At 56.2% G+C, this 56,757-nt stretch carries 55 protein-coding genes and 1 pseudogene (1 of these 56 only partly in view); 44 read left to right on the top strand and 12 right to left on the bottom strand.

Features of this window, described 5'->3' with window-relative positions:
• Positions 1 to 701, top strand: a pseudogene (locus tag BLL52_RS20705) (hypothetical protein); the annotation flags it as partial.
• 12 nt (positions 702 to 713) lie between these two features.
• Entirely contained in the window at positions 714 to 2,111 is a 1,398-nt protein-coding gene (locus tag BLL52_RS04965) for an ABC transporter permease (protein WP_075585618.1), read from the top strand.
• Between the two features lie 45 nt (positions 2,112 to 2,156).
• Here the strand turns inward: BLL52_RS04965 and BLL52_RS04970 are convergent, their stop codons facing one another.
• A complete protein-coding gene (locus BLL52_RS04970) occupies positions 2,157 to 3,653 on the bottom strand; it encodes a Fic family protein (RefSeq protein WP_075585619.1) in 1,497 nt (498 codons plus the stop codon).
• Positions 3,654 to 4,264: 611 nt separating this feature from the next.
• Between BLL52_RS04970 and BLL52_RS20260 the strand changes: the two genes are divergently transcribed.
• From BLL52_RS20260 to BLL52_RS05015, 10 genes are all read left to right on the top strand, one after another.
• Positions 4,265 to 4,891 carry an HD-GYP domain-containing protein gene (locus tag BLL52_RS20260; RefSeq protein ID WP_139313303.1) on the top strand — a complete coding sequence of 209 codons (627 nt, stop codon included), beginning with the start codon at positions 4,265 to 4,267 and terminating at the stop codon, positions 4,889 to 4,891.
• 337 nt (positions 4,892 to 5,228) lie between these two features.
• Positions 5,229 to 5,372 carry a hypothetical protein gene (locus tag BLL52_RS20710; RefSeq protein WP_156876184.1) on the top strand — a complete coding sequence of 48 codons (144 nt, stop codon included), beginning with the start codon at positions 5,229 to 5,231 and terminating at the stop codon, positions 5,370 to 5,372.
• A gap of 497 nt (positions 5,373 to 5,869) precedes the next feature.
• Positions 5,870 to 6,607 (top strand): ABC transporter ATP-binding protein, encoded by a 738-nt coding sequence (locus tag BLL52_RS04975; RefSeq protein ID WP_075585564.1) that lies wholly within the window; start codon positions 5,870 to 5,872, stop codon positions 6,605 to 6,607.
• Positions 6,604 to 7,374, top strand: a complete 771-nt coding sequence (locus tag BLL52_RS04980) for an outer membrane lipoprotein-sorting protein (RefSeq protein WP_075585620.1) — start codon at positions 6,604 to 6,606, stop codon at positions 7,372 to 7,374. Before BLL52_RS04975 ends, BLL52_RS04980 begins: the two co-directional genes overlap by 4 nt.
• A 4-nt stretch (positions 7,375 to 7,378) precedes the next feature.
• On the top strand, positions 7,379 to 8,656 hold the full coding sequence (locus tag BLL52_RS04985; protein ID WP_075585621.1) for a hypothetical protein: 1,278 nt from the start codon (positions 7,379 to 7,381) through the stop codon (positions 8,654 to 8,656).
• A gap of 249 nt (positions 8,657 to 8,905) precedes the next feature.
• The gene (locus BLL52_RS21720) at positions 8,906 to 9,346 is read left to right on the top strand and encodes an ATP-binding cassette domain-containing protein (RefSeq protein ID WP_075585623.1); all 441 of its coding nucleotides are present in this window, start codon (positions 8,906 to 8,908) and stop codon (positions 9,344 to 9,346) included.
• Positions 9,343 to 10,740 (top strand): ABC transporter permease, encoded by a 1,398-nt coding sequence (locus BLL52_RS05000; protein WP_075585624.1) that lies wholly within the window; start codon positions 9,343 to 9,345, stop codon positions 10,738 to 10,740. Before BLL52_RS21720 ends, BLL52_RS05000 begins: the two co-directional genes overlap by 4 nt.
• 214 nt (positions 10,741 to 10,954) lie before the next feature.
• Positions 10,955 to 11,890, top strand: coding sequence for a PEP-CTERM sorting domain-containing protein (locus BLL52_RS05005; RefSeq protein ID WP_075585625.1), 936 nt, complete (start codon positions 10,955 to 10,957; stop codon positions 11,888 to 11,890).
• 178 nt (positions 11,891 to 12,068) lie between these two features.
• Positions 12,069 to 13,769 (top strand): GMC oxidoreductase, encoded by a 1,701-nt coding sequence (locus tag BLL52_RS05010; RefSeq protein WP_075585874.1) that lies wholly within the window; start codon positions 12,069 to 12,071, stop codon positions 13,767 to 13,769.
• On the top strand, positions 13,759 to 14,559 hold the full coding sequence (locus tag BLL52_RS05015; RefSeq protein ID WP_075585626.1) for an SDR family NAD(P)-dependent oxidoreductase: 801 nt from the start codon (positions 13,759 to 13,761) through the stop codon (positions 14,557 to 14,559). Before BLL52_RS05010 ends, BLL52_RS05015 begins: the two co-directional genes overlap by 11 nt.
• A gap of 70 nt (positions 14,560 to 14,629) precedes the next feature.
• Here the strand turns inward: BLL52_RS05015 and BLL52_RS05020 are convergent, their stop codons facing one another.
• Positions 14,630 to 15,835, bottom strand: coding sequence for a glycosyltransferase (locus BLL52_RS05020; RefSeq protein ID WP_075585627.1), 1,206 nt, complete (start codon positions 15,833 to 15,835; stop codon positions 14,630 to 14,632).
• A complete protein-coding gene (locus tag BLL52_RS05025; RefSeq protein WP_075585628.1) occupies positions 15,825 to 16,907 on the bottom strand; it encodes a nitroreductase family protein in 1,083 nt (360 codons plus the stop codon). Before BLL52_RS05025 ends, BLL52_RS05020 begins: the two co-directional genes overlap by 11 nt.
• A 95-nt stretch (positions 16,908 to 17,002) precedes the next feature.
• On the opposite strand from BLL52_RS05025, the gene BLL52_RS05030 reads away from it, so the two are divergent.
• Positions 17,003 to 17,884, top strand: a complete 882-nt coding sequence (locus BLL52_RS05030; RefSeq protein WP_075585629.1) for a ThiF family adenylyltransferase — start codon at positions 17,003 to 17,005, stop codon at positions 17,882 to 17,884.
• Positions 17,885 to 17,913: 29 nt separating this feature from the next.
• Here BLL52_RS05030 and BLL52_RS05035 read toward each other — a convergent pair whose 3' ends face one another.
• Positions 17,914 to 18,210, bottom strand: coding sequence for a type II toxin-antitoxin system RelE/ParE family toxin (locus BLL52_RS05035; protein WP_075585630.1), 297 nt, complete (start codon positions 18,208 to 18,210; stop codon positions 17,914 to 17,916).
• Positions 18,203 to 18,517 carry a hypothetical protein gene (locus BLL52_RS05040; RefSeq protein WP_139313304.1) on the bottom strand — a complete coding sequence of 105 codons (315 nt, stop codon included), beginning with the start codon at positions 18,515 to 18,517 and terminating at the stop codon, positions 18,203 to 18,205. Before BLL52_RS05040 ends, BLL52_RS05035 begins: the two co-directional genes overlap by 8 nt.
• 135 nt (positions 18,518 to 18,652) lie before the next feature.
• Between BLL52_RS05040 and BLL52_RS19915 the strand changes: the two genes are divergently transcribed.
• From BLL52_RS19915 to BLL52_RS05165, 26 genes are all read left to right on the top strand, one after another.
• Positions 18,653 to 18,760: a type II toxin-antitoxin system Phd/YefM family antitoxin gene (locus BLL52_RS19915; protein ID WP_083633816.1), complete on the top strand. Its 108-nt coding sequence runs from the start codon at positions 18,653 to 18,655 to the stop codon at positions 18,758 to 18,760.
• An 18-nt stretch (positions 18,761 to 18,778) separates the two neighbouring features.
• Complete coding sequence (locus tag BLL52_RS20715; protein ID WP_156876185.1) at positions 18,779 to 18,934, top strand: hypothetical protein; 156 nt, start codon at positions 18,779 to 18,781, stop codon at positions 18,932 to 18,934.
• Positions 18,921 to 19,331 carry a putative toxin-antitoxin system toxin component, PIN family gene (locus tag BLL52_RS05050; protein ID WP_075585632.1) on the top strand — a complete coding sequence of 137 codons (411 nt, stop codon included), beginning with the start codon at positions 18,921 to 18,923 and terminating at the stop codon, positions 19,329 to 19,331. The genes BLL52_RS20715 and BLL52_RS05050 overlap by 14 nt, the downstream gene beginning before the upstream one ends.
• Before the next feature lie 209 nt (positions 19,332 to 19,540).
• A complete protein-coding gene (locus BLL52_RS05055) occupies positions 19,541 to 20,131 on the top strand; it encodes an XrtA/PEP-CTERM system exopolysaccharide export protein (protein WP_075585875.1) in 591 nt (196 codons plus the stop codon).
• A gap of 81 nt (positions 20,132 to 20,212) precedes the next feature.
• Positions 20,213 to 21,781: an XrtA system polysaccharide chain length determinant gene (locus BLL52_RS05060; RefSeq protein ID WP_075585633.1), complete on the top strand. Its 1,569-nt coding sequence runs from the start codon at positions 20,213 to 20,215 to the stop codon at positions 21,779 to 21,781.
• A 4-nt stretch (positions 21,782 to 21,785) separates the two neighbouring features.
• Positions 21,786 to 22,694, top strand: coding sequence for an XrtA-associated tyrosine autokinase (locus BLL52_RS05065; protein ID WP_075585634.1), 909 nt, complete (start codon positions 21,786 to 21,788; stop codon positions 22,692 to 22,694).
• Positions 22,691 to 24,157 carry a TIGR03016 family PEP-CTERM system-associated outer membrane protein gene (locus tag BLL52_RS05070; RefSeq protein ID WP_075585635.1) on the top strand — a complete coding sequence of 489 codons (1,467 nt, stop codon included), beginning with the start codon at positions 22,691 to 22,693 and terminating at the stop codon, positions 24,155 to 24,157. Before BLL52_RS05065 ends, BLL52_RS05070 begins: the two co-directional genes overlap by 4 nt.
• 3 nt (positions 24,158 to 24,160) lie before the next feature.
• Entirely contained in the window at positions 24,161 to 25,285 is a 1,125-nt protein-coding gene (locus BLL52_RS05075; protein WP_075585636.1) for an XrtA/PEP-CTERM system-associated ATPase, read from the top strand.
• Positions 25,286 to 25,318: 33 nt separating this feature from the next.
• Positions 25,319 to 26,155: an XrtA system polysaccharide deacetylase gene (locus BLL52_RS05080; protein WP_075585876.1), complete on the top strand. Its 837-nt coding sequence runs from the start codon at positions 25,319 to 25,321 to the stop codon at positions 26,153 to 26,155.
• Positions 26,127 to 27,167, top strand: a complete 1,041-nt coding sequence (locus BLL52_RS05085) for a FemAB family XrtA/PEP-CTERM system-associated protein (protein ID WP_075585637.1) — start codon at positions 26,127 to 26,129, stop codon at positions 27,165 to 27,167. Before BLL52_RS05080 ends, BLL52_RS05085 begins: the two co-directional genes overlap by 29 nt.
• Before the next feature lie 8 nt (positions 27,168 to 27,175).
• Entirely contained in the window at positions 27,176 to 28,396 is a 1,221-nt protein-coding gene (locus BLL52_RS05090) for a TIGR03087 family PEP-CTERM/XrtA system glycosyltransferase (RefSeq protein WP_075585638.1), read from the top strand.
• A complete protein-coding gene (gene xrtA, locus BLL52_RS05095; protein ID WP_075585639.1) occupies positions 28,393 to 29,985 on the top strand; it encodes an exosortase A in 1,593 nt (530 codons plus the stop codon). The genes BLL52_RS05090 and xrtA overlap by 4 nt, the downstream gene beginning before the upstream one ends.
• 4 nt (positions 29,986 to 29,989) lie before the next feature.
• On the top strand, positions 29,990 to 31,897 hold the full coding sequence (locus BLL52_RS05100) for an XrtA/PEP-CTERM system amidotransferase (RefSeq protein ID WP_075585640.1): 1,908 nt from the start codon (positions 29,990 to 29,992) through the stop codon (positions 31,895 to 31,897).
• 68 nt (positions 31,898 to 31,965) lie between these two features.
• Entirely contained in the window at positions 31,966 to 32,919 is a 954-nt protein-coding gene (locus BLL52_RS05105; RefSeq protein WP_075585641.1) for a hypothetical protein, read from the top strand.
• 5 nt (positions 32,920 to 32,924) lie between these two features.
• Positions 32,925 to 33,800, top strand: a complete 876-nt coding sequence (locus BLL52_RS05110; RefSeq protein ID WP_075585642.1) for a glycosyltransferase family 2 protein — start codon at positions 32,925 to 32,927, stop codon at positions 33,798 to 33,800.
• Between the two features lie 7 nt (positions 33,801 to 33,807).
• Complete coding sequence (locus BLL52_RS05115; RefSeq protein ID WP_075585643.1) at positions 33,808 to 35,277, top strand: lipopolysaccharide biosynthesis protein; 1,470 nt, start codon at positions 33,808 to 33,810, stop codon at positions 35,275 to 35,277.
• A gap of 27 nt (positions 35,278 to 35,304) precedes the next feature.
• A complete protein-coding gene (locus BLL52_RS05120) occupies positions 35,305 to 36,132 on the top strand; it encodes a glycosyltransferase family 25 protein (protein ID WP_075585644.1) in 828 nt (275 codons plus the stop codon).
• A 34-nt stretch (positions 36,133 to 36,166) separates the two neighbouring features.
• Positions 36,167 to 37,309, top strand: coding sequence for a TIGR03088 family PEP-CTERM/XrtA system glycosyltransferase (locus BLL52_RS05125; protein ID WP_075585645.1), 1,143 nt, complete (start codon positions 36,167 to 36,169; stop codon positions 37,307 to 37,309).
• Positions 37,310 to 37,414: 105 nt separating this feature from the next.
• The gene (locus BLL52_RS05130; RefSeq protein WP_075585646.1) at positions 37,415 to 37,657 is read left to right on the top strand and encodes a CopG family ribbon-helix-helix protein; all 243 of its coding nucleotides are present in this window, start codon (positions 37,415 to 37,417) and stop codon (positions 37,655 to 37,657) included.
• The gene (locus BLL52_RS05135) at positions 37,647 to 37,931 is read left to right on the top strand and encodes a type II toxin-antitoxin system RelE/ParE family toxin (protein ID WP_075585647.1); all 285 of its coding nucleotides are present in this window, start codon (positions 37,647 to 37,649) and stop codon (positions 37,929 to 37,931) included. Before BLL52_RS05130 ends, BLL52_RS05135 begins: the two co-directional genes overlap by 11 nt.
• Positions 37,932 to 38,019: 88 nt before the next feature.
• Positions 38,020 to 39,168 carry a non-hydrolyzing UDP-N-acetylglucosamine 2-epimerase gene (gene wecB, locus BLL52_RS05140; RefSeq protein ID WP_075585648.1) on the top strand — a complete coding sequence of 383 codons (1,149 nt, stop codon included), beginning with the start codon at positions 38,020 to 38,022 and terminating at the stop codon, positions 39,166 to 39,168.
• Between the two features lie 16 nt (positions 39,169 to 39,184).
• Entirely contained in the window at positions 39,185 to 40,405 is a 1,221-nt protein-coding gene (gene wecC, locus BLL52_RS05145) for a UDP-N-acetyl-D-mannosamine dehydrogenase (protein WP_075585649.1), read from the top strand.
• Positions 40,406 to 40,500: 95 nt separating this feature from the next.
• Positions 40,501 to 40,704, top strand: a complete 204-nt coding sequence (locus tag BLL52_RS05150; protein WP_075585650.1) for a hypothetical protein — start codon at positions 40,501 to 40,503, stop codon at positions 40,702 to 40,704.
• Between the two features lie 20 nt (positions 40,705 to 40,724).
• Positions 40,725 to 41,117: a hypothetical protein gene (locus tag BLL52_RS05155; RefSeq protein WP_075585651.1), complete on the top strand. Its 393-nt coding sequence runs from the start codon at positions 40,725 to 40,727 to the stop codon at positions 41,115 to 41,117.
• Positions 41,114 to 41,395: an antitoxin gene (locus tag BLL52_RS05160; protein ID WP_075585652.1), complete on the top strand. Its 282-nt coding sequence runs from the start codon at positions 41,114 to 41,116 to the stop codon at positions 41,393 to 41,395. The genes BLL52_RS05155 and BLL52_RS05160 overlap by 4 nt, the downstream gene beginning before the upstream one ends.
• 69 nt (positions 41,396 to 41,464) lie before the next feature.
• Complete coding sequence (locus BLL52_RS05165) at positions 41,465 to 42,682, top strand: TIGR04063 family PEP-CTERM/XrtA system glycosyltransferase (protein WP_075585653.1); 1,218 nt, start codon at positions 41,465 to 41,467, stop codon at positions 42,680 to 42,682.
• 123 nt (positions 42,683 to 42,805) lie between these two features.
• Here BLL52_RS05165 and BLL52_RS05170 read toward each other — a convergent pair whose 3' ends face one another.
• The 4 genes from BLL52_RS05170 to BLL52_RS05185 form a co-directional block, all read right to left on the bottom strand.
• On the bottom strand, positions 42,806 to 43,477 hold the full coding sequence (locus BLL52_RS05170) for a class I SAM-dependent methyltransferase (protein WP_198930596.1): 672 nt from the start codon (positions 43,475 to 43,477) through the stop codon (positions 42,806 to 42,808).
• 171 nt (positions 43,478 to 43,648) lie between these two features.
• A complete protein-coding gene (locus tag BLL52_RS05175) occupies positions 43,649 to 44,698 on the bottom strand; it encodes a hypothetical protein (RefSeq protein WP_075585655.1) in 1,050 nt (349 codons plus the stop codon).
• A 1-nt stretch (position 44,699) separates the two neighbouring features.
• Positions 44,700 to 46,193 (bottom strand): MBOAT family O-acyltransferase, encoded by a 1,494-nt coding sequence (locus BLL52_RS05180; RefSeq protein WP_075585656.1) that lies wholly within the window; start codon positions 46,191 to 46,193, stop codon positions 44,700 to 44,702.
• A gap of 3 nt (positions 46,194 to 46,196) precedes the next feature.
• Positions 46,197 to 48,176: an acyltransferase family protein gene (locus BLL52_RS05185; RefSeq protein WP_075585657.1), complete on the bottom strand. Its 1,980-nt coding sequence runs from the start codon at positions 48,174 to 48,176 to the stop codon at positions 46,197 to 46,199.
• Positions 48,177 to 48,422: 246 nt separating this feature from the next.
• Here BLL52_RS05185 and BLL52_RS05190 point away from each other — a divergent pair, with 246 nt between their 5' ends.
• The 4 genes from BLL52_RS05190 to BLL52_RS05200 all read left to right on the top strand — a co-directional run bounded on the left by BLL52_RS05190 (position 48,423) and on the right by BLL52_RS05200 (position 52,220).
• Positions 48,423 to 49,514, top strand: a complete 1,092-nt coding sequence (locus BLL52_RS05190) for an acyltransferase family protein (RefSeq protein ID WP_075585658.1) — start codon at positions 48,423 to 48,425, stop codon at positions 49,512 to 49,514.
• A gap of 84 nt (positions 49,515 to 49,598) precedes the next feature.
• On the top strand, positions 49,599 to 50,798 hold the full coding sequence (locus BLL52_RS05195; protein ID WP_075585659.1) for a glycosyltransferase: 1,200 nt from the start codon (positions 49,599 to 49,601) through the stop codon (positions 50,796 to 50,798).
• Positions 50,791 to 50,925: a hypothetical protein gene (locus BLL52_RS21725; protein WP_274534890.1), complete on the top strand. Its 135-nt coding sequence runs from the start codon at positions 50,791 to 50,793 to the stop codon at positions 50,923 to 50,925. Before BLL52_RS05195 ends, BLL52_RS21725 begins: the two co-directional genes overlap by 8 nt.
• Positions 50,922 to 52,220, top strand: a complete 1,299-nt coding sequence (locus BLL52_RS05200; RefSeq protein WP_075585660.1) for a putative O-glycosylation ligase, exosortase A system-associated — start codon at positions 50,922 to 50,924, stop codon at positions 52,218 to 52,220. Before BLL52_RS21725 ends, BLL52_RS05200 begins: the two co-directional genes overlap by 4 nt.
• Here the strand turns inward: BLL52_RS05200 and BLL52_RS05205 are convergent.
• The gene (locus tag BLL52_RS05205; protein ID WP_075585661.1) at positions 52,201 to 52,650 is read right to left on the bottom strand and encodes a polysaccharide deacetylase family protein; all 450 of its coding nucleotides are present in this window, start codon (positions 52,648 to 52,650) and stop codon (positions 52,201 to 52,203) included. The two genes, BLL52_RS05200 and BLL52_RS05205, sit on opposite strands and share 20 nt — an antisense overlap.
• Before the next feature lie 100 nt (positions 52,651 to 52,750).
• Here BLL52_RS05205 and BLL52_RS05210 point away from each other — a divergent pair, with 100 nt between their 5' ends.
• Positions 52,751 to 54,466, top strand: coding sequence for an IS1634 family transposase (locus BLL52_RS05210; RefSeq protein ID WP_075585441.1), 1,716 nt, complete (start codon positions 52,751 to 52,753; stop codon positions 54,464 to 54,466).
• 34 nt (positions 54,467 to 54,500) lie between these two features.
• On the opposite strand, the gene BLL52_RS05215 is transcribed toward BLL52_RS05210, so the two are convergent.
• Positions 54,501 to 55,166, bottom strand: coding sequence for a polysaccharide deacetylase family protein (locus BLL52_RS05215; protein WP_075585662.1), 666 nt, complete (start codon positions 55,164 to 55,166; stop codon positions 54,501 to 54,503).
• Positions 55,160 to 56,757, bottom strand: the 3' portion of a protein-coding gene (locus BLL52_RS05220) for an arsenate reductase/protein-tyrosine-phosphatase family protein (RefSeq protein WP_158025678.1). 79 nt of this gene lie beyond the right edge of the window; only the last 1,598 of its 1,677 coding nucleotides appear in the window; its start codon lies beyond the right edge, outside the window; the stop codon is at positions 55,160 to 55,162. Before BLL52_RS05220 ends, BLL52_RS05215 begins: the two co-directional genes overlap by 7 nt.

Consider the following 56,757-nt stretch of genomic DNA (forward strand, 5'->3'; position numbering starts at 1 on the left):
CGCCTAAGCTGGAAGACCGGGCCAGCCCTAGCGGCTGGGATCTTGACCTGGGCGCCACCAACAACCGCAATCGGGGTCTGGTGGCACTAAGCACTCAGTTTTCCCAAAAACTCAGCAGCCAGTGGCTCTTGTATAAAGAGCAAGGGGAGTCCGCCGCAGTAGGGGCCAACATGACTGCGCTGCTGTCAGACGCGGCGGTGGCGCACGTTGAATGGTCCAACGCCAGCGAGCTTGACGCAACCAGCCGGGCGCTGGGCTTGCCAAGTGCTGCCACCCGGCGCAACCGCTTTGCCGGGGGCGTGACCTACACCACCTTGGGTAAGCTATCGGTCACAGCCGAGTACCAGTACAACGGGTTTGGTGCCAGCCAACAAGACTGGGTAGCACTGTCTACCGCGCCTATGTCGGCCAAAGTGGCCTACCTGATAGACGCCCGAGCACGCCAGGAACTGGTCTCGCGCCAGGCTTTGATGCTGTATGTCACGCAAAAAGACCTGTTCATCAAAGACCTGGACCTGACAGCTTTTGTTCGCTTCAATACCGAAGACCACTCCAGGCAGTCGTGGCTTGAACTGCGCCAGCATTGGCCAAAATACGATCTGGCGCTGCAGTGGCAGCAATTCAGCGGCAAGTCCGACAGCGAGTACGGCATCCTGCCTGACAGCCGCATCGTGCAGGTGTTGGGCAACTATTACTTCTAAAGACGGCGTCGCATGATGACCCTGTCGCTGGCCATTCGTAACCTGCTGCGCAACCGGCGCCGCTCGCTGGCCACCTTGCTCGCCATGGCCATTGGCTCCACCTCCATCCTGCTGTTTGGCGGCTTCAGCGGCAATATCAACCTGGAGATGCATACCCGCAGCGTCATGCGCGGCGGCCACCTGCAAGTCCAGCACAGCGATTTTTATGTCTATGGCAGCGGCAACCCCATGGCTTACAGCATCAGCCATTACCAAAAGATTCTGCAAGACATCCGCAACGATGAAGTGCTGAAGACCATGCTGGTGGTGGCCACCCCCACGCTGCAGTTTGGCGGCATTGCCAGTAACAACGCCGCCAACGTATCGCGCACCATTCTCGGCACCGCCTTTGTGCCCGCCGATATCAACCTCATGCGCCGCTGGAACGACTTTGGCCTGCGCTCCACTGCGCCAGTGTCGGCGCTGGAAGGTGCCTCGCCCGACTCGGTCAACATCGGCTTCGGCGTGGCGCGGGTGTTGCAACTGTGCACGCAGCTGTGGATTGCTGACTGCCCACCACTTCATGTGTCTGCGGCAGCGGTGGCCGATGCCGCATCCATCCCCGATGACATTGCCGAACTCAGCGCGCTGGAAGCCGCACCCGCCGCCGCGAAAGGTCCCCTGCCGGTCATCGACGTGCTGGTGGCCAACTCACGCGGCGCGCCCAACGTAACCTCGCTCAAAGTTGTCCAGGCCGAAGACCAGGGTTTTAAAGAGCTCGACGAGGTCACCATCATGACCCGGCTAGACCACATTCAGAAGCTGATCTACGGCCAGGCCGAACCCAAGGTGACCTCCGTCATCCTGCAGTTGCAACACACCAGCCAGATCCCACAGGCCCGCGAGCGCCTTGAGCCCATACTGGCGCGCTATGCCAAAGACCAACCACTGTCCATCAAAGACTTTCGTGAGTTGAACCCGTTTTTTGTGCAAACCGAACAGATGTTCAACACTATCTTCGGTTTTGTTTTTCTGCTGATTGGCGGCATTGTGCTGTTTACCGTGAGCAACACCATGAACACCGCGGTGATTGAGCGCACGGTAGAGATTGGCACCTTGCGCGCCACTGGCCTGCGTCGGTCTGGCATTCGTCGGCTGTTTGTCACCGAAGGTGCCATTCTGGGCGTGGTGGGCGCGGTGCTGGGGGTCGTGCTGGCACTGAGTTTGTCGTTGATGATTAACCGCCTAGACATTGCGTGGCTGCCACCGGGCACGGTGGAACTGGTGCCCCTGACCATTCGTGTCTGGAGCGAGTCCCGCATGATCATTGGCACCACACTGGGCCTGATCTTGATCGCCACCCTTTCAGCCTGGTGGCCCGCTTACCGCGCCTCTAACTTGAAGATTGTGGATGCGCTGCGGCATGTGTGATGGGGCCCAGCCCCTTTGCAAATTTCAAGCGTGACTGCGCGAAGGCTAGGTTTCGTTGCTGCCGTCCAAGTTAAGTAAACGGTATTCGACCGGAGACTCCTCAAGCGCATGGGTCTTACGCACGCTGTCAATCAGAAGGTCTATATCCGCATAGTCGAACTGGCTTGACCATCTGGCCATCTTCGCTAGGCTTTGCACGAATCCCGATGGCTCATTCTTTCGCGTCAGAGCGCGCGCGCAGTCGACGTACTGCGGGTGATACAGCGTCGGAATGATGATGCGTGAGGCACCGGCGCGGGTGAGTTCCGCATTCATGACCAGGCGAGACAGTCGACCGTTTCCATCATCAAAGGGATGGACCTCTGAAATGATGAAAGCGAAATAGATGGCCCTTGCCAGCCCTTCCGGAACAGACCGCGCGAGAGAGGACCCTTCTGCAAGCGTACCTCGGACCATGGCTGGGTTCACAAACTGCGTTGTGCCAGCGTAGTTAACCTCTAGCTTGGGCTTCCCAGGGTTGGCTTCTGGCCGCATTTTCAACATCTCGGCATGCCAGGTTTCTAGTCCTTCGAGAAACTCTTGACCCACCAGAGGAGGACCGCCCCGATACGGCCTGGTAATGGCCAAACGAAAGACCCCAAGGACGTCGTGCGAGTCCTTTGGTCGATTCGGTACAAGCTTGTTGTTCATGACAATGTCCCGAGCCTGCTGAATATCAAACTTCGTGCCCTCCACGTAGTTCGAGAAGTAGGCCTCAAGAAAAGCGGCGTTTTGCCTAGCCACGCCTTGCAGAGCTTGCTCGATGTGCGGCAACGGCGTAATGCGCAAGTGCGCCGCCAGGACTTCAAAGCGAGCCATGCGCTCCTGGTCAACCGGGGTACCGCGCGCGACTGCCATGCCCACCTTGGTCACCAAGCCGCCCTTGGCGTAAGTCCCAAGAAGGGCACCGATGATCAAACGCAATTCCTTGAGAGACTTTTCCGCTCCCATCGCAGGTGCCAGGCCCGCGGCTTGGTCACGGATTTCGTTGAACGCTTTTTCACCTGACGCGTTCAACACGGACACCAGCATGTGCTCAACCTCTTCGGGGGGAGCCCGTAAGCCCCCTTTGCGCCCAATGTTTTCAAGCAGCATACGGGCACGGCCCGCGTAGTGGAGGCCGGTGGTACCCATGCTCAAGTCACCTGGTAAAGGGCCTGGGCCTCTGACCAAGCGCACCGTCAAGCCCGGCAGCGCGATCTTCTTATTAAAGGAGGTAGGGTGCGACAGCACCACTTCAGCGCAAGGCAGAACGCCTCCGCGCATTGCGCTGATGTGCGACACAACGCCGCCGGGTACCACCACCCCAACAATCCTTTGCCAGCTTCGACGGACCAATGCTGCGAGTTCCTCTTCCGATTGTTTTGCTGCATAGACACCGACGTACACCCGGCAGAGCAAGCCTGCGGCTGCCTGACGTTGCAGCTTTCGGGCTTCTGCATCAGATACCAAGGCACTAAAGATGAGTTCCTTGGGCGGACTGAGTCGTTGGGCTAAATGCATAGATGTCGGTTTCTCGCTAAAAATGCTGGTTGTGTCGCCGGTGTTTGGCTAACAAATTGTGTTTTGTCGTTTATCAACTTGGATTTGGCCTTGCCGCATCTTTAACCGATTCGTTCATTGTGTCGGAAGCGAACTAAGAAGTTTAGAAAAACAGCAGGAAACGTCGTTTTTTTACTAGCAATACGGCTATTTTGTCGGTTTATCGCTAAGAAAAAAACCAGAACCAACAGGCTGTGGTTACCGAACACAGTACGCGGCTTCTACCGGGCACCTACTGCCTTCATGGGTGATAGCTGCCCCGGCATGAGAGGCGTGAATTTTATTAACGCCTGCGCCGGTTACGCCAGCCACGGCCACGACGGCGCGGTTCGCTTGGTGCGGGCCAGTCAGGCATTGGGAGGTGCAGCCGTCTGCGATGTACTCCAGTTTGGTATCCAATAGGCTAAATTTGCCCGGCCCCCCAAAAATTGCATACCGCTGAGACAGCGTATGTCAGACGGCATATTCCCTACCGCAAACCAATTCCAACCAGCAACTGACTTCGGAAAACCGCCCGGCAACTGCACTATTTTTTAGCGACTGCATGCCGAAATCCAGACCCCTTACTAACCATGATCGAGCAAGAAGCCAAAGAACCGTCAGATCCTGAAACTGCACCCCAGGTTGCAGTTTCGACGGCAGACTCGCGGCTCTATGTTGGGCTAAACCATCATCTGGTCTTGGACCCGGAGGATGGCGGTGACGCGAAAACTGGGCCACGTCTGGCCGAACTGCTGCGCCGGGTGGACATCTACACGGCCAAACTCAGTCGGCGAGTATCCCGTGAGTCGGTTACACCCGCAATGGCTGCCCGTGATGCGTGTCTTGGTGCGAGTGGGCATCCTGACGGCATTGGCGCGACGCTATTGAAAGTCGTTGGACTGTATCCGCCTGGTACTTTTGTGGAGCTTGCAAATGGCGAAACCGCCGTGGTGATAAAACGGGGCGAGAAGGCGCACACACCCATCGTGGCCAGCCTGCGTCGTGAAGACGGAGGGCTGCTAACACAACCTGAGCGAAGGGATACTTTACGTGCGGGGCTGACTGTGAGAAAGGGCGTCGAACCTAGTCGGGTACGCGTTTCGTTTGATCACCGGCGCGTACTCGCTTGTGTCGCAGCAAGCAGTGTCCGGCCTTGGCGGGTTCGATTCAAAGAACGAGCTTCGCCCGCTGCATTCTTAGCTTCTGAGTGGTGCTGAGATCGTGAGGAATGAGTTCAAGCACATGACCGTTCTTGGGAACTGAACCGCAGTCACGATACGCAGTGCGCTGGTCAGCCGCGGTTGTTGCGTAGCGACACCGCGCAAGGCAAGGTCAGATTTGGCTTGCCGCTGCATGCATTGCGGTTTTACTTCTCCGCGCTGTGGCCACAGGCCGAGGCCGATGTGACCAGTTAAACGCAAACATCATCTGGTTCGGGCCTAGTCTTGTGATTACCAAGATATCAAAAAAATAGCTTCTTGCGCTTTATGCATAAGGGCTACAGGCCATTTTGGCAACAAACCGCAGCAAATAATCAAGCAGCTAGATGCGCTAATGCAAGACCTGACCCCGGTTTACGAGACACGCATGATCATCGGCACCACACTGGGCCTGATCCTTATCGCTACCCTTTCAGCCTGGTGGCCCGCTTACCGCGCGTCTAACTTGAAAATTGTGGATGCGCTGCGGCATGTTTGATGGGGCACGCGACTAAGTAAAAGCCTATAGGACTACTTGTCTGCCACCGTGGATCATTGGCTTGTCCACATCAAAATGCTCGTTTGTAGAAGACACGTGTAAGCCCGAATTTTGACGAACAAGTCACTCTCAAAATAATAGCTGTTAATCCATATAAAACAAGGGCTAGAGCCTAACAATACTGGTATTTTTGCAGTAAAACCGGTCTTTTTCGGCTATGGGAGACGAGATCTGCCAATTTGATCTGGACGCAACAAACCTACCAAGGTGGGTTCCCCATACGCCCGCGCGATACGGATCTGCTCGAAGGCGCCGTGTTCAGCTTTGCGAGCAGCCGCTAGAACCAGCGCCATCCGCCATACCCATCCCCAAGTCCTGGCGAAACGGCTCTTATGGGCATGTGCCTCGATTAGTCTGACCGGACCACAGGGATGCGGTAGTATTTGCCGCATGAGCGACATCCATAAACGCCGCTGGCGCCTGAGCGAAAACCAGACATGACCGAACCCAATACCGAGCAACCCGCGGTCCGGGGGCCGGTAGCGCTACTGACCGGGGTTGAGAAAACCTACACCATGGATTCGGTCAGCGTGCCGGTCATCAAAGGGGTGGACATTCTGGTGCGCCCCGCCTGTTTCACCGTGCTGCTAGGGCCGTCTGGCAGCGGCAAGACCACCCTGCTCAACATGTTTGGCTGCATTGACAAGCCTGACAAAGGCGAAGTCATCGTGGCCGACTGCAAGGTAGCCGCGCTCTCTGACGACGAGTTGTCGGACTTTCGGGCCAAAAACATCGGTTTCATCTTTCAAAACTTCAACCTGCTGCCGGTGTTGAGCGCTTACGAAAACGTGGAATACCCGCTGCTGTTGGCGGGCAAATCGGCCAAGGCCCGCGGCGAGCGGGTGCCCCGACTGCTGGAGGCCGTAGGCCTAGCCGACCTCGCCAAGAATCTGCCGGGGCAGCTCTCTGGCGGGCAGCGCCAGCGCGTGGCCATTGCACGCGCCCTGGCGCGCAAGCCCAAACTGGTGATTGCCGACGAGCCCACCGCCAATCTGGACAGCGTCACCGGCGCCAGCATCTTGGCGCTGATGCGCCACATGGTGAACCGCTTCGAGATTTCGTTCATCTTCTCGTCGCACGACCGCGAAGTGATCAAGGCGGCCGACGACACCATTTTTCTCAAGGATGGTCTTGTCCAGAACATCAAGCGCAAGCCGCTTCGGAGCACACCATGAAGACCCTGACATCCCTTTTGCTACCGCTGTTTTTCTTCGCGGCCAGCGCGGCGTCTGCGGCGCCCACTGCCAACAGCATCCTGGGCGCCAGCGACGCCATACGCAACCCGGGCGGCGCTTTCAGCGTCACAGTGACTCTGACCGAGTTTCAGGCGGGCAAACAGGTTGATGCCAGCACCTTGACCAGTTATTCCAGAACACAGTCCAACGGGCAATTTGCCAGCTTGGTGCAGTTTGTCTTGCCTGCGCGTGACGCGGGCAAGCTGATGCTCAAGAACGGCAACGACATGTGGTTTTACGACCCGCTGTCCAAAGCCAGTGTGCGCTTGTCGCCGCAGCAACGCCTGCTGGGCCAGGCCTCCAATGGCGACGTGGCCACCGTCAACCTGGCCAAAGACTACACCGCCGTTCTCTCTGGCGAAGAAGAGGTACAAAACGGCGAGCGCCAGTTGCGCAAGGCGCATAAACTGGCGCTGACGGCTGCCAACCCGGATGTGACGTATGCCAGCATCGAGATGTGGGTTGATGCCGAAAACAATCGCCCCATTAAGGCGCGCTTTTTTGCGGATTCCTCGCGCCTGCTCAAAACCGCCTATTACCGCCGCTACCAGCCCCAACTGGGTGCAGAGCGGCCCACCGAGACGGTGATCATCGACGGGCTGGATCCCAAATCGGTCACCATCATGCGTTTTTCTGACTACGCTGCGCGGTCGATTCCTGACACCTGGATGCAGCGCGATTTCTTGCCTCGTTTCCAACCGGAGTGATCTCATGCGTTTGCGCCCACGCTCGTTTTATCTGTCCTTGCTGACAGCCGCCCTGGCCCACGCCCTGCCCGCGCTGGCCGCAGATGCCGAGCTGGACGCCCTTGACCTGGAAAGCGCCCCCGAAGTCAGCACGCCCGCTGCCGCCAGCAATACCAAAGTGTTTTTTGAAGGCGCCTGGGGTAACGCGGAACAACGCTATGCACCCGCCAGCCGCGCCTTGGGCCGTGCCTCGCTCGATCTGTCTTACGCTGGCAAGTTAACGCCCGATGTGCGCGCGGTGTTCTCTGACCGGCTGGATTACATGGACCCGGCTGAGGCGGGGTCGGACGCCACCGTCAACAGCCTGCGCGAAGCGTATTTGAGCTGGCAGCCTGGCGGCGGCAACACCATCTACGAGCTCGGCCGCATCAACCTGCGCTACGGCCCCGGCTATGGCTACAACCCAACCGACTTTTTCCGCGACGGCAGTCTGCGCACGCTGACTTCCAGCAACCCGTTTGCCATGCGCGAAAACCGCTTGGGCAGTGCGATGCTGCGCGCCCAGCGCCTGTGGCAAGGCGGCTCGCTGTCGGTTGCCTATTCGCCTAAGCTGGAAGACCGGGCCAGCCCTAGCGGCTGGGATCTTGACCTGGGCGCCACCAACAACCGCAATCGGGGTCTGGTGGCACTAAGCACTCAGTTTTCCCAAAAACTCAGCAGCCAGTGGCTCTTGTATAAAGAGCAAGGGGAGTCCGCCGCAGTAGGGGCCAACATGACTGCGCTGCTGTCAGACGCGGCGGTGGCGCACGTTGAATGGTCCAACGCCAGCGAGCTTGACGCAACCAGCCGGGCGCTGGGCTTGCCAAGTGCTGCCACCCGGCGCAACCGCTTTGCCGGGGGCGTGACCTACACCACCTTGGGTAAGCTATCGGTCACAGCCGAGTACCAGTACAACGGGTTTGGTGCCAGCCAACAAGACTGGGTAGCACTGTCTACCGCGCCTATGTCGGCCAAAGTGGCCTACCTGATAGACGCCCGAGCACGCCAGGAACTGGTCTCGCGCCAGGCTTTGATGCTGTATGTCACGCAAAAAGACCTGTTCATCAAAGACCTGGACCTGACAGCTTTTGTTCGCTTCAATACCGAAGACCACTCTAGGCAGTCGTGGCTTGAACTGCGCCAGCATTGGCCAAAATACGATCTGGCGCTGCAGTGGCAGCAATTCAGCGGCAAGTCCGACAGCGAGTACGGCATCCTGCCTGACAGTCGCATCGTGCAGGTGTTGGGCAACTATTACTTCTAAAGACGGCGTCGCATGATGACCCTGTCGCTGGCCATTCGTAACCTGCTGCGCAACCGGCGCCGCTCGCTGGCCATTGGGTCGACCTCCCTCTGGAATCAGGGCACTTGTTGGCCCCTTTTTCCCAACCGAAGCGGTGACCAAATCCTTGCCGAGCTGGCACTGGTTAAAGTAATAGTTGACGCCAGACCCCAGTGTTGTATCTTCTTCAACAGCCCGGCTTCACTGTAGCCACAAGACGTAAGGCACGACATGAGCGACAAAGCGCCAGACAACACGCCTCACCAAGGCCCCGTGGCCATCCTGATGCGGGTTGAAACAACCTACCTCATGTTATCGGTGAGCGTGCCCGTGATCCAAGGCGTGGATATTCTGGTGCGTCCTGCCTGCTTCGCCGTGCTGCTTGGGCCCTCAGGCAACGGCAAAACCACCCTGTTGAACCTGTTTGGCTGCATTGACAGGCCAGATGCGGGCGAGGTGATGTTGGCAGGCTGCATGCCAGTGCTCCGCGCCCACGAAAAAATCCAATACCCGCTGTTGCTGACCGGTGCGATAGAAAAAAACCGCGCCGACCGGGTACCCAAGCTGCTAGAAGCCGTAGGGCTGGCCGACAAAGCGGCCGACGGCACCATTTTTCTAAAAGTTAACCTGACACAGAACACTCGCCGCAAAGGCGTGGTGACAGCAGCATGATGACGCTTGCTCTGGCTGTTCGCAATCTGTTGCGAAACCGGCGTCGGTCTATATCGACCCTGCTGGCGATAGCCATCGGCTCCACGTCGATACTTTTGTTTGGTGGCTACAGCACCAATATCAACTATTCCATGCAAACAGCCTATGTACAAACAGGCGGCCACCTGCAAATTCAGCACCGAGATTTTTATCTCTATGGAAGCGGCAATCCTGCGGCTTACGGCATCGCAGACTACACCAAGTTGTTGGCAGCTATCGAGAATGATGCCGTATTGAAGACCATGGTACTCGTGGCAACACCTACACTTCAATTTGGTGGCATCGCAGGCAATTCAACTGCAGGGGTTTCACGCACCGTGATTGGCAACGGCTTCATAGCGAAGGACGTCAATCGCATGCGACTCTGGAATGACTTCAACATGCGATCAGGCTATCCAGTATCTGCACTTGAAGGCTCTGCGGCCGACGCAGTCATCATTGGGACTGGTCTGGCCCGGGTACTCCAGCTATGTGATGCGTTGAAAATTGCCCGTTGTCCCAAGCCAGAGAAAGAACAAACCACAGAGGGCGCCGCGTTACCGGATGATGTCGCGCAACTGGTCCTGCTAGATACGCCGACGGTGGCCAATGCCCAAGTCGTCAACCCGCGAAAAATTGACCTGCTGGTAGGAACTGCTCGGGGAGCACCCAATGTGGCGTCACTCGAAGTCATCCGCGCGGAAGACCAAGGGTTCAAAGAACTCGACGAGGTCTACATGATGATGCATCTTGCACAGACACAAAAACTTGTTTACGGTAATTCTCCGCCCGAGGTGACTTCGATCATTTTGCAGCTTCGCCACACCGATGAAATCCCAGTGGCAATAGAGCGCTTGGCACCCATATTAGCGAGCTTTTCTGTCAATCAGCCTTTGGCCGTGCTGGACTTTCGGACGCTTTACCCGTTCTACCTACAGTCCATGAATTTGTTTGACACCATTTTTGGTTTTATTTTCACGCTGATCGGTGCCATTGTGTTGTTCACTGTGAGTAACACGATGAATGCAGCGGTTGTAGAGAGGACGACTGAAATTGGAACTTTGCGCGCAATCGGATTACGACGCTTGGGCATTCAGAATTTGTTTGTCACTGAGGGAGCTTTGTTGGGTTTTGCGGGCGCATTGCTTGGTGCTGTGTTAGCGCTGTCGCTGGCAGCGTTGGTCAATTCGATGAACTTGACCTGGCTGCCTCCTGGCGGGGTTGAACCTCTTCCATTGACGCTTATCGTTTGGGGTCAAACCGGGAAAATACTTGGCACCACCTTTGGCCTGCTCTGCGTTGCCATTTTGTCCGCCTGGTGGCCAGCGTACCGAGCTTCACGGCTAAACGTTGTGGATGCATTGCGTCACGTTTAGCCGCCAGCATTCTGATTGCTGCGCTAGGGCACATCCAAACCTGTCGGAAAAACTTACAGCCGCCAGCCAAAAAGCAGCTGTGATTTCTTTAAATCTATGATTTTAAAAGAGATTTAATTCATGGCACGGCTATTGCTTTAGTTTGAATGTAGTCCTTAATTCACATTTTTTCTTTATCTCTATTTAAAGAAAAATTCCCAACCAGGAGAACCCCATGAAAAAGTCCCTTACCAAATCGGTCATCGCTGCGGCACTGGCATTGCCAGCCCTGGCATTTGCAGGCGCCACTCCCATCACATTTGACGTGAATGGTGCCGCTGCTGGGGGTGCCTACTCTATCGACGTGCTGGACTGGGCCCCTGGTAATGCGTTGGCGGTGGGTGGTGCGCCATTCGGCGGCACACTTGGTGTTGGATATCAGACACAGTTGCTGTACCAAGCCAATTTTTCAGCGGCAAGTTTGAATGGCACCAATGTTGTTGCAGCTGGGATTAACAGTCAGCATTTCAGCGTCGTAGCCGGTGTTAAAGAGAAGGTCGCAGCGACTGGTCCAGGCAGCGTGCAGTTCACAATGGATGACGTGGCAGCGCTTTCATCGACAAATTTCTTTTATATGTATGCAAATGGTTTGACCGCCGGCAACAACCTGACAGGAAAGGGGTTTACTGCTGGCACCATGATTATGAGCGGCTACATCACGTCAATTAACAGCAGCAACTACTCCACGTTAGGTGATGTTGGTAATCTTGACAACTTTGGAGCCAACGACTACGTTGGAATTCAAAGTTTGATCGGTTCCGGATCGACAGATCTCACGGCGCGAATCAACTTCGCAGATGCAAATTATTTTCCTGACCTGAATCTTGCCTCAATGGTATTCGCGTTCTCCAACACCAGTCAGGTGACGCCTTTCGCTCAGGTAAACCCATCTGCGGCTTTTAGCTCTGATGGTATCCTTAACGGCAATTTGGCAAGCAACATTGGCTTGGTTAACGGTGCTAATTTCACTTCTCAACAAGCATACAACTTCCAGTTCCAGGCTGATGGCAATTCGTCATTCTCCGTGCCGGAACCAGACAGCTTGGCATTGTTCGGTTTGGCACTTGGCTTCGCTGGTTTGTTGGGTCGTCGCCGCGCTAAAAAAGCTTGAGACAATCCCAAGTGCTAAGATTTCTAGGACTGTGATCAGCTGAAAAAGGGCCCTTTGGGCCCTTTTTCTTTTTCTGGGATGAAGAGTGTCAGACTTTTTTACAACTATCATTTGCATAAGACGCCACCGGTCACGACGGTTTTTAGCCTGATCACCAGCAATTGGGGGATTGATTGCCTTGAACACGATCACTAGCAAGCCAGCAGATCCAACCCAAACGCTGTGGGATGTCATCATTGTTGGCACTGGCGTTGGCGGTGGCACTTTGGGGTACGCCCTTGCCAAAGCGGGTAAGAGCGTGCTGTTTTGTGAGCGCGGATCCAATAATCTGGCCCGGTCTGGAACACTGACAGCCAATTATGCAGAGCAATTTGGGCAGGAGCCAGGGGCTGTTCTCACAACAGAATCAGCAGATTTACTGGCAAACACCGGGCGATTCAATGAAGTCGTGGTTGATGAGTCGGGAACACACACTCGGCGCTTTGTTCCTTTTGTAGGCTCCGGTAGCGGTGGATCAAGCGCTTTGTATGGCATGGCCTTCGAACGCTTTGCCGAATCAGACTTTGCGCCGGGCATTAGTCATCCAAATAATCCAGAGTCGTCACTTGAAGCGGCGTGGCCTGTTGGCTACGATGCTTTCAGCACTTATTACAGTGCTGCTGAAAATTTGTACCGTGTCCACGGGACGCAAGATCCGTTGAGTGCAGGAGCACAACGTTCGCGCAGCTTGCTTCAGCCGCCCGCCCTGACACCAGCGATAGCCAAACTTTGCGATCATTTCTCCGCGGGGGGGTTGCACCCCTATCAACTGCCTCTGGCTTGTGATTACGTTGCGGATTGCCAATGTTGCCAAGGGTTCTTGTGTGACAAAAATTGCAAAAACGACAGTTCGCGGGTGTGCGTCCAGCCAGCAATACAGAATTTTGGAGCGGTCATGCTAGACAACTGTCGTGTCGTACGTATTCATGCTGACAAGGCGCGCGTGAACAGACTTGCCTGCAAATGGCATGGCAGAGACATTCTGTTACGAGGAAAGCAGATTGTGCTCGCAGCTGGGGCGCTTCAGACACCCAATCTTTTGTTGCGTTCTGTATCAATTGATTGGCCAAACGGGGTTGCCAACAGTTCTGGAATGGTCGGCCGAAATCTGATGCGCCATTGCATCGATATCTATCTTATTCAGACCAGTCGGTCTGACCGAGGTCGAAGTTTTGACAACCGGTTCAAGGAGTTTGCGTTCAATGATTTCTATTGTGTTGACGGCGTCAAGTTAGGTTCAGTGCAGTCTTTCGGTCGCCTGCCTCCGGGTCAAATGCTTTTTGGTTCTTTGAAGCAAGATATTAAAGACGGACCCGTGCCGTGGATGGCAGGCGCATTCGGCTTGACTATCGCAGTGTTTCAGCCGTTTTTGCAGCGTATGGTCGATCAGTCTATTGCCATTGCAACCACGATGGAGGACTTGCCATATTTGCACAACCGAGTTTTGCCAGCACTCGACGATGCACCAGAAGCGGTACGTATTTCATACAACTTGCACGACTCAGAAAAAAAACGCGTCGCGCTTTTCAGGAAAATGATGGCCAGAACATTAAAGTCACTTCACTGGCGACTGATCAAGCAGGCCGAAAATAACCAACGCATTGCTCACGTTTGCGGAACTTGCCGTTTTGGACAAGACCCCCAAACCAGCGTTCTGGACCCCAATAACCGCTGTCATGATCTAGAAAACTTGTACGTGGTGGACAGCTCGTTTTTTCCTTCAAGCGGCGGCACCAATCCAGGGCTCACCATTGCTGCAAACGCGCTGCGTGTTGCAGACCACATGCTGAGTTCGTATCCAGCGCTTCAACATACGGGACCGATCAGACATGAAGCTTGAAGATTTTCGGGGCGACTGGGCGCTGGTGACAGGTGCTTCGTCAGGCATCGGAGCTGAGTTTTGCCGCCAATTGGCGAGTGCCGGCGTCAACTTGGTTATGGTCGCTCGACGCAAGCCGTTGCTAGATGATTTGTCAGCATCACTGACACGACAGTTTGGCATTAAAACCCTGGTATTGCGCATTGACCTTAGTGATCACGGTAGCGCTTCGCTTGTCAAGGCGGCAACTACACAGGCATCTATACGTATCAGGGTGCTGATAAACAACGCGGCATTTGGCCCATGGGGTAGTTTTGAAAAGACTTCCGTCCAGACCTACGAGCGGATGCTGCAACTTATCACGGCAACACCCGTTTCGCTTTGCCACCTGTACTTGGATGACTTGTCTTCATTCCCAAACAGCACTGTGATCAATCTATCCTCTCCGGCGGCCTTGCAACCCGTACCCTACAAAGCGGTTTATTCTGGCGCCAAATCCTGCCTGCACAACTTCAGCCTGGCTCTACACGGTGAATGGCAGTCCAGAGGCATCTTGGTGCAAACCCTACTACCTGGACCCACTGCGACTGAGTTAGACCATATTGGGGGGGCTTACACCAGTGAATTGGGCGAAGAACGCCGCCCGACGTCGGAAATTGTGACTAAGTCGCTGTCAGCGTTACACACCGGAGCCCCGTTTGTGACGACCAACAAGGGGACGTACAAGCAACGCCTGTTTGCCGGCATTGCACCGCACAAAATGATCATTCGCGAAGTCAAGCGGATGTTTCAGGCGCCACCGGGTCGCTAGAGTCACGACAACCCGATTCAAAAGTTCAATTGAAACGGCGCAACCGGCAGCCGAGTCTGTGAGGCTTTTTTCAGCAGACTTTGTCGACAAAATGGCAAAATAATTTGCCACAGTCAAAGTCAGAGAACGACTTTGCCAACTGTTTTGCTTGATGACGACGCTCTGGCTCAGAAATCAGTCGGGTGACTGCGTCTTGAACAGAATGCTTTCGCACACGATCCGCTCGAATAATCTCACCCGCACCGCTGCAAATCACAGCGGCCATGTTCATGAATTGATCCATATTGCTGGGGATACCCAACACGGGAACACCACATGCCAAAGCTTGTTGACTGGTTGGACTGCCACCATTGCAGATAACGAGATTAGACCTTGCAGCAGCCTCACACCCAGGCAGGTAATCCGCCGTAAAAAGATTTGGCGGCGCGATACCAGGCAGTGGAGCACCGGCGGTTGAAGCCATCACCGTCACTGGCAGGCTTGCCAAGGCATCAACCACCAGTTGCATCACATTGGGTGAGCCCGAACTTCCCAAAGTAAGGTAAACGATGGGCCTGCTTGCTGGAAGTTGATTCCACCAAACCGGATCGGTAACGGGCGGCGACCACAGAACTGGACCTAAAAAATGGTGTCTATCAGGCATGGACTCCATCGGAAACATCTTGGGACAATCGGCATACAAGCTGAAATCCGCGTCGGTGTAAAGCCACCGCAGATCAGGCTCTATTGGCGTCAACCCATACTCTTTTCTCACCTGATTCAGTGGCTTGCAGTGCAAAGCAAAAGCCTTGCGCTTGAAAACGTCGAAAATAAACTGCGCCACTGGCAGAGGAAAATATCGCGTCAGCGGCAAAACCGGTAACGGATAGGACTTGTGACGACAAAAAGGACTCCAGTAAGCATTCGTGATTGCCGCGTAAGGGATCCCAACGATCCGCGCACTCACAGAAAGTGACAGCCGAAAGTCACCCACGATCAGGTCAGGTTTCACACGATCAATGAGTTTTATATCTTCTTTCACATAGCTACGTAATGTTTCAGCGCTGTAAACCGGCTTTCCTAAAGCTAATTGATGAAGAAACTGCTCGCTACTGATACTGCCTAAAGGCAATACTTGCCAAGTTTGATTCAGCAAAAAGCGTTTGTAACGGTCATGACAGGCCATAACAGGTTCATGACCTGCATATTCCAGGCTTTTCGCCAGAACCATTGGCCGAGCCACGTGCGCAAGGGTCACAGCTTCTGAGAAGAACAATACCCGCCTTTTACGAATCATTTCTCTCTTTCATCAGTTCAACCACATCGCGTCTGATCGACCGGCTAACAGGCATTCGGCAGGTACCCACCCTGGCGAAAAAGCCAAAGGGATCCGCAGGCTGGCTGCCCACCAAACGCTCAAAGTCACTGGCCACAGCCAGCGACGCGTCAACCAGGCTGGCATCCGACGAAAAGCGTCGGCCAGCGCGTGCATACCAGCGAAAGATTACTGGCGTCATCTGCGGCTGCAAATGCAGACCCTGCTGTGTCGCAGTGAGCCAGAGGCGCTGCACAGCCATACCCAAGCGCACCCAGTCTTCCAATTTTGTGGGTGCCTGTAAGGGCAGCACCAGAACATGCGCTGCACAGCGTAAGCCGGGCAGCAGATCGAGTTGTAGCCGCGGCGCAATCGTACCCATCAGGTAACGGTTGAAAAAATCGACCCGACTCCAGCTTTGCATCACCCACTTCATTAGCCGCGCGGTTACCGGGTCAACACCAACCGCCTCTTCGGGAATGCGGTCCTTGCTGAAGCGCGCGCCCCATTCGATGACGCTTTTGTGCACCGGGTAGGCTTCGGGGCAGATCAGGCGGATTTTGGCGCTACGCCAGAGCAAACTGGCCATCTGCCACCGCTCCTTCGTTGTTTCGAAAAGTTGCACCTCGTAATCGCCCCCTGCAGCGCTGATCAAAGCTATGCGCTGTGCTACGGTGAGCGGCACGGTTTGCATGGGACGACGCTGAACAATGCGATTCTGAATGCTGTCAAACAAGGGATCACGCGCCAAGCCAGCAACTGGTGTCAGTTGCACGGTGTAGACGGGGGCACGGTGATCCCCTTCGGATGCCACCGTCCAAGTCGCTAGTAGGCCAAAGCCAGTTGCAGCAATGCGCAGGGTTTCTAGCAAGGCGCCATGGGCGATGTGGCTGGGGTGGCCGTCAAAGTCATAAAGAACGTGATCCCGGGTGTCATAGCCGTGTACCCTGACCTGCAGGTCGTTCACGATCTCAAACCGCCACGGCTGGGTGTTGTCGCCACTCGGCGCCCAGCGTGCCAGATCAAGAATTTGGGCTAATGTCTCGCTACTCATAACGAGCCACTATAAGGCCACACCCAGCAAGCGCTGGTTTTGGGGTCAAGCCCCATGCACAATGTCAGTGTCATGAATCTCTCCATATCAGTCATATGCAAAAATCAATTCCATTTGACTACAACCGCGCCTTCTCCCGCAACATCGGCTGGCTAACCATTGCCGAGCAAGCCAAGCTGCGCCAAGCTCGCGTGGCCATTGCCGGGCTGGGCGGCGTTGGCGGCGCACATCTGCTAACGCTCAGCCGCCTGGGCCTGTCGCGTTTCAACATTGCAGACTTTGACGACTTTGATGTGCACAACATGAACCGCCAGGCCGGTGCGTTCATGCCTTTTATGGGCCAGCCCAAAATCGACACCATCGCTCGGCTGGCGCAAGACATCAACCCCGAGACGACGCTGCGCCTGTTTCCACAAGGCGTCACGCCCGAGAACGTGGACGATTTTCTCAAAGACGTGGATGTGTATGTGGACGGACTGGACTTTTTTGCCCTACCCGCCCGGCGCATGGTGTTTGCCAAGTGCCGCGAAAAAGGCATCCCAGCGCTTACAGCCGCGCCGCTGGGCATGGGTGTCGCTTTTCTTTACTTCAGCCCCACCGGCATGAGTTTTGAAGACTATTTCAAGGTGGAAGGCCACCCGCCGCAAGAACAATACGCCCGTTTCATCGCCGGTTTATCGCCCGCCATGCTGAATCGCGACTATCTGGTAGCGCCCGAAGCGGTCAATTTTCAGGAAAAACGCGGTCCATCGACCATCATGGCCTGCGACATGTGTGCAGGTGTCATGGGGACCGAGGTGCTCAAGGTGCTGCTCAAGCGCGGCACGGTCAGGGCAGCACCGTGGGGCATGCAGTTTGATGCTTACCACCAGAAGCTGAAACACACCTGGCGGCCGTTTGGCAATGCCAACCCGCTGCAGCAACTGCTGCTCAAATTCATCCGGCCGGTGTTGCGCGGCAAGCAGCCAGGGAATTAATGAGAAAAAAAGGCCAGGCTCGCATTGATCTACAAGCTCTTGTATCCTGCCGCGCGCTGATGCCGCAGTGCCAGCACCAGAATGCGATCAATGTGGGGCAAAAATCGATACAGCGCCAGATACCCGTTTCGTCCCCTTGAGATCACCAGTTCGCGCTGCCCAAAGTGGACTTTGCGACCTATCTCGGGGTGCTGCGCCAGAATTTCCAGCGCATCAAAAATCAACGTAGCAGTATCTTGTGCGGCTTGCGGGTCAGACGCCAGCAAGAAGTCGCTGGGCCTTTCCAAGTCAACCAGCGCCTCTCCGGTGTAAACCAGCTCAGTCATGCGCTATGGTCATGGGCTTGGTGCCGTCCAGGCGCTGCGGCTTCAGCCTGCGCGGTTTGCTACCCGTGACACGGGCGGTGACATAGGCTTTCACATTTGCAGCGCCAAAGACGGCGTTGGTGCGCAAGGTGTCTTGAAAAGATGCCTCGCCATCGGCATAAAACTGCTGACGCACCAGCGCGTCGTCCATAGCGGATTGCAGGGTGTCCACCATCAGGGCATGGGCCGTCTTGCCCTCGAACGCAGCAACTTTGGCAATGGTGGCCTTCAAAGCGTCTGGCAGTTTCAGTGATGTGGTGGCGGACATGGCAATCTCCAAGAAAAGTAACACGATAGTAACACCCAAAGAAATGGATTATGAGTGGCTGAAACGCTAGGCAGCCATACATGAAACGGCTAAGACGCGCTTTCTAGCTATTTCAGCCACTTTAGGGGGTTCATGATGCTGACAGTTACTTCGGTAGAAGCACAAAACCGGTTTGGCGAACTGATTGACCGCTCGCAGCGCGAGCCGGTGCAAGTTACCCGGCGCGGACGGCCGGTGGCTTAAGTGGTTTGCAACCAAGACATGCGGGAATTGAGCGACCTGCAAACACGGCGTGATGCTGCTAGCCGCTGGTATGCGCAATACCGCGCCAGTCTGGCCAGTGAGCAGGGCGCCGCGCCAGTTGAGAATGGCTTGACTGATGACGATGTGACGCAACTGGCTCATGCGCTTCGGTAGACCCATCATTATTGATACCGGCGTGTTAATTAGCGCCGCCATCCGGCCACAGTCAGTGCCTGCCACGGCGCTGGAGCGTGCTTTGCGCCACCACGAGGTGTATGCATGTGCAGAAACCCTGTCTGAGCTAGAAGCGGTTTTGATGCGCTCCAAATTCGATCGTTACGCCAGCATCGTGCAACGACAGGCTTTTTTGCAAGGCCTCACCGAACATCTCAAGATGGTCGTAGTCAAAGAACCCACTCAGGAGTGCACTGAACCGAAAGACGACAAGTTTCTCGCTCTGGCCTGGGAAGTGAGGGCTGAATTGATCGTGGCAAGTGACCCGCATCTCACATGCATGCATCCATGGCGGTTAATTCCGATACTGCCGCCTGCGGCTTTTTTGGTGATGTAGCCAAGGCCCGCCGTCACTTGCCTGCTCGTAAACACAAGATCTCAAGCGGCAACAGGTCCGTTTTCCGCTGCAGACTTGCAGCCTTTTTGCGTTATATTGCCTTAACATCCGCTCTTGTCGGCTTCCCGCGTCTTGCATTGGCTCCACCCAGGAGATTTATTTTGAACAGCTTCTTTTCCACCGTATCTGTTTCTAAGCGGCTTGGCCGCATCATCGTTACCGGCTTGGCAGCCGCTTGGCTGGCGGGTTGCGCCAGCACCAACTACCCGGCAGCCCCGGCGGCGGCGGCTACACCTGATTACAACTACATCGTTGGCCCCGGCGACAACCTGAACATCATCGTCTGGCGAAACCCGGAACTGTCAATGTCAGTGCCGGTTCGCCCGGACGGCAAGCTGTCTACCCCGCTGGTGGATGAGTTGGTGGTGCAGGGCAAGACCTCCATCGAGATCGCCCGCGATGTAGAAAAAGCTCTGAGCAAGCTGGTGCGTGACCCAGTAGTGACGGTCATCGTGACCGGGTTTATTGGCCCCTACAGCGAACAGATTCGTGTGGTGGGCGAGGCCGCCAAGCCGCAAGCCCTGCCTTACAAGCAAAAGATGACCTTGCTCGACGTGATGATCGCGGTGGGCGGGCTGACCGACTTTGCCGATGGCAATGGGGCCTCCATCACGCGCGCAGCCGAGGGTGACAAACGCTACTCGGTGCGCCTGAAAGACCTGATCAAACGCGGTGACATCTCGGCCAACGTCGAAATGAAGCCGGGTGACGTGCTGATCATTCCCCAAGGCTGGTTTTAATTTTTCCACCCACCTACCAGGCCTGCAGTGAGCCTGGTTTGTTTTGCGACGCATGTCCCTTGATCAAAAAGAACCTCCCCCATGGATGAGCTGATTAGCCAGGTGACGACCATCGCCAGAGGCATGTGGAAACACCGCTGGCGCGGCCTGATCGCCGCCTGGGTGGTGGCCATCATCGGTGTGATGACCGTGATGTCGGTGCCAGACAAGTACGAGGCATCTGCGCGTATTTATGTCGATACCCAGTCCATTCTGAAACCTTTGATGTCGGGCCTGGCGGTGCAACCCAATGTCGAACAACAAGTGATGATGCTTAGCCGCACGCTGATCACCCGCCCCAATGTCGAGAAGCTGATCCGCATGGCCGATCTCGACCTCGGAGAGACCTCCAAGGCCCAGCAAGACGCCCTGATTGACCAGGTGAGCAAAACGCTGCAGATCAAGACCGTTGGCCGCGACAACATTTACACACTGGCCTATCGCGACACCAGTCCTGAGCGGGCCAAGAAGGTGGTGCAGTCGCTGGTGTCGATTTTTGTCGAGTCCAGCATGGGCACCTCGCGCCAAGACTCCGATGCCGCTAAAAAATTCATTGATGAGCAGATTAAGACTTATGTCGCCAAACTCGAAGAAGCTGAGGCACGGCTGAAAGAGTTCAAGTTGCGCAACATTGAACTGCAGTCATCCACCGGTGAACTTAACATGGCCGGGCAACTCGGTGGCATTAGCGAACAGCTACGTCAAGCCCGGCTGGAACTGCGCGAGGCTGAAAACGCCCGTGATGCCGCAAGAAGGCAATTGGATCTGGAGCGCGCCACCCAGTCCAAAAACCTAATGTCTGATAACTCGGGTGCTATTTCCACCCCTGAGATTGATGCCCGCATCGACGCACAGAAGCGCAATCTCGATGCCCTGCTGCAACGTTTCACTGAGCAACATCCTGACGTGGTTGGCGCGCGTCGTCTGATCAAAGACCTGGAAGACCAGAAGCGCAAAGAGATTGCCGAGTTGCGTAAAGCAGCCTTGGCCAACCCAACGTCAACCCCCGCAAACAACAGCCTGGCCTACCAGGAGATCAGCCGGGTCATGGCCACATCAGAAGTGCTGGTGGCATCCTTGCGCGCCCGTGTGGCAGAGTACGACGCGCGCTACACCAAGTCGCTCGAGGCGATGAAAGTGGCACCCCAGATTGAGGCCGAATACGCCCAACTCAACCGCGACTACGAAATCAACAAGAAGAACTACAACGACCTGGTGTCGCGGCGCGAGTCGGCAGCCATGTCTGGTGAGCTTGACAGTGCTACCGGCGTGGCAGATTTCCGCCTGATTGACCCACCCCGTGCCTCACCTAAACCTGTTGCACCCAACCGCCTGCTGCTGATGCCGCTGGCCTTGCTGGCCGCACTAGGCGCTGGTCTTGGGGTCACCTTCCTGTTAAGCCAACTCCGTGCGGTGTATTACGACGCGTATGCGATGAGCGAATCGCTGGGCCTGCCTTTGCTGGGGGTAGTGTCTTTGGTGGTAGATGACGGCGGCGCGCAACGGCGCAAATCAGAGTTGATAAAGTTTTTAGCCGCTACCAGCGCCTTGATCGTTGTCTTCGGCATTGGCATGGCGGCGCTTTTTCTGATGTCCAAGCAGGCAGGATGAACCTATGAGTAGCTTGATTGAACAGGCAGCCAGGCGACTGGAACAACTGCGCCAGGCCGGTGTCGACATACCCGCCCCACCCACTGCAGCAGCCATTTTAAAAGTCGCTCCGGCAGAGCCGCCACCGCTTGAAAAACCGGTGGTGACGTCACGCCGGGTTGAGTTAAATGTGGCTGCCATGGCAGACGCAGGCATCATCGACCCCAATTCGCCGCGTTCCGAGATTGCAGATCAATACCGTGTCATCAAACGCCCGTTGATCAAAAACGCCATGGGCAAGGGCGCTTCCATCCTGGCCAACGGCAACCTGATCATGGTGACCAGCGCTTTGCCCGGTGAGGGCAAGAGCTTCACCGCCATTAACCTGGCCATGAGCATTGCCACCGAGTTGGACAACACCGTGATGCTGGTTGATGCTGATGTGGCGCGGCCATCGGTTATGCGCATGCTGGGCCTGCCTGCCGGGCCGGGCCTGCTTGACCTGGTGCTAGATGACACCATGGACATGTCGTCCGTATTGCTCAAGACCAACGTCGACAAACTGACTATTCTGCCCAGCGGCACACCGCACCCGCGCGCTACAGAGCTTTTGGCAAGTGATGCCATGGTCAGGCTGCTGGAAGACATGGCGGCGCGCTATCCGGACCGCATCATCGTGTTTGACTCGCCGCCGTTGTTGATCACCACCGAATCGCGCGTGCTCGCCACCCACATGGGCCAGGTGGTGCTGGTGGTGCACGCGGGCAAAACGTTGCAGTCTGAAGTCAAGCAAGCCTTGGCGACCATTGACGCATGCCCTGTCAAACTGCTGCTGCTCAACCGCTCGAGCTCATTGTTCAAGGGTGGTTATGGCTACAACTATGGCTATGGCGGTGGTTACGGCTACGGCCGATCAGAAGAGCAGGCAGCATGAAATCACTGCGCATGACCTTACCTACGGCGGCGCTGGTGCTGCTGCCATTACCCGCGGCCTGGGCGCAAGATACCGCGCGGACTATTTCCATCGTGCCGCGCGTATCGGTGACCGAAACCCTGACCAACAACGTGGCGTTACAAGGTAACAACCCGCAGTCTGATCAAATCACCGAAGTCAGTCCGGGTATCCGCATCAGCATTCAAGGTGCGCGGCTCAAAACTTATTTTGATTATTCGCTGAACGAAATTTACTACGCCCAGGGCAGTTCTGGCACCCGACAGCAAAATGCGCTGAACACCTTTGGTACCCTGGAAGCCATCGATAACTGGGCCTACCTTGATTTCAGCGGCAATATCTCGCAGCAGGCCATCTCTGCGTTTGGCACCCAGTCCGTCAACAACACAGCCATCAACGCCAATCAAACCGAGGTGGCAAATTACCGCCTGTCGCCCTACGTCAAAGGACGCTTCGGCAGCTTTGCCAACTACGAGGCGCGCATCACCCGCTCGGTAACCTCTGCCGACAACGCCACTGCCTCCAACACCGCCAGCACCAACAGCGTGGTGAGGGTCAGCAACGCGTCGGCGTTTCGCAGTCTGGGCTGGGCGGCAGATGTTGCGCGCCAGCAAGTGAGCTACAACGCCGGACGCGCCACCGAGTCTGACAACTACAGCCTGGGGCTGACCTATGCCATCACACCGCAGGTCAACGTGTCGGCCAACGCCGGCCAGGAATCCAACAACTACACCAGCCTGGACAAACAAAGCTACAACACCAGCAGCGTGGGCTTGAACTGGCGCCCTTCGGAACGAACCACGTTGTCGGCTGTCAGCGGCAAACGCTCGTTTGGTAACACCCACAACTGGAGCTTTGAGCACCGCAGCGCGCGTACGTTGTGGCGGTTTTCTGACAGCCGGGATGTTTCTGTCACACCTAACCAAAATGGTTACGTGGGCATTGGCACGAACAACGCTCTGCTTGTGGGACAGTTGGCAACGCCGCCGTCAAATGCCATCAACCCGACAAACCCAGTGGTCAATAGTTTCCTGATTTCGGGCGTGTCGCTGCAGCGTCGGCAAGACCTGTCTTTTTCCTTGCTGGGGATTCGTGACACCATCACTTTTTTTCTGACCCGCACCGAAAGCAGCCGTCTGGATACAGTCACCAGCGCGGTGGATAGCCTGTCCAACGGAGCTACCGTCAATCAAGACGGCTTTAGCGTCAACTACAGCCACCGTCTGACGCCAGATTACACGTTGGGGGCCCTACTGTCCCGGCAAAACACTTCAGGCGGCACCACGGCCCAGGAAACCACGCTCAAGTCTCTGAACGTCAACCTCACAGGCAAAGTTGGTCAAAAAACAGCGGCTTCGCTGGGCCTGCGCCGTGTGGTCTCTGACAACCTCACCAACCCTTACACCGAGACAGCGGTGACGGGTAACCTCAATGTTCAGTTCTAGCCCATGTATGCAGACTTTTTCGGATTAAGCAGCGAACCGTTCCAGATCAACCCTGATCCACGCTTCTATTACGCTAGCAAACAACACAGACGCGCCAAGGCTTACCTCGAATATGGCGTGATGCGTAACGAGGGTTTTATCGTGATCACCGGCGAGGTGGGTGCGGGCAAAACCACTGTGGTACGCGGCTTGCTGGAAGGCCTGGATGCCGACAAAGTGGTCGCCGCCAATCTGGTCACAACGCAGCTTGATGCTGAAGACACCCTGCGCATGGTGGGTGCTGCGTTTGGTGTACGCGTGAAAGACGTCTCCAAGTCCGACCTGCTGATGGCGCTAGAGGCCTTTCTGGTCAACCACACCAGCCAGGGCAAGCGCTGCCTGTTGATCGTGGATGAGGCGCAAAACCTCACCCACCGGGCGGTGGAAGAGTTGCGCATGCTCTCCAATTTCCAGTACGGCCAGCAGGCCTTGCTGCAAACTTTTTTGATTGGCCAACCCGAGTTCCGGTCCATTTTGCAAAGCCCGGGCATGCAGCAACTGCGCCAGCGGGTGACCGCTACCTGCCATATTGGCCCGCTCGACCTGGCGGAAACCCAGGGCTACATTGAGCACCGCCTGAAGTGCGCCGGTGGCAAGCCCGAGCGGCCGAGCTTTGACGAAGCCGCTTTTGAAGCCATTTTTAAAGCCACCAACGGCATTCCCCGGCGCGTCAACTTGCTGTGCGACCGCTTGCTGCTGTCGGGTTTTCTGGCCAACAAAGACACTTTTGACCTGGCAGCTGTCAATGAAGTGACCACTGAACTCAATGAAGAGTCGAGTGCGCCCATCAGAACGGTCGCCGCATCACCCGCGCCAGAAGGCCCAGGCTGGACGGACTCTTTTACCCAGGGCCTGGGGTATGCCACCGCGCCGCTGGATGTGGATTTGACACAGTTGCATCTACCGGCCAGCCTGGGACAAGCCATCTCCGGGCAGATTGCCACGCTGAATGCCGAGCAGTACGATATTCGGCTGCGCCGTCTGGAAGGCAGCGCCCTGCGGCTGGAGCGCATCAATCTGGAGATTTTGGTGATGCTGCAGCGCCTGGTCAAAGTCGCCAGCGTTGAACCGCCTGACAAAGAGGGGTGACCCAGCGTGTCGATACCGCCCATCACCAACGCCATGACGATTGATGTCGAAGACTACTTTCAGGTCTCGGCATTTGCCCCCCACATTGCCCGTGCCGAATGGGACACGCGCGAGTGCCGGGTCGAGCGCAACATCGACACCATTCTGGAAATGCTTGACCAGCACCAAACCAAGGCCACTTTTTTCACCTTGGGTTGGGTGGCCGAGCGCTACCCGCAATTGGTGCGCGACATCGTGGCGCAAGGCCACGAGCTGGCCAGCCATGGCTACGCTCACCAGCGTGCCAGTGACCAGACACCGGACACCTTCCTGGAAGATGTCCGCGTTGCCAAAAATATGCTCGAAGACCTCTCAGGCCAGGCAGTGATTGGGTACCGTGCTCCTAGTTTTTCCATTGGCAAGAGTAATTTGTGGGCCTATGACACGCTCTTGGAAGCCGGCTACCGCTACAGTTCCAGCGTCTACCCGATTGCGCACGACCACTACGGCATGCCGGACTCACCCCGCTTCAGCTACGAAGTGCGCCCGGGTCTGATCGAAATCCCCATCACCACGGTGCGGCTGTTTGAGCGCAATTTCCCGTCGAGCGGCGGCGGCTACTTCCGGCTGCTGCCCTACCCGGTGTCGCGCTGGCTGATTCGGCGCGTGAACAGCCGTGACCAACAGGCTGGCATGTTTTACTTTCACCCCTGGGAGATCGACCCCGGGCAACCACGCATTGCTGGCATCAGCGCCAAAACGCGCTTTCGGCATTACGTCAACATTGCCCACACCCAAGCCCGGCTGAAGCGTCTGTTGACCGATTTCAGCTGGGGGCGTGTGGACGACCTGTTCCTGAAGCATGACCACTGTCAAACGTCTCACACTTGACGACAGCGCGACCGCCCAACGCTGGGACGCGTTTGTGCTGGCCTGCCCTGACGCCACGTTTTTCCACCGCTCTGGCTGGCAACGCATCGTCACCGAGGTGTTCAAACACGACAGTTATTTTTTATATGCGCAAGGCCCTGACGGCAGCATCGAAGGCGTGTTGCCACTGGGCCATATCAACAGCTGGCTGTTTGGCAACTCGCTGACCAGCCTGCCTTTTACCGTGTACGGCGGTGTCGCGGCCAGCAACACGGCAGCCGCAGACGCGCTGGAGCAAGAGGCGCAAGCCATCGCCCAGAAGCTGGGTGTGGCGCATCTGGAACTGCGCTGCGTAGACAACCGCCACCCCGACTGGCCCACGCAAGACCTGTATGTCACCTTCCGCAAGGAAATCTTGCCCACGGAAGACGCCAACATGCTGGCCGTTCCGCGCAAGCAGCGCGCCATGGTGCGCAAAGGCATTAAAAACAACTTGCGCAGCGACATTGACGCCAACGCAGACCGGTTTTTTGCCCTGTTTGCCGACAACGTGCATCGCCATGGCACACCCGCCCTGCCCAAAAAATACTTCACTGCACTGATGACGGTGTTTGGCCCGGACTGCGAAGTGCTGACGGTGGTCTCGCCAGACGGCAAGCCCCTGAGCAGTGTGCTGAGCTTTTACTTCCGCGATGAGGTGCTGCCCTACTATGCGGGTGACGATGAAGCCGCCCGCGATCTGGCCGCCAATGACTTCAAATACTGGGAGCTGATGCGCCGAGCCTGTTCACGCGGGCTCAAGGTGTTTGACTACGGCCGCAGCAAGAAGGGCACCGGCCCTTACGCCTTCAAGAAGAACTGGGGCTTTGAGCCGACCCAATTGCACTACGCCTACCGCCTGTACAAGGGCGACAGCATTCCGCAAAACAACCCCTCCAACGCCAAATTCAAGCTGCTGATTGAAACCTGGCGGCGCATGCCCATTGGTCTGGCCAACTGGCTGGGGCCATTCATCGTGCGTAACCTGGCCTGACACACGCCATGGGCAAGCTACTTTATTTGGTGCACCGCCTACCCTACCCGCCCAACAAGGGTGACAAGGTGCGCTCGTACCATTTGCTCAAGCACCTGACGCAGCAGCACCAGGTTTATCTGGGCACCTTCATTGACGACCCGGCTGACGAGGTGCATCTGGCTACCGTTCGCGCGCTGTGCCCAGACCTGCATGTGGCGCGCCTGAACCCGCGCGCCGCCAAGTTGCGCAGCCTGGCCGGCCTGCTCACCCAACAGTCGCTCAGCCAGCACTATTACCAAAACGCGGGTCTGCAAACCTGGGTGCAGCAGACGCTGGCACAACATGACATCGACGCGGTGGTCATCTTTTCATCGGTCATGGCGCAGTACATCGACGCACGCTCCAGCCCGCCGATGCTGGTCGATTTTGTCGATGTGGATTCGGCCAAATGGACGCAATACGCCCCAGACCACCGCTGGCCGCTGTCATGGCTGTACCACCGTGAAGGCGCACGCCTGCTGGCCTTTGAACGGCGGGTGGCGCAACAGGCAAAGCGCTCGTTTTTTGTCACCGACAACGAAGCTGCCTTGTTCAGGCAGCACGCGCCGGAAAGCGGATCAAAAGTGGACGCCATCAGCAATGGCGTGGATGCCGAGTTTTTCTCGCCCGACGCAGCCCGCCTGTCACCTTACGCGCAGTCTGGCAACGACCCTGCGCAGATCCCGCTGGTGTTTACCGGCGCCATGGACTACTGGCCCAACATCGACGCGGTCACTTGGTTTGTGGCCGACATCCTGCCCGCGCTGCGCCAAGCCTGGCCCAGCCTGTGTTTTTACATCGTTGGGCGCAACCCCACACCTGCTGTGCAGGCGCTGGCCGGGCCTGGGGTGGTGGTGACCGGTACGGTGGATGATGTACGCCCGTATCTGCAACACGCCGCGGTGGTGGTGGCGCCGCTGCGGGTAGCGCGCGGCATTCAGAACAAGATTCTTGAAGCCATGGCCATGGCCCGCCCGGTGGTGGCCTCAACGTCCTGCGCACAGGCCATTACCGCCGAGCCTGAAACCGAGCTGCTGTCTGCCAACGCTGCGGCAGAATTTATCAAGCAGGTAAGCGCCTTGCTTGCGTCCCCAGAGCGTTGCACCAGCGTGGGGGTCAAAGGCCGCCAGCGGGTGTTGCAAGATTACAGTTGGCACGCGCATTTATCCAAAATTGATCAGCATCTAAGCCCCACTACCCAGCCATGAGCACCACCACGCAACGCCATCCACCCAGTCAGTGGCCCACCGCCAGCCTGGCCCTTGCGCTGCTGATTGCCTGGACGCTCGCCTGGTACTTTGACACCGCCAGCGCCATCGTCGGCATCTGGTGGCGCTCGGAGACTTTCACCCACGGTTTTCTGGTGGTGCCTATCGTGCTCTGGATGGTGTGGCACAAGCGCGCCCATCTGGCCCTGCTGCAACCCCAACCCAGCCTCTGGGTGTTGGGGCTGTTGCTGCTGAGCGGTCTGGGTTGGTTGCTTGGTGATCTGGTGGCAGTCAACGCCCTGACGCAGCTGGCCCTGGTGACCATGCTGGCGCTGCTGGTCCCGATGCTGCTGGGTATGGCGGTGACACGCACGCTGGCCTTTGCGCTGGCCTTTTTGTTTTTTGCCGTGCCTATTGGTGAGTTCGCCATGCCCCAGCTCATGGATTGGACGGCTGACTTCACCGTGACCGCGCTGCGCCTGAGCGGCATTCCGGTTTACCGCGAAGGGCTGCAGTTCGTCATTCCGTCTGGTAACTGGTCGGTGGTGGAGGCCTGCAGCGGCGTGCGCTACCTGATTGCCTCGCTCACCGTGGGCACGCTGTTTGCCTACCTGAACTACCAGTCCACCAAGCGCCGGGTGCTGTTCATCATCGTCTCGATCATCGTCCCGGTGCTTGCCAACTGGCTTCGCGCCTACATGATCGTCATGCTCGGCCACTTTTCGGGCAACAAACTGGCCGCAGGGGTGGACCACATTATTTACGGCTGGGTTTTTTTTGGCATCGTCATCATGCTGATGTTTCTCGTTGGCGCGCGCTGGTCAGAGCCCGAGCCCAGTGTCAGCGCAGCAGACCTTGACGCGGTCACTCAGCGAAAACCACTACCAGGCAAACCCAGCCCGACAGCGCCCGCTTTTGCGCTGGTGGCCGTGTTGGCTGCCGTCGTGGTGGCGCTGCCACTGACGGCGCGCTGGGGCTTGGACCAGGCGCAAAACAATGCGCCCGTGCAGCTTGTGGCACCGCCCCAGCTGGCGGCGGGCTGGGCCGCGCAAGCCATACCTGACCTTGAGTTTCAGCCCGCGTTTGACAGCCCCTCGGCCCAGATCAACACCACCTACGCGCTGGGCGAGCAACGCGTGGGCGTTTACGTGGGTTACTACCGCCAGCAAAACTACCAGCGCAAGCTCGTCAGTTCAGCCAACGTGCTGGCCCAATCCGATGACCCAATCTGGGCACAGGTTGCCAATCGCGGCAAAGACATCAACTTTAATAGCAAACAAATCAATATCCGCGAGGGTGAGCTGCGAAAAGCATCCGTAAACACCAGCTCAGGTGAAGACCGCCTGACCGTCTGGCTGGTGTATTGGGTCAACGGCCAACTCACCGCCAGCAACGCCCAGGCCAAGCTGCAGGGTGCGCTGCAGCGTCTGCTGGGGCGCGGTGACGACTCGGCGGTGTTGATCCTTTACACCAACAAGGGTGAGGGCGACGAGGGTGCGCAGCGCCTTCAGGCGTTTGTGCAGGCCAACGGCGCGCAGCTCACCGGCCTATTGGAAGCCACTCAACACAACCAACGTCCCCCGAACTGAACCTATGTGTGGCATTGCCGGACTTTTTGACACGCGCAGCAAGCGCAACTTTGCGCCCGAACTGATGACGCGCATCAACAATGTGCAGGCGCACCGTGGCCCCGATGAACTCGGCCTGCACCTGGAGCCGGGCCTAGCCTTTGGCCACCGGCGCTTGTCGGTGATTGACCTGTCCACCGGGCAGCAGCCGCTGTTCAACGAAGACAATAGCGTGGCCATCGTCTTCAATGGCGAAATCTACAACTACTTGGCGCTGACTACCGAGCTCCAAGCGCTGGGCCACACCTTTCGCACCCGCAGTGACACCGAGGTCATCATCCACGCCTGGGAAGCCTGGGGCGAAGCTTGTGTGCAGCACCTGCGTGGCATGTTTGCCTTTGCCGTCTGGGACCGCAACCAGCAAACGCTGTTCCTGGCGCGCGACCGCATGGGCGTCAAACCGATGTTTTACGCACTGCTGCAGGACGGCAGCTTTATTTTTGGCTCTGAACTGAAGGTCATCACCGCACACCCGGACTTTGTCCGCAGCATCGACCCACTGGCAGTTGAAGAGTACTTCGCCCTGGGCTATGTGGCCGACCCGCGCTGCATTTACACCGGCGCGCACAAACTCGCCCCAGCCCACACGCTGACTCTGGGCCACGGCCAAGGCCTGCCCGAGCCCAAACCCTACTGGGACGTGAGCTTTACGCTTGCCAACCCGATCAACACCGAAGATGCAGTGCATGAATTGCGCGCGCGGCTTGACGAATCAGTGCGCCTGCGCCTGATGGCCGAGGTGCCGCTGGGCGCCTTTCTGTCTGGCGGAGTGGATTCCAGCGCGGTGGTGGCCACCATGGCGAGTGTGTCCACCACCCAGGTGCGCACCTGTGCCATCGGTTTTGACGACCCCAAATTTAACGAGTCCGCCTTTGCCCAGCAGGTGGCCGAGCGTTACCACACCGACCACCATCTGGAGATCGTCAAAAGCGACGACTTTGACCTGATCGACACGCTCGCTTGGCTCTACGACGAACCCTTTGCCGACAGCTCGGCCATTCCTACCTACCGTGTTTGCCAGCTGGCACGCAAACACGTCACCGTGGCCCTGTCAGGCGATGGCGGTGACGAGAGTTTCGGCGGCTACCGGCGCTACCGCCTGCACGCGGCAGAAGAGCGTGCGCGCAGCAGTCTGCCTATGGGCCTGCGCCAGCCTATTTTTGGCGCGCTGGGGCGTCTGTACCCCAAGCTGGACTGGGCGCCGCGCATGTTCCGCGCCAAAACCACCTTTCAGGCATTGGCCCTCGATTCCACGCAGGCCTATCTGCACAGCGTCTCTGTGCTACGTTTAGATGAGCGTGAGGCGCTTTATTCATCTGGGTTCAAGCGTACTTTGGCGGGGTATCGCGCGCAGGAAGTATTCAAGCAGCACGCCGCCAACGCCAACACCACCGACCCGCTGGCGCTGGTCCAGTACCTGGACTACAAAACCTGGCTGGTAGGCGACATCAACACCAAGGTCGATCGCGCTGCCATGGCGCACTCGCTTGAAGTGCGTGAACCGCTGATGGACCATGAGCTCATTGAATGGCTGGCTACGCTGCCCAGCAGCCTGAAGATCCGCGGCCAGGAAGGCAAATGGCTGCTGAAAAAAGCCTTTGAGCCAAGCTTGCCTAACGATGTGCTGTACCGGCCCAAGATGGGCTTTTCAGTGCCCTTGGCCAAATGGCTGCGCGGCCCCTTGCGCGAGCGCCTGCAGCAAGCGGTGCTGGGCCCACAACTCGAAGCCACCGGGTATTTCAATCCGCAGACACTGCAAACCATGGTGCGCCAGCACCTCAGCGGCCAGCGTGACCATTCGGCACCGTTGTGGACGCTGTTGATGTTTGAGGCCTTTTTGCGGCAGGCGGCAAAGGCCCCGGAAAATTTATAACAAATCGGCCTCTAGACCTTATGGAATAAGCGCTAAATGCTATTTATTTCATATCATTCTGCCGCCGCATGAGTAGCCACCAACCACCTTGGGCTGTGGTCATTTTTGCCTGCCGTGAGTCTTTGCCACAGTTGCAGCAGACGCTGGATGCTGCGTTGGTGTCGGGCGCTTCCTGCGCAGTGATCCACGTCTTGGTCAACGGTAACCCCGCACTGGGTAAGGCTCTGGTCACCGAACTGGACCGGCGAGACATTACACAGCCCAAGTTGGCCGCTAGCCCGGCGGTTCAGGTCTGGTCCATCCCGATGGGTGACAAGGCCAATGCTTGGAACCAATACATTCACCGGATCTGGGCGGGTGAAGCCATTGCTTTTTTCATCGACGGTTATGTCAGGCTCAACCCCGATGCGATAGGGCTTCTGAGCCGTGCCGTCATCGCCAACACGCGGGCTTTGGGTGGAACCGGCGTACCCACCATGGGGCGTTCAGCCAAGGCGTTACGGGAAAACATGATCGTCAACACCGGATTTCACGGCAATTTTTGTTGCATCAAGGGCGAAACCATCCGGCAAATGCGTGACCAACCTATTCGCCTGCCCGTTGGGCTGTACCGCACGGACAGCCTGATGGGTGCCATTTTGTGCTTTGCGCTCGACCCCGGCAGCCATGTCTGGGAAGATCACCGCATCCACGTACACCCCACTGCTTCATGGCAAATCGACCCGGCCAAGTGGTGGCGCATCCAAGACCTGCGCGCCTTCTTCAAGCGCTACTTTCGCCAGGTTCGCGGCAAAATTGAAAACGCAGCTTTTGCAGACCACCTGGATCGACGCCTGCTCTCGCCAGCAGAACTTCCGGCCACGGCTCGCCAATTGGTTTTGGAGTGGGTTCAAAGCTGCCCTGCGGACTACAAGCGACTGGCGCAGAGACATTGGCTGATGGCGTCGGCGCTTGAGTCGGTACACCAAACGCCTGTGGCACCCCCGAGCAGTTCTGAGCCAGAACTGCTTTGGCAAAGCTAGCCCTTATGTGTGCCGCGTTGTGTCAAACCGTGCCTCACATCTCTTTGGTTGTATGTACCCGCAACCGGGCCTCTGCGCTGCCGACCTGTTTGGCGGCACTGAATCGCCTCGCGTCAGACGTTACTTTTGAAATCGTGATTGTCGACAACGGCTCTACCGACCACACCGCTAATGTCATCGCCGAATTTGCTTTGACAGCGCAAGTTCGTGTCGTTGTGATGCACGAAGCAAATAGAGGGGTGTCACACGCCAAAAACGCTGGAATTCGGGTGGCTCAGGGCGAGATCATTGCTTTCACAGATGACGACTGCTACCCCGCTCCTGACTACCTGAATGCCATCACGCAGTGCTTCCAAGATCAATCCATCGCCTATGTTGGCGGGAAGGTGCTGCTCTTCGACCCATCAGACCTCCCGATCACTATTCAGCCGCTTAACCATGAAGTCGCCTTTCCGACCGGGTGTTACATCAGCCCCGGCCTGATCCATGGGGCAAATTTTGCATTCAGACGCCGTGTTTTTGACGTCGTGGGCGGCTTTGACACCAAACTGGGCCCTGGAACGCCGCTGACGGCAGAAGATGTTGACATGCTGCAGCGGGCATCCATCGCAGGGTTTTCCGGCGCCTACACGCCCTTCGCCGTGGTTTTCCATCATCACAGGCGGCAAACCAAACAGGATGAAAAGGATATTCTGCGCTCGTATGCGCTAGGCCGCGGCGCGTACTTTTTCAAAGGCTTAAGTCAACGCGAATCCAGACGCCTCTTCATTTGGCCCGTCCTGAAACGGGTTGGCGGGCATATCGCGTACCTGCGTTTCACCGAGTTTTTTCACGAACTACAAGGCGCGCTCATTTACTGGCAGACCCGCCACCTGCCTTAATCTGGCCATGTCCAACCGCCACCCATCCGCTCCAAAGCGTGCCCTGATCCATGGCGCGCTGTGGGCCGTGGGCACACGCTGGATGATCAAAGGGATGGGCTTCGTCAGCACCGTCATCGTCGCGCGTTTGTTGCTTCCTGCTGATTACGGCATTGTGGCGATGTCCATGCTGGTGGTCGGCTTGATCCAGGCCATGCTGGACTTTGGTGCGTCTACCGCGCTCCTGCGCAAGGGTGCCGTCACAGAGGCAGAGGTCGATTCCGCTTGGACTTTGCGGCTGCTGGAAGGCTGTGTTGTCAGCCTGCTTCTGCTGGGTGCGGCCCATCCAAGCGCGTTGTACTTCCAGGAGCCCCGCGTTGAAGCGGTAATGTGGGTACTGGCCGCCTGCATTGCCATCAGCAGTGCATCGAATATCGGTTTTACCCTGGCGCAAAAAGAGTTCAATTTTTCGCTTGAATTTCGTCACAACCTGATCTGCAAATCCATGGGTTTAGGCGCCACCATTGCTGCGGCTTATCTGTTGCGTGATTACCGCGCCCTGGTCATTGGTGTCGCTACTGGCTACACCAGTGGCTGCATCATGAGTTACGTCATGCACCCTTACCGACCCAGTTGGAACACCACCAAAATCGCCGAAATCTGGGCGGTGACCAAATGGCTCATGCTGGCCGGGGTGGGCGGTTTCTTTTTGCGAAAAAGCGACGAGCTCATTGCGGCCCGTATCGGCACCACCGGTGAATATGGGCTGTACAACATGGGCGCAGACCTGGGTCAATTGCCCACCGGCGAACTCGGGCCAGCCATGCTGCGAGCGTTTTTGCCGGTGCTGTCCACCATTCAAGACGATGTGGTTCGCACCAACCAGGCGGTCCTCAAGACCTTATCTGCGGTCAATGCCATCACGCTACCGGTGGGTTTGGGTTTTGCCGCCGTAGCCGTGCCTGCCACCACCCTCATTTTGGGTACGCGCTGGCAGGAGGCTGCCCCACTGGTTGCGCTCTTTGCCGTCGCAGGTGTGATTCAGTTCTTAATGTCGCCGCTTTCCACGCTGCTGATTCTGCGGGGGCACACACGCCTGCAAAACCACATTGTGTGGTCCGAGTTTGCTGTATTTGCGCTGTGTAGCCTTGTTTTGGTACCGCAAATGCACCTTCTGGGCTTGGTCTGGGCGCGCATCACCGCCAGCAGCGTCAATGCCATGGTCACAGCCTTTTGCGCAAGTTTTTATTGCCAGGTAGCGCTTGGCGCCACTATCAAAAGACTGTTGCGACCTGCTGTGGGTGCGGTTGGCATGTATCTCTTGGTGAACCTGGTGACACAACAGATGTCTGGGAGTGCCTGGAGTTTGGCTACTGGCATCACGCTGGGTGCACTGGCGTATACCGTGTGGATGACGCTGACCTGGTTTGCCGCTGGCAGGCCTGAAGGGTTGGAATCAACCGTCTTCGACTACTTTGCATCCCGCAAGCCCGCCTAACGTCAACTGGAAAACATTTTGCAAGCGATGCCTGTTTTTGTCGTCAGCCTCAAAACCGCGACTGATCGACGAGCGGCTCTCAAGTCACATCTGGATGATTTAGGCATCCGATTCGAATGGTTCGATGCCATCAGGGGCGATCAACTCAGCCTGCCCTACCGCCAGCAGGTCAACCCTGTCGGCAATATGTCGCCCGGGCAACTTGGGTGCTACTTGTCACACATTCACATCTATGAACAAATCATTGCGCAAGCGCTGCCGGTTGCGCTGATTCTGGAAGACGACGCCGTCCTTCACCCTAGCGTGAAAAATCTTATTGAAACCGGTTGTCTGAATCTGGATTTTGATTACTGTTTTTTAGGCAGTGATGACTGCGGTGATGCCGGCTATGTCTATTACGACGCGGCTAAACCTAGCCGGTTAAGCACTCAGCACATGGCGTTTCCACTGTCATCTGGCCCCTTCTGCCTGCATGCCTATTGCATCACGCTGGAAGGTGCCAAAAAACGCGTGGCATGCGCCTATCCATTACGCAGGCCCATCGACCATTACCACGACCTGCCTTACAGACCGCGCATGATGACAGTCGTGCCGATGGTGGCGTTTGTCAATGAATTGAGCGCCGTGCAATCCATGTCTTCTCTGAACTGGTCCGGGTTGCAGACACGGGCTCGCAAATATCGGTGGTACTACCCGCTACGCGACCTGTTAAAACTGAAATTTGTGCGTAAGCTGATTGCCCTGCAACGAACCCCGTTTCCGCACCCAGGCCAATGGCGGGCGCTTGAATCGGCGTTCAAGGTGGTGCGCAAAAGCCGCCTGAAGAATGTAGCGGATGCCAACTGGCGCAAATGATGCAGGCGTTCTTGCATCCAAAAGTAGCACAACCATGACACAGCACATCGTTCACGTTCTCTACCGCTTTGCCGCCGGCGGGCTGGAAAATGTCATTGTTCAATTGGTCAATGGTTTACAAGAGGCCGAGTTCAGTCACACCGTGGTCGCTCTCAGCACCATTGACGACACCTTTTCGCGCCGTATTACCCGCCAAGACGTTCGATTCATTGCGCTGAATAAGCCTCCTGGCCAGCCTTTTCGGATGTATCCGACCATGTACCGGCTGCTGCGTCAACTCAAGCCCGATGTGTGGCACAGCTGCAACCTGGCTGCGCTGGAATTCACACCCATTGCGGCTCTTGCCGGTGTGCCGCTGCGTGTGCATGCCGAACACGGTTGGGACGTAGCCGACCCCGACGGCAGCAACCGCCACTACCAGTACCTGCGCAAGTTTTATCAGCGCTTTGTGCACAAGTATGTTGCCGTGTCCGAGCAATTGGACAGTTACCTGCAGCAACGCATCGGGCTGGCACCTCAGCGGGTTCATTTGTTCCCCAATGGCGTGAATACCCAGTGCTTCAGGCCTTGGCGGGCGGGCGATCAACTACCCACGGGCTACCCCTTCAACAGGCAGGAGCACTGGGTGGTAGGCACCGTCGGCCGTCTGGAGCGCATCAAGAACCAGCCCTTGCTCGCGCAAGCCTTTGTGCGTCTGGTGCGAAGCCAACCCGTAGGTGCAGAGCGCCTGCGCCTAGCCATTGTGGGCACCGGCCCGCTGGAAACCAAGGTGCGCGAAATCATGCAAGAGGCTGGCTTACTAGATCGTCTGTGGCTGCCCGGCACCCGAGCCGATGTGCCAGAGGTGCTGCGCGCGTTGGACTGCTTTGTGCTGCCATCCCGGTCTGAAGGCACCTCTTGCACCCTGCAGGAAGCCATGTCCACTGACCTGCCATTGATCGCAACGGCTGTGGGCGGCAACCCTCAATTGCTAAACCATGGCCAACGTGGCCAACTGGTGCTCAGTGACGATGCGCCTGCGTTGGCCGCAGCCATTGCCCGTGTCTGGCACACCGATGCCACCCTACCCCAGCCTGGCACCAATCGCGCATTTGCTGAGCAACACTACAGTCTTGAGGTGATGCTGGCGCAGTACCAAACGCTGTTCTTGGGCAACCCAACTCACCAGACACCTTGAAGCGGCTCGCAGGGAAAAGGGGCCAAGCTTGAATTACTGCAAGCGAGCTACCGCGCGAGCTCCATGACTACAATGTGTACAAGTCAACATACGGAGTACAACACCATGTCCACGACTATGACTATTCGCCTGGAAGACACTATGAAAGATCGGCTTGAGCAACTCGCCGCCGTCACCCAGCGAAGCAAATCCTTTCTTGCTGCTGAGGCCATCCGCGCTTATGTAGAAAGCAACGAGTGGCAAATCTCCGAAATCCACACCGCACTCAAAGAAGCTGATGCTGAGGACTTCGCCACAGAGCAAGACGTGGCAGCCCTCACCCTCAAGTGGGGCGAGCGTGAAAATTAAGTGGTTACGGGTCGCGCTGCAAAACCTCGAAGACGAAGCCACCTATATCGCCCTTGACAGCTATCCAGATGCGCAGACCGCAGTGCAGCGTGTTCTTGCTGCGGTTGCTCAGCTCGCTGAGCAACCGGGTCTCGGGCGACCAGGTAGAGTGCCCAACACCCGCGAATTGGTCGTGCTGAAAACACGTTACCTGGTGCCCTACCGCGTTCGCGGCGACACCGTCACCATCCTGCGCGTGTTTCATACATCCCGACGTTTACCCAAACGCTGGTGAGTCCTTGCCCGTCGTATCCCCCATGCTCAGCACCATTGACGATGCCTTTGCAAGCCGCAATTACACTTTGAAGCCTATGTGAGCCCCCATGACCCCCACCCCCAAAGTCCTCATCATCTTCGGCACCCGCCCAGAAGCCATCAAAATGGCGCCAGTGGTCAAGGGCTTTCAGGCCGCAGCACCGCAGATTCAAACCGTGGTCTGTGTCACCGCCCAGCACCGCCAGATGCTTGACCAGGTGCTCAAACTCTTTGACATCACCCCCGAGCATGATCTGAACATCATGAAACCCGGGCAAGACCTGTTTGACATCACCTGCAACATCCTGAGCGGCCTCAAAGGTGTGCTGGCTGCCGAGAAGCCAGACCTGGTGCTGGTGCATGGCGACACCACCACCACCTTTGCCGCCAGTCTGGCCGCTTATTACGCAGGTGTCCCGGTAGGCCATGTGGAAGCCGGCCTGCGCACCGGCAACAAGCGTGCGCCGTTCCCCGAAGAGATCAACCGCAAACTCACCGGCGCCATTGCCGACCTTCACTTTGCCCCCACCGACGCCGCGCGCGCCAACCTGTTGCGCGAAGGCGTTGACCCCGCCACCATCTTTGTGACCGGCAACACCGTGATTGACGCATTGCTGGCAACCACGCATCGGCTGCAGAGCCAGCCAGAACTCAACGCCGAATTTGATAAACACTTCAGCTTTCTGGACCGCACCAAAAAACTCATTCTTGTCACTGGCCACCGCCGCGAAAACTTTGGCGAAGGCTTTCAAAATATCTGTCTAGCCCTTGCTGATATTGCCTGCAGTGCTCCTGATATTGAAGTGCTTTACCCGGTGCACCTGAACCCCAACGTGCGCCAGCCGGTGGCCGAAATTCTGGCTGCGCGCAAGTTGAGCAATGTGCACCTGATTGACCCGGTGGACTATTTGCCGTTTGTTTACCTGATGAACCGCGCCCACATCATCATTACCGACAGCGGTGGCGTGCAGGAAGAGGCACCATCGCTGGGCAAACCGGTGCTGGTGATGCGTGACACCACCGAGCGCCCTGAGGCCGTGGCGGCTGGCACGGTCAAACTCGTGGGCACGTCGCGCGAAGCCATCGTCAAAGAATGCCTGAACCTGCTGAGCAACACGGCCGACTACCAGCGCATGTCGCAGGCGCACAACCCGTATGGGGATGGGCAGGCGACACAGCGCATTGTTGATACTGTTTTATCCAACCAAAAGCGTTAAAAAAAGGGATCTTGTCATGGCACGCCTGAGTCAAAAAATCATCGTTATGGGTCTGGGCTACATCGGCCTGCCCACCGCCTCCATGCTCGCCACCAAAGGCCACCAGGTGCTGGGGGTGGATGTGAGCGAACACGCGGTCAACACCATCAACAGTGGCCGCATCCACATCATCGAGCCTGACCTTGATATCTTGGTGCGGTCCGCCGTCAACAGCGGCAACCTCAAGGCGTCCCTTACCCCCGAAGAGGGCGACACCTTCATCATTGCCGTGCCCACGCCTTTCATGGAAGTGGACGGCAACCCCAAGGCCCCCGACCTGACCTACGTGGAAGCTGCCACCCGCGCCCTCGTGCCTTATCTGCGCGAGGGTAATCTGGTCATTCTGGAATCCACCTCACCCGTGGGCACCACCGAGTTCATCTACAAAACCATTGTGGAGATGCGCCCGGAACTGGCGGGCAAGATTCACGCCGCGCATTGCCCCGAGCGGGTGCTGCCCGGCCACATTTTGCGTGAGCTGGTGGACAACGACCGTATCGTTGGTGGCCTGACCAAGACCGCCAACGAGCAGGCGCAAGAACTCTACAAAAGCTTCTGCAACGGCGCCATCCTCCTTACCGACAGCAAAACCGCCGAACTCTCCAAGTTGGTGGAAAACTCTTTCCGCGATGTGAACATCGCCTTTGCCAACGAGCTGTCACTGATTTGCGACCACCTGGGCATCAACGTCTGGGAAACCATCTCATTGGCCAACCGCCACCCGCGCGTCAACATCCTGCAGCCCGGCCCGGGCGTGGGTGGGCATTGCATTGCGGTGGACCCGTGGTTCATCGTCTCCAGCGCGCCAGAGCAAGCCAAGCTCATCAAAACCGCCCGTCAGGTGAACGATGCCAAACCCCTCTGGGTGATCGACAAGGTCAAAGCCAAGGCCGCCCGTTTCAAAGACCCGGTGATTGCCTGCCTGGGGCTGGCCTTCAAAGCCAATATTGACGACACGCGTGAATCGCCCTCGCTGGAGATTGTGAAAGATTTAATAGCGCAAAACGTAGGCAGGGTCATGGCTTGCGACCCCAATGTGCGTGCCGAGAAGCTCAGTTTCCCGCTCTATGACCTGAAGCAGGTGCTGAAAGACGCCGACATCTTGCTGCTGCTGGTGGACCACACCGAGTTCAAAGAAATCGACCCGGACTCGATCCGCGACAAGGTGGTGATTGATACCCGGGGCGTGCTGCGCTGAAAGCAGTAGTGCGCTGGCGCTGGCAAAGCAAGCAACAAATCGATTACAAGACCTGATGCCTAAAATGGCCATCACGTTTGAATTGGAGAGCCGCCATGCAAGTCACCGCCATGCAAGCCAAGAACAGATTTGGCGCTAACGGGAAAGGGGCCAGGCTCGGATTACTCCAAGATCTCCGCAATGCTGTTCAGGCAGGCACAGCCAGTGGCCCGGGGCTTGATGCCTTGAGCGTCTTTGAGCGGCTGGAAAGCAAATACAAGACGATGACACCCAGGTCGGCAACAGACATTGCCATCTAATGTGTGCTTAAAATGCACACATGTCTACTCGGCAAATCTTCAACTGGAACCCTGAAAAAAACCTTTTACTGATACGCGAGCGAGGTATCTCTTTTGAACGAGTCGTTGTTGAAATTAGCAGCGGCAATGTTTCAATCCACGCCCCTTACGGGGCGAATTTGGAAGAGGTTACCCCTCTCCCAAATGAATTCTATCCCCCTGAAGGGGGAGGTTTCAAACCAGGATCAGTTTTTGATAAATTGGCGGTGCTTGACCACCCTAATCAGGCCAAGTATCCCGGGCAGAAAATCTCAATGGTGCAAGTTGACGACTATGTGTATGCCGTGCCGTTTATCGAAACTGAATCTGAAATTTTCCTGAAAACCATTATTCCAAGCCGCAAAGCTACCAAGCAGTACAAGAGGAAACCATGACGACGCCGACCATCTACGACGAAGAAGAGCTGGAGATATTGCAAGCATGGGAGTCTGGTGCGCTCAGGCCAGTGGACGGCATGGCGCAGCAGATCAAGAACCATCGTGCTGTGGCTGAAGCCACCTTCAAGAAAGATCAACGCTTAAACATCCGGATTTCGTCCAGAGATCTGAAAGGCATCCAGGCCCGCGCACTTGAGGAAGGCATTCCCTACCAAACATTTGTGGCCAGTGTGCTACACAAGTTTGTCAACGGCCATCTGGTTGACCAACGCTAGCCTGAAAGTGCACGCCTGTTGTCTCTGGCTGTCATTCTGGGCTCAGCCCGAACAATGAACGGGTAAACCATGCGCATCCTTCACGTTCTGGACCACTCCATACCGCTGCACAGCGGCTACACCTTTCGCACAGCATCCATCCTGCGCGAGCAGCGGGCGCTGGGGTGGGACACGTTTCACATCACCTCACCCAAGCAGGGTGTGACCAAGGCGACCGAAGAATCCATTGACGGACTGCACTTTTACCGCACAGCGGGTGGCACCGGCCTGATGGCCGAGCTGCCCGTGGGCCGCGAAGTGGCGCTGATGAAAGCTTTGGAAAAGCGGCTGGAGCAGGTGGCCCGCATCGTTGAGCCCGACATCATCCACGCCCACTCGCCCGTGCTCAATGCGCTGCCCGCCCTCAAGGTGGGGCACAAGCTGGGCATACCGGTGGTGTATGAAATACGCGCGTTTTGGGAAGACGCTGCGGTGGACCACGGCACCACCAACCAGGGCAGCCTGCGCTACCGTGCCACACGCTCACTGGAAACCCGCGCCATCCAGCGCGCTGACCACGTGTTCACCATTTGCGAAGGCTTGCGCGCTGACATCGTGGCGCGCGGCATTGCCAGCAGCAAGGTCACCGTGATTCCCAACGCGGTCAACGTAGAGTCGTTCCAGCTCGCCAGCCCGCCAGACCCAGCGCTGCTGGCTAAGTTGGGCTTGACCGGCAGTACCGTGATTGGCTTCATTGGCTCGTTTTACGCCTACGAAGGGCTTGACCTGCTGCTCGATGCGCTGCCCAAACTGCTGCAGGCCAGGCCAGATGTCAAACTGCTGCTGGTGGGCGGCGGCTCGCAAGAAGCCAACCTGCGCCAGCAGGCGCAGCAACTCGGGGTGGCCGACAAAGTGGTGTTTGCCGGGCGCGTGCCGCACCAAGAAGTTACCAAATACTACGATCTGATCCAAGTGCTGGCCTACCCGCGCCACCCCATGCGGCTGACCGAACTGGTCACACCGCTCAAGCCGTTGGAAGCCATGGCGCAAGGCCAGTTGTTTGTGGCCTCAGACGTGGGCGGCCACAAAGAACTGGTGCAGCACAACCAGACCGGCGTGCTGTTCAACGCTGGCAGTGCCGACGCCTTGGCGCAGTCGCTGCTCGGCCTGCTGGACAACCCCAGCCTGTGGCCGGTGCTGCGCGCCAACGGCCGTGAGTATGTGGAAAACGTGCGTAATTGGAAAAACAGCGTGGCCAACTATGTGGGGCCGTATGAGGCGCTGACGGGAGACAGCGACAAGAGGTAATTTCTTAAGCAGTAAATAAGCCTCTAGCCCATATAAATAAAGGGCTTTGTGCTATCGAAAATAAATTACAGTTCTGATGCCCCCTGTACAGATTGTTAAACGGTGTCCCCCGCAATCAGCAACTCATTTATCAAATATAAAGAACCGGTGGTATGGGTTTTCTTTGACCCGATAGGTCTTTACCAGTCTGCAAATTGAAGAGAGGTCTTTCGTGACTTTTTCTAACAAATAATCAAGCTTATTGATTTCCCAGTAATGCTCCCCATCAAACCGATGTTCTTCAGGCTTTGACCCACGCTTTGGTATTAGTCGATCAAATGCTGCAATCTTCGGAATTTGCACTTGAACCCTGTTGACCCTTTCTGAATCTGGCAAGCTGATCACCACGTGCCGCCGACTTACCCGCACCATGTCTTTGAAGGCAAGCAATGCGTCTGAATATGGCAAGTGCTCCAGCATCTGAAAAGCACAAACGACGTCGTAAGTGGCATCGTCAAATGGTAGAGCCAATGCAGACCCAACATGGTCTGGATTCAATTCAGGATCAAGATCTAGAGTTTCTACTTTGACGTTGAATTGTCCAGCAAGCTTCTTAAAGAGCCCTGGGCCAGGACCAATTTCAAGCACCTTGTCAGGCTTGAGTTTGATGACTTCGTCCAGTTGGTGCCAAACGCTCGTCCATCTCCCCTTGTCCATGTAAGACTGAAACTCGTAATGAGAGGAATCGACCTGTTTTGTTAGATTCATAATTTGCCCTAAAGGTGAAAAGTTTGGTGGCAATAGTATGTCGTTCAAGTAACCGCATCATAAGCAGGCGGTGCAGATACGCTGGCGCAATCTTTGCTGATGTTGCCTGGCAACATCGCCTCGTAATCGGTGCTGTGCGCCAATGGCCGTAACAGCGAGGTCTTTAAGAGAGAAATCAGCTTCCAGCCCGTATATATAAAGCGCCGAATGCTATTGTTTTTAATCTGCATTGACTGCAGTTGCCGCGGCTTGTGTGAGCAGACTAACGGCCAATGCGTTGAAGTGGCCGTCATACGGGCCAACCTCCAGTTTGAGTGGCGAGCGGGCCGCATGGGCTGCAAAAATTGGCGCTGTATCCACCACCACCGCACCGGCAGCGCGGGCCAAGTCGATGAACCTTTGTCGTGCCGGATCCGGCTGAAGTGCTCCTCTTTCAATCGCCCTGCGGTCGCTGTCCAGAACGATGATCAGTTTGCCCCGAACGTGCGGTTTAATGCGCTCGAAAAATGCGCCGCCCACCACGTCAACCACGTGCATGGCCTGCACTTGCTCGGCTTTTGCTTGCGCGGCAGTTGCTTTCAGTTCAGGGTGCTGGGCGACGGCCGATTTGGTAGGCAGCAACAACTTGTTGAACAAGCCTTGTGGCGTTACCCGGAGTTGACTGACCAGATACTGGGCAAGTGCTGAATGACGCAACAGCCGCTTGGTGGCGCCTGACGGCGGCAGGGTCTCAACCCGAGGCGCCAGCGTTTTAGGGTCCAAGCAAGGGCCATTCACGTTGCCAGATCCGCACAATGACTGCCGCACGTCACCGCGCTCCATCAGGATCACAAAATCGCGCACACCCAGATGCTCGTCTGCATAGCGGACCCTCTGCGCATAGTCCAGCAACGCGGTGCCAGGCCCACCCATGGCGTAGACCGGTCGGGAGCTCAGCTGTCGCTCCAATTGCGCTGCGGGCCGCTCGGCAATATCGAGCATGGACGCCTCCACAAAGCTGTCGCCGATCAAGGCAACCGCCTGCTCGTTACGCACAAAATCATGCTGGGCCGCGTAGCCCAGATTGTTGGCTTGCATTCGCTGTGCGTTGCGCAGGTCCCATCCGGTAGAGACAACCCACCTGTGTCTGGCCGGGTAGGTCAGGATGACAGGGTCGGTGTAATAGCCGGTTTCTGTCGATGTCGAAACGGGCAACACCCTGCAGCCGAGTTCAAGCAACAACAGCAAGCCTGCCACACCGCTGAACCATAAAGCCACTGATCGGATCATGTCAAAAATTGAAGTAAATGAACGCACTGACCGATTGGCGCGTGATATTGACAACCAGCAACAACGCTATCGCCGCCAAACCGCAGCCTGCGACGAACGCCCTGACAGCCGGGCGACTGTTGCACACGCCTAATAGCCAATTGCCAATCTGGTTGCTGTTGGGCGCCGCCACAGCCAGTGCGCCCAAGGCACCGCACCATGCCAGACCTCTGGAAAGCGTCAAGCCAGCGTTCCACAGCGACGTATGTACCGCAGTGGTATCTGCCAGCCCTGCCATGCCATTCAACACGATGCCTGCACCCTGCAGGGTTTCGGCTCTAAAAACAACCCAGGCTGCCACCACGGCCAACATCGTCAACGCCCATGCCAGCGCAGTGAACACCTTGTTGGCGCTCAATTTCTTGAGCATGTTTTCACTGCACATCGCCCTGAAAGCATGGTTGATGCCCAGGTACAGCCCATGCAAAAACCCCCACACCACAAATGACCAGCTCGCCCCGTGCCACAGCCCGCCTAAAACCATCGTCACCATCAGGTTGACATAGCGCCGCTTCACGCCATACCGATTGCCGCCCAGGGAAATATAGAGGTAATCACGCAGAAACTGCGACAGCGTCATGTGCCAGCGGCGCCAAAACTCGCTGATGTTGGTCGCCTTATACGGTGAGTTGAAGTTGAACGGCAGGCGCACGTTAAACATCCATGACAGGCCAATCGCCATGTCCGAATAGCCTGAAAAGTCAAAGTAAAGCTGAAACGTGTAGGCCAGTGCACCCAGCCAAGCTTCTGGCCCGTCAACGAGCAGGCCCGCATCAGCCGCCTGAAAGATAGGGTCTGCGTACGGGCTCACGCCATCCGCCAGCACAACCTTCTTGAACAAGCCAATGGCAAAAATGGCTAACCCGGCAGTCAGGTTGCCAGTGTTGAGGCGATAGGTGGCAGCTTGCCGGAACTGCGGCATCATCTGCGCGTGGTGCAGTACCGGCCCTGCAATCAGATGCGGAAAGTACGTCACAAACAAGCCATAGTGAACCAAGTTGCGCTCTCTGACGCCTTTCTTCCAGGTGTCTACCAAGTAAGCAATTTGCGTGAAGGTAAAAAATGAGATGCCAATTGGCAAAATCACCCGCGCCATGTCCCACTGCATACCTAGCGCCTGGTTCAGGCTGTCAACAAAGAAATTGGCGTATTTGAAATAGCTCAACAGTGCCAGGTTAGCCGCAACACCTGCCACCATCCACCTTTTTGCAAGCTGCGTGTGTCGGGCTGAATCTGAGTCAGCCGCCGCAGCTATGCGCGAGCCCACCCAGTAATTTGCGGCAATGGATGCCAGCAGCAAAAAGGTAAACGTCGGCATCCAGTAGCCGTAAAAAAACACGGACGCAACCAACAGCCAAAGTGCAGCACCGCGATGGCTCAGCCGGCCTATGACAAAAAAGCCTGCCCAGACGACGGGCAGAAAGTAGCAGATGAAGGCCGCTGTGGTGAAAAGCATGGATTAAAGCGCGTTGAACACTTGCGCAAACATGGGTTCCAGCAATTTGTTGCCTGCTTTACCCAAGTGATCGTCGTCCGTATACAGCGGTAAACCGTTCGTGCTGCCCCAGCAGCGACCGTCGTGGCACAGATAGGCGGTGGGATCCAAAATCTTGATACCGCATTGATCCCGAGCAGCGTCTTGTGCAGCCCAGACCCAGGCATTGCGTTCCCAATATGACTCTATGGAAATAGAAAGATCATTATTTAAGCCAAAGATCATCCGTCGAGATAGAGTTTTGGGTATATCAAAACCCATCTCTGGTATGGGCCGTACCATGTAAACCGTGCGTTGCTTTGCCAACTGGCAAGCTGTTTGGGTAATGTGTTCGGCAAATTCCGTCAGATATTGAGGAGTGGCAATTGCGAATTCTCTTGAAAAGATTAGAACGGGTATGTTTGTCCCTGTGTTATTTTCGTTGGCACCCAGCGCAGCCGCTGCATATCGGTTGATGAGGATGATCGGTATCGTGTTTGGAAGATCATTCAAGCGAGATTTCGCTGACGCTATAAATTCGCTGCATTTATAGTTGTCACCGCCTAGAAATGCCTGTGCCGTGGGTTCCTTTTTTGAGCCAAACACAAATGTACAGGCACTATAAGTCCACTCCATCACGCCGAACTCGCGTCGATTAATCGCATGAACCAAAGCCGGTACCAATGCATCGGCATGGCTGTCCCCTGCGACCACAACAGCAAGTTGGCTGCCGCCATATAAACAAGAGGGAAAATTCAGCCCCTTGCTTGGATGGCATTCATCACGCCTTGGGTTGTAGTTCTTTGCCTCTGCTGCAGCTAACTCTATTCCTGGTGCAAAACGCCCCGCAATCCCTTGAGACTTCCAGATAGCAGCCGCTGGCGCAACAACCGCTACCACAGCCAACGCCAAACCACCCGCTGCAACACTCATCCTGGGCTTCTCCAACCATCGACGCGAGGTGTTTTCCACCCACACATAAGACAAATGACCCAAGAGCGCAGTGAGCAACAACGCAACGGCAATAGCCCAAGGGTTGTCATCCAGGCTCATATACACCAGCGCCACATACAACGGCCAATGCCACAGGTACAGCGAATAAGACCGGTCACCCAACCACTGTGGCAGTGCACTTGCAGTCCACGGCGAATTGCGGTTGGCCAATAGCACCAACATGGCTGCAGCCACCGGCAGGCCTGCCCGCCATCCAGGCCACGACGAATCTTTGTTAAAAATGGTGAAAGCCAGCACAATTAACAGCAGGCCCGCCGACTCGAGCCAGCGGCGCTGGGTGCCAGTCAACATGGGTTTGGTAGCCAGTAAATACACTAGCCCCCCTCCCAGCATTTCCCAAGCGCGGGTGTGCAGCAGGTAGAACGCTGCGCTGGGGTTGCTGACCGTCACCCAGACCGATGCCGCCAGCGAAACCGCCAAGCCCAGGCTAATCGCCCAAGTTTGTGCCTTACGTCCTGGCTTGATCCTCCAGACGGCCATCAGCACCAGAGGCAGAATTAGATAGAACTGCCATTCCACCGACAAAGACCATGTGTGCAGTAACCACTTTTCATGCGAGGCGCCGTCAAAGTAACCCGCCTCTTGCCAGAATTCGACGTTTGACAAAAATGCCAGTGCGTACGCGGTGTGTGAGCCCAACATTTTGTAGTCTGGTGGCAGCAGAATCCACCAGCCCAACATCAACAAGACAGCACACAGCACAGCCAACGCTGGGACGATGCGCCGACCCCGCGCCATGTAAAAACCCATGAGCGAAAACGTGTCACGCTCCAAGCCTTTAACGACCAAACCTGTCATCAAAAAACCTGAGATGACGAAGAAGACATCCACGCCCACAAATCCGCCGGGGAAACCCGGCAGACCGAAGTGATAGAAGATGACAGCCAGCACGGCCCAGGCACGTAAGCCGTTGATGTCTGCTCGGAATGTCGGCCGCGTGTGGTCTGTCATGGGCTGGATGATATTGGCAGATTGAACGATCTTCGGTTTCAGTTCGTGGCTGGGTCAGGTGCCAATTGTCAATATAGAGTGGGGCCGCTTCTTAGGCCCCCAAGGTAGCGCTGAACTTTGTTAGATACAGCGTCGAACATTTCTTAGATACGTCCGCAGCGTGCCATCTAAACTTATTTTGTTTTTTTGGCCAGTTGTCGTCTGCCACCATTTTTGACTACTCGATTTTGCAAAACGATTTCCGTGATGTCCTTAAACCGCCAACTCTCTACCTACCTTGATCTGATACGCGTCGTCTGCGCGTTGCTGGTGGTGCTCAGCCATTTGGGCCATGGACATCTGGTGGGTGGCTACCTGTGGGCGTTTACCGCTGTTGGCAACGAGGCGGTGATGGCGTTTTTTGTTCTGTCAGGCTTTGTCATCGCATTCGTCACGGATCAACGCGAACGAAGTATGGTCAGCTTTGCAGCTGCGCGTCTGGGTCGACTTTACTCGGTCATTCTGCCGGCCATGCTACTGACCCTGGGTTTGGATGCGATTGGCCAAACCATCAACGCCGAGAGTTACACCAATTCACGCGCCTTCTCCAGTAGCGATCCGCTGGCTGACTACATCCTCTCAGCCATCATGCTGAACCAATCCTGGGACGTGACGCAGCACTTCGGCAGCAATGGTGCCTACTGGTCGATTCCTTTCGAGTTTTGGTATTACTTTATTTTCGGTTCGTTCATGTTGCTCAAGGACTGGGCACGGTGGTTGTGCACTGGTCTGAGTGTGGCCCTGGCCGGGCCAAAAATACTGGTGTTGCTGCCGGTCTGGCTGATGGGTGTGGCGGTCTATTACCTGTTACAGCGCCGCAAACCAGGCCACTGGGCGCTGGTTGCCTCGCTCGGTAGCTTGGCGCTGCTGACTTGGATGCTATGGACCGATGTCACCGGGTTTGGAAAGTCCACCTTTTGGGGCATGACACCCAACGGTCTGCCATGGCAATATGTGGTGGGCCTATGCTTTGCGGTGCACATTTATGGCGCAACGGGGCTGGCCCAGTGGTTGGCCAAACCCTTTTTATGGTTTGCGCGACCGTTGGCGCTGCTTTCAGGCTCCAGCTTGGCGTTGTATCTTTTTCATCTGCCCATCATTGCCTTGGTGAACGCCATTGCCGCAGCCCAGGGACGTTCTGTTTACACCACCGCTGCCATGATCATCTTGCCATTTGCCGTAGCGATGACGTTGGGTTATTGGTGCGAGTTACAAAAGAAGCCGTTGCGCGCACGATTGCTCAAACTATTAACGAAAGCCGAGCAAACCCGTACGGCAGTCAAACACCCAAATGATTGATTCTTATAGGCGGGCAGCGGCTCGTCAGACAGCGCGCTGAGGCGCTACGATGTGCTTTCTTCGCCTACGATACACGCCGTGACCATGCCCCCCCCCCAGGTACTCGTTTTTTCCAGCTTGTTTCCTTCTGAAGCGCAGCCTTCGGCGGGCGTGTTTGTGCGCGAGCGCATGTTCAATGTGGCCCGGCAACTGCCGCTGTGCGTGGTGTCGCCAAAGCCATGGTTTCCGCTGCAGTGTCTGTTACGTTTGATCAGGCCACACTTCAGGCCCTCGGTTGCCCGGCACGTTGTGCAATCAGGCATTGACGTTTTCCAGCCCCGGTACTTGTCGTTTCCGGGCGTGTTGAAGCAGTTTGATGGCTATCTGATGGCGCTGGGAGCCTGGTGGTCGGTTCGCAGGTTGCACCAACAAGGGCGGGTCAGCCTGATTGACGCGCATTTTGCTTACCCTGATGGCTACGCGGCAACGCTGCTGGGCAGGTGGCTGGGAATCCCCGTCACTATCACGCTGCGTGGCACGGAGCACCGCCATGCCCTTGATCCGGCGCTGCGCCCGCTGCTGCAAGCTGCTTTCACGCGGGCATCACATATCTTTAGCGTATCGCAAGACTTGTGCAGGGTGCCTGGCGAACTGGGTGTGCCAGCCAGCAAGTTGCAAGTGGTCGGCAATGGCATTGACACTGACAAGTTTCAACGCACCGACAAGGCCGTGGCGCGGCAGGCGTTGAATCTGGCGATGGATGAACGTGTGTTGGTGTCTGTAGGTGGCTTGGTTGAACGCAAAGGTTTTCACCGGGTTATTGAGGTTCTGCCCGAGCTCATCCGCGAGTTCGGTAACCTGCGGCTGCTTGTTGTAGGTGGCGCCACAGCCGAGGGCAACAACCGCGCGGAGCTAGAGCAACTGGTGCAACGCCTCAAACTGCAAGGCCATGTGCAGTTTCTGGGGCCACGCCCGCACAACGAACTGGCAAACATTCTGAGCGCTGCAGATGTTTTTGTGCTGGCTACCCGCAACGAGGGTTGGGCCAACGTGTTTTTGGAGGCCATGGCGTGTGGACTACCGGTGGTGACTACCGATGTGGGCGGCAACCGGGAGGTGGTGACCAGCGAGGACTATGGCTTGGTTGTTCCCTTTGACGACCCCGCCGCACTGCGAGCAGCCCTTGCCACCGCACTTCATAAGCGGTGGGACGCTGCACAAATTGAGGCCTATGCGCGTTCCAACGCATGGAGCACACGGGTTGAAACCCTGCTTAGTAAATTCAAGGAGCTGACCCGTGGTTGAAGGCTTGTTGTTCTGGCTCGACTTGGCTCTGATGATGTATTTTTGCTGGCGAATCATCAAGCTCACGAAAGGCGAAGCTAAAGACTTGGGTATTTTTTCGTTCAAAGATACCGAAAAAAAACCATGAGAGATATTGTAATGTTTGGCGCCCTGCTGGGCATGGTACCTATGGCCTTTATGAATGGCCTGGTCGCTTTTTTGTTTTGGGGTTACACCACCGTATTGACACCTGCAAATTATTTATATGGATTTATGCAGGATGTACGATTTAACTTCATATTTGCCGCAATCGCCCTAAGCCTACTGGTGTTGGGCAAGACACGCTTGTCAAAGGAAAAAGTAACGCTTTCATGGGCCCATTGGTTAATTATTATATTTTTTATTCATGCCAACTTGACCTACTTTTTTGGCTTCACGCCCAACCCCTTGGCTGCCGAAAGGTATGAAAATTTCACTAAAGGCTTTGCTTTTGTTTTGGCAGTGCCATTTTTTGTAAAAGATAGATATGGAATTTATGCTATCTTAATCATGATTGCTTTGGGGTTAGGGCTTCATGGCGTGGTGGAAGGGTTGAAGTTTATTGTGTCAGGCGGCGTTCACCAAGTGAGTGGTGTTGGCAATTCATCGCTTAATGACAATAATCTGTTTGCCCTTGGTATGGTTATCGTCTTACCAATTTTGCTATTCTTTTTCAATACCTTACGCGAGAAATACGCAAGGTATGCTGCCCTTTCAGCCTCGGTTCTTACAATATTGACCATTATCGCAACCAACTCCCGGGGCGGCTTTTTGGCTATGAGTGTCCTTGGCGTTTGGTACTTTATTGCAAGTAGGCGCAAGGGTTTCGCCGCACTGGCGCTTGTTGTGGGTGTTGTCTTGGTCTTCAGCATGGCGCCAGACAGTTGGTTTGAGCGGGTATCCACTATTGGCACAGCCAGTGATGATCAATCATTTATGAATCGTGTGGCTGCATGGCGTGTCAGTTTATCAATTGGTTTGTCAAACCCAATTTTTGGCGGTGGTTTTTCGGCAGTACAAAATTTTTGGATTTGGGATCAATACAAAGACATGAGCAGCATATTTGCTATTGATATGAGCTTATATAGCGCAAAAGCGGCACACAGTATTTATTTTCAAGTAATAGGCGACATGGGTTTTGTAGGCCTTGCGCTTTACTTATTCATGTTTTACTCGGCGCATTTTAATCGGAAATGCATCCGGTCAAAAATCAAGAAAAGTGGCCGTACTGATATGGTTTGGGCCGTTGACATGGCAGATACAATGTTTTTGTCGTTGTTTGCTTTTATGGTGGGCGGTGCAGGCGTGAGTCTTCCGTATTATGAGATTATTTTTATTTTGATCGGATTGTTGGCGACTTTGAATACCATTGTCGACAAGAAAATTACGTCGGGTGCACAGTAATTCTCAAGTAGCTGGACAGCGACATTGTTTTGCCGCCGAATGTTTTTATAAAAAAGCCAATATACTCATCTAGCGTCTGTAAAAATATTTCTAGTTCGGTTGGTGAGTTGACGTATGGCGTATGGCCTGGCACCAGTGACGGACTATGGTACGTCAGCCCGAAATATGGGCAGCCTTGGGCTCGCAGACATTGCGTCAATGCTATGAGCCCTTGGGTACGGTAGCCTTCCGGCGTCAACTTGACCCGCTCCAGGAGCCCCAACCTTGAGGCGATACCCGGCAACCGTAACTGGCGCGCCCAATTTTGCTGCAATGCCGGGTATAGCTTTGCCCCTTGGTGATGAAATATGCCGGCGTAGCCACTCAAGTTCGACACTGTTTTTCCGAATTCCTGGTTTTCCCGCCCTGGCTTACCAATGAATTCAACCACTTACGTTGATTTTCTGGTTGAAAGCAAAAAGTGCATGTAGTGGCACGTTTCATTTGGTGGGTAGTTTTCGTTTTTTCTGACTTGCGCTACACTCAGCGCCATGTTCATCAAAGTCACCCAGTCTGGCGGTCGCCGCTACGCCCAGTTGGTGGAGTCCTTTCGCAATGATGAAGGCAAACCCCGCCAGCGCACCGTCTGCACCCTGGGTCGTCTGGAGTCCGGCGGCGACGTTGACACCCTGATTGCCTCCTTGCAACGCGCCCGAGGTATTGCCCCTGCTGCGTCTGCACTTGATGACCTGCGCTTTACTGACAGTCGCCATGCTGGTGACATCTGGGCCTTGTCTGAACTCTGGCGAACCTTGGGCTTTGATGATTTGGCGACTTCTTGGCGGCGCTCCAAAACAGAGATTGATGTTCTGACCTGTTTGCGCCTGATGGTCTTCAACCGCCTGTGTGACCCTGGCAGCAAACTCGGTGTGCTGCGCTGGCTGCAAACCGTGGCTTTGCCCGCAGGCTCTGGCATCGTCACTGAGCATCAGCACCTGCTGCGCGCCATGGACGTGCTCGATGAGCACAGCGACAAACTCAAGCTCCGACTGGCCACGCTCATGCGTCCGCTGATTGACCAAGACCTCTCGGTGGTGTTTTATGACCTCACCACGGTTGCGGTCACCGGACAGACGGATTTGCAAGACGATGTGCGCGCTTACGGCTTGGCCAAGTCGGGCCTGATTGAGCGCCAGTTCATGTTGTCCTTGGTGCAAACCTGCGAGGGCCTGCCCATCGCGCATGAAGTACATCCCGGTAACACGGCAGAGGCCAAAACCCTGCTGCCCATGATTCGGGGGTTGTTGGTGCGTTACCCGCTCAAGCGTGTGGTGCTGATTGCCGATCGGGGGCTGCTCAGCACGGCCAACATTGAAGAGTTGGACAAGTTGCAGGCCCAGTTGAAAAAGGATGGCCGTGATGTCGCCGTTGAGTACATCCTGGCGGTGCCGGCGGCGCGTTATGGTGACTTTGCAGATGATCTGCAAAAACTGCATAAGGGCCAGGATGCCACCCAAGAATGGTGCGGTGAAACAAAATGGAGCGATAGCCGTCTGGTGGTCGCACACGACCCGGTGGCTGCCAACCGGCGCACCACGGCGCGTGACAACACGATGGCAGAGTTGCTCAAATTGGGCCAGCAGTGCAGTGTCAAACTCGATGCGCAAGACGAGAGTCAACGCGCGGGTCAAAAGAACAAAAGCAAAGGCCGCCCGATGTCGGATTCGGGGACCAAAGCACGCTTCTACCATGCAGTCAAAGACGCGCATATGGCGCATTTGATCAAGGTGGATTTGAAGGCCGACCTGTTCAGCTATTCAATTGATGAGGATAAGAAGCGCTACCTGGAACTACTCGATGGCAAGTTGCTGCTGGTGACCAACACCAATGCACCAGCGGCTGAGGTGGTGCAGCGTTACAAGAGTCTGGCCGATATTGAACGGGGATTTCGGGTGCTCAAATCTGACATCGAGATTGGCCCGGTGTACCACCGGCTGCCTCAGCGCATTCGCGCGCATGCACTGATTTGCTTCATGGCGCTAGTGCTGTACCGGGTGATGCGCATGCGCCTGAAAGCTGCGAAGCGATCCGAGTCGCCCAGCACGCTGCTGGAGAGCCTCAAGCGCATTCATCAGCAGACCGTGCAGAGCGGCGATGGCAAAACGCTGGCGGGTTTAACTGAGATCACACCGGCTCAGAAGTCGCTGTTTACCGCACTGGATTTGACACCGCCAACCCCGTCTGACTTGGCTAAGCCTGTTTTGTAGTCTACGCTTTGAAGTCCGTTTCTAATGAAATCAATCACTTGCGTGCAGGAAGTGTCGAACTTGGGTAGCCAGCCGTGGCCGGCAGTTCGAGCAATGTTTTGCCACCTGCATCAAACCAAAACGGGTCTATCCCATGGCCGGAAAAGTCAGGCCCGCCATCTGCGGTCATGCGGGTATAGGGCACCACGCTGGCATCGATCAAGTAACCCAGCTTGGCGATAGTTTCTGCAGTGTGTGGCCCCACGCCGTAGCGCCCAGCTTTGAAAACGATGGGGCGCACGCCAAAAGCGGCCTCTATGGCGTCTGTGAGTGTTTCAAGTTTTTTGTCCTCCAGCTCTTTTGGCAAGTTGCCTGCATAGGAGTTGAAGACGCTCACCTCTTCTTCATAAGGTGGTGAAACCCATGGGTGAAGGTGGGTGCCAATCTCACAGCGGCCCTGCAGCATCAACCCTTTGAGTACTTTGACCGCTGCCGGGTCGCTGACCACCGGCCAGTCGATCACATAGGTGGGCACCACGCCGTATTTGTCAAAAACCCGCTGGTGCGCAAGCGGCTGCGCTGCGATCGACTGGGTGCTTGTGTTGCTTCTGGAGAAGGGCTGATTCCAGTCAAATTCTTCTTCCGTGTCAACGACCACTGTCAACACTGGAGGTGTCTCAGGCGGCAAGACGGCACGTCGGTGCGCAGACAGATTCAGCATGATTTCAGGCGCAGGGCCAGGTTATTCAGGCATGCATCAATGGTGGCGTATGTGCGGCAAAAGACGCCAATATCTCTGCCATCCGGATCCGCAATATGGCTTGCGCCGGTTAGCTGAAACGCGGACAAGAAGACCAGTTTGTTCGCCTGATCAGGATGCCTTTGCTTGAAAGATGCCACATTGATGTCGTCAAAGACGAAGACGACATCGGCTTTTGCAATGAGCTCATCGTCCGCACATTTGGACAGGTGTGCACCTAAATCCACGCTGCACTGTCGTGCAGCTTCAATGGCGACGTCTGGTGACGGTCTGTGGTTGCGGGGAAGCATGCCAGCGGAATCAACAGTTATAGACAAATTTTCACTATTAAATATAGAGCGAGCTTTCCTTTCTGCATAAGGGCTACGACATATATTTCCTTGACATAAAAAGAGGATATGCCCTGATTTCTGGCTTATGACCTTTGCCAGCGCCAGATTGTCCTGACCTGTAACCAGGCCTGCAGACTGCGGTGTTGACAAGCGCTGTTTCACAAATTGCCTGATTTCTGTCTTGGCGGGTGCCGGATCGTCTGCCACCCAAACATCGTGTTTCTCGTGCAGCAGCAACAGTCGACCAAAACCCATTAACCAGCGCAACATGGCCGAGCTCAGTTGGATAGGTTGCTTTTTCAGTTGCGACACCAGCGTGCGCATTTGCCAAATGTCTGCGATGAGGTTGCGGTTGTACTTGCCAATCGGGTAAGTAACGGGGGGAGTGATCTGCCCGTTACATAGCAGCTGGTAGAGCCGGTAAGGAAAATCAACGCCCCAGGCCACCGGCAGGGGTAACGACCCCCAAGGGCGAGCGTTAACCTCCAGCAACACCCATTTGCCAGTGCCAGTGTTGAGTTTGAATTCAAACATTGCCAGACCGGTGTATTGGGTGGCTGCCACCATGCGCGCGACGGCATCAAGCCGCTCAGTATCTAGCGGCATGCTTTTGCGGTAATAGCTACTGCCTGCCAGTTCGTTGGCCCGATGGTGCTCAAAAGCCTGCAGCACTTTGCCCTGGTGGCAAAGGACTGATACGCCGAGTCCAATACCGTCAAAGACTTGCTCAAAAAAAACCGTGTCAGGCTCTGGCTGTTGGCTCTGCAGCCACAGATTTATAGCTGCTGCATCGTCAAGCAGACGCACATGGGTACGCACATACAACTGCTGCAGGCAATAAGACTGGCGGTGCTTGGCCGCCACGGGCAAGCCTAGCTTCGCTTGCAACTCTGCAACGCTGCTGCCCGCCTGCCAGATATAGCCATCAGGAACCGGAACACCACAGCGCTGGGCCAGATGGCGGGTATTAATCTTGTCGAAGAATGCATCCAGCGCCACTAAGTCTGGAATGGCCAGAACGGTACGAACGGGCAAATCGGCCTGATGGGCACATAAGGGCAACAAGGCGCGCTCTTCACAGGGCAGCACCATGTCAAATTGCTCGTCAATACATAAGGTTTGCATGGCTTGCAGCCACTTGGCTCCACCATCCAGATAGTACGGGAGCACATGCACCTTGCAGATGTAGCGCGACTGCAGGGCTGGTGCATCCAGCGAAT

The sequence above is a fragment of the Rhodoferax antarcticus ANT.BR genome, from assembly GCF_001938565.1.
GTDB classification, from domain to species: domain Bacteria; phylum Pseudomonadota; class Gammaproteobacteria; order Burkholderiales; family Burkholderiaceae_C; genus Rhodoferax; species Rhodoferax antarcticus.

Bases quoted from the DNA above. Each gene is read 5' to 3' on its own strand.
- BLL52_RS04965 (WP_075585618.1), top strand. From the start codon at position 714: ATGATGACCCTGTCGCTGGCCATTCGTAACCTGCTGCGCAACCGGCGC.
- BLL52_RS04970 (WP_075585619.1), bottom strand. From the start codon at position 3,653: ATGCATTTAGCCCAACGACTCAGTCCGCCCAAGGAACTCATCTTTAGT.
- BLL52_RS20260 (WP_139313303.1), top strand. From the start codon at position 4,265: ATGATCGAGCAAGAAGCCAAAGAACCGTCAGATCCTGAAACTGCACCC.
- BLL52_RS20710 (WP_156876184.1), top strand. From the start codon at position 5,229: ATGCAAGACCTGACCCCGGTTTACGAGACACGCATGATCATCGGCACC.
- BLL52_RS04975 (WP_075585564.1), top strand. From the start codon at position 5,870: ATGACCGAACCCAATACCGAGCAACCCGCGGTCCGGGGGCCGGTAGCG.
- BLL52_RS04980 (WP_075585620.1), top strand. From the start codon at position 6,604: ATGAAGACCCTGACATCCCTTTTGCTACCGCTGTTTTTCTTCGCGGCC.
- BLL52_RS04985 (WP_075585621.1), top strand. From the start codon at position 7,379: ATGCGTTTGCGCCCACGCTCGTTTTATCTGTCCTTGCTGACAGCCGCC.
- BLL52_RS21720 (WP_075585623.1), top strand. From the start codon at position 8,906: ATGAGCGACAAAGCGCCAGACAACACGCCTCACCAAGGCCCCGTGGCC.
- BLL52_RS05000 (WP_075585624.1), top strand. From the start codon at position 9,343: ATGATGACGCTTGCTCTGGCTGTTCGCAATCTGTTGCGAAACCGGCGT.
- BLL52_RS05005 (WP_075585625.1), top strand. From the start codon at position 10,955: ATGAAAAAGTCCCTTACCAAATCGGTCATCGCTGCGGCACTGGCATTG.
- BLL52_RS05015 (WP_075585626.1), top strand. From the start codon at position 13,759: ATGAAGCTTGAAGATTTTCGGGGCGACTGGGCGCTGGTGACAGGTGCT.
- BLL52_RS05020 (WP_075585627.1), bottom strand. From the start codon at position 15,835: ATGATTCGTAAAAGGCGGGTATTGTTCTTCTCAGAAGCTGTGACCCTT.
- BLL52_RS05025 (WP_075585628.1), bottom strand. From the start codon at position 16,907: ATGAGTAGCGAGACATTAGCCCAAATTCTTGATCTGGCACGCTGGGCG.
- BLL52_RS05030 (WP_075585629.1), top strand. From the start codon at position 17,003: ATGCAAAAATCAATTCCATTTGACTACAACCGCGCCTTCTCCCGCAAC.
- BLL52_RS05035 (WP_075585630.1), bottom strand. From the start codon at position 18,210: ATGACTGAGCTGGTTTACACCGGAGAGGCGCTGGTTGACTTGGAAAGG.
- BLL52_RS05040 (WP_139313304.1), bottom strand. From the start codon at position 18,517: ATGTCCGCCACCACATCACTGAAACTGCCAGACGCTTTGAAGGCCACC.
- BLL52_RS19915 (WP_083633816.1), top strand. From the start codon at position 18,653: ATGCTGACAGTTACTTCGGTAGAAGCACAAAACCGGTTTGGCGAACTG.
- BLL52_RS20715 (WP_156876185.1), top strand. From the start codon at position 18,779: ATGCGGGAATTGAGCGACCTGCAAACACGGCGTGATGCTGCTAGCCGC.
- BLL52_RS05050 (WP_075585632.1), top strand. From the start codon at position 18,921: ATGCGCTTCGGTAGACCCATCATTATTGATACCGGCGTGTTAATTAGC.
- BLL52_RS05060 (WP_075585633.1), top strand. From the start codon at position 20,213: ATGGATGAGCTGATTAGCCAGGTGACGACCATCGCCAGAGGCATGTGG.
- BLL52_RS05065 (WP_075585634.1), top strand. From the start codon at position 21,786: ATGAGTAGCTTGATTGAACAGGCAGCCAGGCGACTGGAACAACTGCGC.
- BLL52_RS05070 (WP_075585635.1), top strand. From the start codon at position 22,691: ATGAAATCACTGCGCATGACCTTACCTACGGCGGCGCTGGTGCTGCTG.
- BLL52_RS05075 (WP_075585636.1), top strand. From the start codon at position 24,161: ATGTATGCAGACTTTTTCGGATTAAGCAGCGAACCGTTCCAGATCAAC.
- BLL52_RS05080 (WP_075585876.1), top strand. From the start codon at position 25,319: ATGACGATTGATGTCGAAGACTACTTTCAGGTCTCGGCATTTGCCCCC.
- BLL52_RS05085 (WP_075585637.1), top strand. From the start codon at position 26,127: ATGACCACTGTCAAACGTCTCACACTTGACGACAGCGCGACCGCCCAA.
- BLL52_RS05090 (WP_075585638.1), top strand. From the start codon at position 27,176: ATGGGCAAGCTACTTTATTTGGTGCACCGCCTACCCTACCCGCCCAAC.
- xrtA (WP_075585639.1), top strand. From the start codon at position 28,393: ATGAGCACCACCACGCAACGCCATCCACCCAGTCAGTGGCCCACCGCC.
- BLL52_RS05100 (WP_075585640.1), top strand. From the start codon at position 29,990: ATGTGTGGCATTGCCGGACTTTTTGACACGCGCAGCAAGCGCAACTTT.
- BLL52_RS05105 (WP_075585641.1), top strand. From the start codon at position 31,966: ATGAGTAGCCACCAACCACCTTGGGCTGTGGTCATTTTTGCCTGCCGT.
- BLL52_RS05110 (WP_075585642.1), top strand. From the start codon at position 32,925: ATGTGTGCCGCGTTGTGTCAAACCGTGCCTCACATCTCTTTGGTTGTA.
- BLL52_RS05115 (WP_075585643.1), top strand. From the start codon at position 33,808: ATGTCCAACCGCCACCCATCCGCTCCAAAGCGTGCCCTGATCCATGGC.
- BLL52_RS05120 (WP_075585644.1), top strand. From the start codon at position 35,305: ATGCCTGTTTTTGTCGTCAGCCTCAAAACCGCGACTGATCGACGAGCG.
- BLL52_RS05125 (WP_075585645.1), top strand. From the start codon at position 36,167: ATGACACAGCACATCGTTCACGTTCTCTACCGCTTTGCCGCCGGCGGG.
- BLL52_RS05130 (WP_075585646.1), top strand. From the start codon at position 37,415: ATGTCCACGACTATGACTATTCGCCTGGAAGACACTATGAAAGATCGG.
- wecB (WP_075585648.1), top strand. From the start codon at position 38,020: ATGACCCCCACCCCCAAAGTCCTCATCATCTTCGGCACCCGCCCAGAA.
- wecC (WP_075585649.1), top strand. From the start codon at position 39,185: ATGGCACGCCTGAGTCAAAAAATCATCGTTATGGGTCTGGGCTACATC.
- BLL52_RS05150 (WP_075585650.1), top strand. From the start codon at position 40,501: ATGCAAGTCACCGCCATGCAAGCCAAGAACAGATTTGGCGCTAACGGG.
- BLL52_RS05155 (WP_075585651.1), top strand. From the start codon at position 40,725: ATGTCTACTCGGCAAATCTTCAACTGGAACCCTGAAAAAAACCTTTTA.
- BLL52_RS05160 (WP_075585652.1), top strand. From the start codon at position 41,114: ATGACGACGCCGACCATCTACGACGAAGAAGAGCTGGAGATATTGCAA.
- BLL52_RS05165 (WP_075585653.1), top strand. From the start codon at position 41,465: ATGCGCATCCTTCACGTTCTGGACCACTCCATACCGCTGCACAGCGGC.
- BLL52_RS05175 (WP_075585655.1), bottom strand. From the start codon at position 44,698: ATGATCCGATCAGTGGCTTTATGGTTCAGCGGTGTGGCAGGCTTGCTG.
- BLL52_RS05180 (WP_075585656.1), bottom strand. From the start codon at position 46,193: ATGCTTTTCACCACAGCGGCCTTCATCTGCTACTTTCTGCCCGTCGTC.
- BLL52_RS05185 (WP_075585657.1), bottom strand. From the start codon at position 48,176: ATGACAGACCACACGCGGCCGACATTCCGAGCAGACATCAACGGCTTA.
- BLL52_RS05190 (WP_075585658.1), top strand. From the start codon at position 48,423: ATGTCCTTAAACCGCCAACTCTCTACCTACCTTGATCTGATACGCGTC.
- BLL52_RS05195 (WP_075585659.1), top strand. From the start codon at position 49,599: ATGCCCCCCCCCCAGGTACTCGTTTTTTCCAGCTTGTTTCCTTCTGAA.
- BLL52_RS05200 (WP_075585660.1), top strand. From the start codon at position 50,922: ATGAGAGATATTGTAATGTTTGGCGCCCTGCTGGGCATGGTACCTATG.
- BLL52_RS05210 (WP_075585441.1), top strand. From the start codon at position 52,751: ATGTTCATCAAAGTCACCCAGTCTGGCGGTCGCCGCTACGCCCAGTTG.
- BLL52_RS05215 (WP_075585662.1), bottom strand. From the start codon at position 55,166: ATGCTGAATCTGTCTGCGCACCGACGTGCCGTCTTGCCGCCTGAGACA.